Source organism: Streptomyces sp. NPDC046977, from assembly GCF_040644455.1.
In the GTDB taxonomy this organism is placed as follows: domain Bacteria; phylum Actinomycetota; class Actinomycetes; order Streptomycetales; family Streptomycetaceae; genus Actinacidiphila.
This window is the reverse complement of the sequence record NZ_JBEYWO010000023.1, coordinates 55564-111945: the sequence shown is the minus strand read 5'-3', so window position 1 is coordinate 111945 and position 56382 is coordinate 55564. Positions and strand designations below refer to the sequence as shown.

Annotated in this window: 53 protein-coding genes and 2 pseudogenes (2 of these 55 cut by a window edge); 29 read left to right on the top strand and 26 right to left on the bottom strand. The window is 72.8% G+C overall.

Translation table 11 applies throughout. The annotated features are described in order from the left end of the window. The 9 genes from ABZ883_RS29920 to ABZ883_RS29880 all read left to right on the top strand — a co-directional run. A protein-coding gene (locus ABZ883_RS29920; protein ID WP_360911529.1) for a magnesium and cobalt transport protein CorA crosses the window boundary here: on the top strand, positions 1-610 show its 3' portion. 485 nt of this gene lie to the left of the window's left edge; 610 of the gene's 1095 nt are visible here — the last part of the coding sequence; its start codon lies off the left edge, out of view; the stop codon is at positions 608-610. A 74-nt stretch (positions 611-684) separates the two neighbouring features. Next, entirely contained in the window at positions 685-915 is a 231-nt protein-coding gene (locus ABZ883_RS29915) for a hypothetical protein (protein ID WP_360911527.1), read from the top strand. A 227-nt stretch (positions 916-1142) separates the two neighbouring features. Then, a complete protein-coding gene (locus ABZ883_RS29910) occupies positions 1143-2315 on the top strand; it encodes an FAD-dependent oxidoreductase (protein WP_360911525.1) in 1173 nt (390 codons plus the stop codon). Then, the gene (locus ABZ883_RS29905) at positions 2312-2605 is read left to right on the top strand and encodes a (2Fe-2S)-binding protein (protein WP_360911523.1); all 294 of its coding nucleotides are present in this window, start codon (positions 2312-2314) and stop codon (positions 2603-2605) included. The genes ABZ883_RS29910 and ABZ883_RS29905 overlap by 4 nt, the downstream gene beginning before the upstream one ends. Next, on the top strand, positions 2602-3984 hold the full coding sequence (locus tag ABZ883_RS29900) for an NAD(P)/FAD-dependent oxidoreductase (protein ID WP_360911521.1): 1383 nt from the start codon (positions 2602-2604) through the stop codon (positions 3982-3984). Before ABZ883_RS29905 ends, ABZ883_RS29900 begins: the two co-directional genes overlap by 4 nt. Beyond that, complete coding sequence (locus ABZ883_RS29895) at positions 3971-4867, top strand: dihydrodipicolinate synthase family protein (RefSeq protein WP_360911519.1); 897 nt, start codon at positions 3971-3973, stop codon at positions 4865-4867. Before ABZ883_RS29900 ends, ABZ883_RS29895 begins: the two co-directional genes overlap by 14 nt. Before the next feature lie 14 nt (positions 4868-4881). Then, on the top strand, positions 4882-5883 hold the full coding sequence (locus ABZ883_RS29890; protein ID WP_360911517.1) for a proline racemase family protein: 1002 nt from the start codon (positions 4882-4884) through the stop codon (positions 5881-5883). A 60-nt stretch (positions 5884-5943) separates the two neighbouring features. Beyond that, on the top strand, positions 5944-6612 hold the full coding sequence (locus ABZ883_RS29885) for a GntR family transcriptional regulator (protein WP_360911515.1): 669 nt from the start codon (positions 5944-5946) through the stop codon (positions 6610-6612). A gap of 109 nt (positions 6613-6721) precedes the next feature. Beyond that, positions 6722-7390 (top strand): (2Fe-2S)-binding protein, encoded by a 669-nt coding sequence (locus tag ABZ883_RS29880; RefSeq protein ID WP_360911514.1) that lies wholly within the window; start codon positions 6722-6724, stop codon positions 7388-7390. Between the two features lie 186 nt (positions 7391-7576). Here the strand turns inward: ABZ883_RS29880 and ABZ883_RS29875 are convergent, their stop codons facing one another. Further along, positions 7577-8971, bottom strand: coding sequence for an MFS transporter (locus tag ABZ883_RS29875; RefSeq protein ID WP_360911512.1), 1395 nt, complete (start codon positions 8969-8971; stop codon positions 7577-7579). A gap of 308 nt (positions 8972-9279) precedes the next feature. After that, positions 9280-10692: a type I glutamate--ammonia ligase gene (gene glnA / locus ABZ883_RS29870; RefSeq protein WP_360911510.1), complete on the bottom strand. Its 1413-nt coding sequence runs from the start codon at positions 10690-10692 to the stop codon at positions 9280-9282. 199 nt (positions 10693-10891) lie between these two features. Between glnA and ABZ883_RS29865 the strand changes: the two genes are divergently transcribed. Continuing rightward, a complete protein-coding gene (locus ABZ883_RS29865; RefSeq protein ID WP_360911508.1) occupies positions 10892-11359 on the top strand; it encodes an RDD family protein in 468 nt (155 codons plus the stop codon). Between the two features lie 95 nt (positions 11360-11454). Here the strand turns inward: ABZ883_RS29865 and ABZ883_RS29860 are convergent, their stop codons facing one another. The 4 genes from ABZ883_RS29860 to lipB all read right to left on the bottom strand — a co-directional run bounded on the left by ABZ883_RS29860 (position 11455) and on the right by lipB (position 14487). Beyond that, positions 11455-12135, bottom strand: coding sequence for a DUF4191 domain-containing protein (locus ABZ883_RS29860; RefSeq protein WP_360911506.1), 681 nt, complete (start codon positions 12133-12135; stop codon positions 11455-11457). Positions 12136-12215: 80 nt separating this feature from the next. Continuing rightward, positions 12216-12446 (bottom strand): hypothetical protein, encoded by a 231-nt coding sequence (locus ABZ883_RS29855; protein WP_360911622.1) that lies wholly within the window; start codon positions 12444-12446, stop codon positions 12216-12218. 227 nt (positions 12447-12673) lie between these two features. Then, positions 12674-13636, bottom strand: coding sequence for a lipoyl synthase (lipA, locus tag ABZ883_RS29850; protein WP_360911504.1), 963 nt, complete (start codon positions 13634-13636; stop codon positions 12674-12676). Positions 13637-13701: 65 nt separating this feature from the next. After that, the gene (gene lipB, locus ABZ883_RS29845; protein ID WP_360911502.1) at positions 13702-14487 is read right to left on the bottom strand and encodes a lipoyl(octanoyl) transferase LipB; all 786 of its coding nucleotides are present in this window, start codon (positions 14485-14487) and stop codon (positions 13702-13704) included. A 262-nt stretch (positions 14488-14749) separates the two neighbouring features. On the opposite strand from lipB, the gene ABZ883_RS29840 reads away from it, so the two are divergent. Beyond that, on the top strand, positions 14750-16216 hold the full coding sequence (locus tag ABZ883_RS29840; RefSeq protein ID WP_360911499.1) for a regulator: 1467 nt from the start codon (positions 14750-14752) through the stop codon (positions 16214-16216). Between the two features lie 51 nt (positions 16217-16267). Here ABZ883_RS29840 and ABZ883_RS29835 read toward each other — a convergent pair. The 3 genes and pseudogenes from ABZ883_RS29835 to ABZ883_RS29825 all read right to left on the bottom strand — a co-directional run. Further along, positions 16268-16396: pseudogene (locus tag ABZ883_RS29835) on the bottom strand (oxidoreductase); the annotation flags it as partial. Between the two features lie 88 nt (positions 16397-16484). Further along, entirely contained in the window at positions 16485-17771 is a 1287-nt protein-coding gene (locus ABZ883_RS29830; RefSeq protein WP_360911496.1) for an NAD(P)/FAD-dependent oxidoreductase, read from the bottom strand. Positions 17772-17881: 110 nt separating this feature from the next. After that, entirely contained in the window at positions 17882-18784 is a 903-nt protein-coding gene (locus tag ABZ883_RS29825) for a TIGR01777 family oxidoreductase (protein WP_360911494.1), read from the bottom strand. Positions 18785-18833: 49 nt separating this feature from the next. Here ABZ883_RS29825 and ABZ883_RS29820 point away from each other — a divergent pair, with 49 nt between their 5' ends. Continuing rightward, positions 18834-19319 (top strand): GNAT family N-acetyltransferase, encoded by a 486-nt coding sequence (locus tag ABZ883_RS29820; protein ID WP_360911492.1) that lies wholly within the window; start codon positions 18834-18836, stop codon positions 19317-19319. Between the two features lie 43 nt (positions 19320-19362). Here the strand turns inward: ABZ883_RS29820 and ABZ883_RS29815 are convergent, their stop codons facing one another. The 6 genes from ABZ883_RS29815 to ABZ883_RS29790 all read right to left on the bottom strand — a co-directional run bounded on the left by ABZ883_RS29815 (position 19363) and on the right by ABZ883_RS29790 (position 27479). Further along, entirely contained in the window at positions 19363-19878 is a 516-nt protein-coding gene (locus ABZ883_RS29815) for a DUF4240 domain-containing protein (RefSeq protein ID WP_360911491.1), read from the bottom strand. A 149-nt stretch (positions 19879-20027) separates the two neighbouring features. Further along, positions 20028-21149: a WYL domain-containing protein gene (locus ABZ883_RS29810; RefSeq protein ID WP_360911489.1), complete on the bottom strand. Its 1122-nt coding sequence runs from the start codon at positions 21147-21149 to the stop codon at positions 20028-20030. A 328-nt stretch (positions 21150-21477) separates the two neighbouring features. Then, positions 21478-23223 carry a 2-oxoglutarate dehydrogenase, E2 component, dihydrolipoamide succinyltransferase gene (gene sucB / locus ABZ883_RS29805; RefSeq protein ID WP_360911487.1) on the bottom strand — a complete coding sequence of 582 codons (1746 nt, stop codon included), beginning with the start codon at positions 23221-23223 and terminating at the stop codon, positions 21478-21480. 51 nt (positions 23224-23274) lie between these two features. Further along, positions 23275-24663, bottom strand: a complete 1389-nt coding sequence (lpdA, locus tag ABZ883_RS29800) for a dihydrolipoyl dehydrogenase (protein ID WP_360911484.1) — start codon at positions 24661-24663, stop codon at positions 23275-23277. Between the two features lie 341 nt (positions 24664-25004). Next, positions 25005-26519, bottom strand: coding sequence for a leucyl aminopeptidase (locus tag ABZ883_RS29795; RefSeq protein ID WP_360911483.1), 1515 nt, complete (start codon positions 26517-26519; stop codon positions 25005-25007). A 153-nt stretch (positions 26520-26672) separates the two neighbouring features. Further along, entirely contained in the window at positions 26673-27479 is an 807-nt protein-coding gene (locus tag ABZ883_RS29790; RefSeq protein ID WP_360911481.1) for an adenosylcobinamide-GDP ribazoletransferase, read from the bottom strand. Between the two features lie 68 nt (positions 27480-27547). Between ABZ883_RS29790 and ABZ883_RS29785 the strand changes: the two genes are divergently transcribed. Continuing rightward, positions 27548-28285, top strand: a complete 738-nt coding sequence (locus ABZ883_RS29785; protein ID WP_360911479.1) for a hypothetical protein — start codon at positions 27548-27550, stop codon at positions 28283-28285. A 1045-nt stretch (positions 28286-29330) separates the two neighbouring features. On the opposite strand, the gene cobT is transcribed toward ABZ883_RS29785, so the two are convergent. Further along, positions 29331-30374, bottom strand: a complete 1044-nt coding sequence (gene cobT / locus ABZ883_RS29780; RefSeq protein WP_360911477.1) for a nicotinate-nucleotide--dimethylbenzimidazole phosphoribosyltransferase — start codon at positions 30372-30374, stop codon at positions 29331-29333. Positions 30375-30414: 40 nt separating this feature from the next. Further along, the gene (locus ABZ883_RS29775) at positions 30415-31626 is read right to left on the bottom strand and encodes a bifunctional adenosylcobinamide kinase/adenosylcobinamide-phosphate guanylyltransferase (RefSeq protein WP_360911475.1); all 1212 of its coding nucleotides are present in this window, start codon (positions 31624-31626) and stop codon (positions 30415-30417) included. Positions 31627-31695: 69 nt separating this feature from the next. On the opposite strand from ABZ883_RS29775, the gene ABZ883_RS29770 reads away from it, so the two are divergent. After that, entirely contained in the window at positions 31696-31902 is a 207-nt protein-coding gene (locus ABZ883_RS29770) for a hypothetical protein (RefSeq protein WP_360911473.1), read from the top strand. Between the two features lie 90 nt (positions 31903-31992). Here the strand turns inward: ABZ883_RS29770 and ABZ883_RS29765 are convergent, their stop codons facing one another. The 3 genes from ABZ883_RS29765 to ABZ883_RS29755 form a co-directional block, all read right to left on the bottom strand. Then, positions 31993-33015: a trypsin-like peptidase domain-containing protein gene (locus ABZ883_RS29765; protein ID WP_360911620.1), complete on the bottom strand. Its 1023-nt coding sequence runs from the start codon at positions 33013-33015 to the stop codon at positions 31993-31995. 118 nt (positions 33016-33133) lie between these two features. Next, complete coding sequence (locus ABZ883_RS29760) at positions 33134-33883, bottom strand: methyltransferase domain-containing protein (protein WP_360911618.1); 750 nt, start codon at positions 33881-33883, stop codon at positions 33134-33136. Between the two features lie 47 nt (positions 33884-33930). Further along, positions 33931-34524: a DUF3043 domain-containing protein gene (locus tag ABZ883_RS29755; RefSeq protein ID WP_360911471.1), complete on the bottom strand. Its 594-nt coding sequence runs from the start codon at positions 34522-34524 to the stop codon at positions 33931-33933. A 196-nt stretch (positions 34525-34720) separates the two neighbouring features. Between ABZ883_RS29755 and ABZ883_RS29750 the strand changes: the two genes are divergently transcribed. The 6 genes and pseudogenes from ABZ883_RS29750 (at position 34721) to ABZ883_RS29725 (ending at position 41428) form a co-directional block, all read left to right on the top strand. Beyond that, a complete protein-coding gene (locus ABZ883_RS29750) occupies positions 34721-35518 on the top strand; it encodes a PspA/IM30 family protein (protein WP_360911469.1) in 798 nt (265 codons plus the stop codon). Between the two features lie 44 nt (positions 35519-35562). Next, complete coding sequence (locus ABZ883_RS29745; RefSeq protein ID WP_360911467.1) at positions 35563-35841, top strand: hypothetical protein; 279 nt, start codon at positions 35563-35565, stop codon at positions 35839-35841. Positions 35842-35978: 137 nt separating this feature from the next. Beyond that, on the top strand, positions 35979-37175 hold the full coding sequence (locus tag ABZ883_RS29740) for a histidine kinase (protein ID WP_360911616.1): 1197 nt from the start codon (positions 35979-35981) through the stop codon (positions 37173-37175). A gap of 32 nt (positions 37176-37207) precedes the next feature. Further along, positions 37208-37873 carry a response regulator transcription factor gene (locus ABZ883_RS29735; protein ID WP_360911465.1) on the top strand — a complete coding sequence of 222 codons (666 nt, stop codon included), beginning with the start codon at positions 37208-37210 and terminating at the stop codon, positions 37871-37873. Between the two features lie 12 nt (positions 37874-37885). After that, positions 37886-38190: pseudogene (locus ABZ883_RS29730) on the top strand (hypothetical protein); the annotation flags it as partial. A gap of 94 nt (positions 38191-38284) precedes the next feature. Continuing rightward, positions 38285-41428: an efflux RND transporter permease subunit gene (locus ABZ883_RS29725; protein WP_360911463.1), complete on the top strand. Its 3144-nt coding sequence runs from the start codon at positions 38285-38287 to the stop codon at positions 41426-41428. Positions 41429-41509: 81 nt separating this feature from the next. On the opposite strand, the gene ABZ883_RS29720 is transcribed toward ABZ883_RS29725, so the two are convergent. Further along, positions 41510-42394 (bottom strand): GNAT family N-acetyltransferase, encoded by an 885-nt coding sequence (locus ABZ883_RS29720; protein WP_360911461.1) that lies wholly within the window; start codon positions 42392-42394, stop codon positions 41510-41512. 16 nt (positions 42395-42410) lie between these two features. Further along, positions 42411-43598, bottom strand: a complete 1188-nt coding sequence (gene nadA / locus ABZ883_RS29715) for a quinolinate synthase NadA (RefSeq protein WP_360911459.1) — start codon at positions 43596-43598, stop codon at positions 42411-42413. Positions 43599-43839: 241 nt separating this feature from the next. Here nadA and ABZ883_RS29710 point away from each other — a divergent pair, with 241 nt between their 5' ends. Continuing rightward, the gene (locus ABZ883_RS29710; RefSeq protein WP_360911457.1) at positions 43840-44193 is read left to right on the top strand and encodes an iron-sulfur cluster assembly accessory protein; all 354 of its coding nucleotides are present in this window, start codon (positions 43840-43842) and stop codon (positions 44191-44193) included. Between the two features lie 78 nt (positions 44194-44271). Here the strand turns inward: ABZ883_RS29710 and ABZ883_RS29705 are convergent, their stop codons facing one another. Then, positions 44272-45672 (bottom strand): hypothetical protein, encoded by a 1401-nt coding sequence (locus ABZ883_RS29705; RefSeq protein WP_360911455.1) that lies wholly within the window; start codon positions 45670-45672, stop codon positions 44272-44274. 131 nt (positions 45673-45803) lie between these two features. Beyond that, positions 45804-46007, bottom strand: coding sequence for a hypothetical protein (locus ABZ883_RS29700; RefSeq protein ID WP_360911453.1), 204 nt, complete (start codon positions 46005-46007; stop codon positions 45804-45806). A 136-nt stretch (positions 46008-46143) separates the two neighbouring features. On the opposite strand from ABZ883_RS29700, the gene ABZ883_RS29695 reads away from it, so the two are divergent. Continuing rightward, on the top strand, positions 46144-47118 hold the full coding sequence (locus ABZ883_RS29695; protein WP_360911451.1) for a carbohydrate kinase family protein: 975 nt from the start codon (positions 46144-46146) through the stop codon (positions 47116-47118). Between the two features lie 68 nt (positions 47119-47186). Here ABZ883_RS29695 and ABZ883_RS29690 read toward each other — a convergent pair whose 3' ends face one another. Next, on the bottom strand, positions 47187-48566 hold the full coding sequence (locus tag ABZ883_RS29690) for an aminotransferase class V-fold PLP-dependent enzyme (protein WP_360911449.1): 1380 nt from the start codon (positions 48564-48566) through the stop codon (positions 47187-47189). Positions 48567-48834: 268 nt separating this feature from the next. Here ABZ883_RS29690 and coxB point away from each other — a divergent pair, with 268 nt between their 5' ends. The 4 genes from coxB to ABZ883_RS29670 all read left to right on the top strand — a co-directional run bounded on the left by coxB (position 48835) and on the right by ABZ883_RS29670 (position 53319). Beyond that, positions 48835-49800, top strand: a complete 966-nt coding sequence (coxB, locus tag ABZ883_RS29685) for a cytochrome c oxidase subunit II (RefSeq protein WP_360911447.1) — start codon at positions 48835-48837, stop codon at positions 49798-49800. Then, on the top strand, positions 49797-51542 hold the full coding sequence (ctaD, locus tag ABZ883_RS29680; protein WP_360911445.1) for a cytochrome c oxidase subunit I: 1746 nt from the start codon (positions 49797-49799) through the stop codon (positions 51540-51542). The genes coxB and ctaD overlap by 4 nt, the downstream gene beginning before the upstream one ends. After that, entirely contained in the window at positions 51539-51937 is a 399-nt protein-coding gene (locus tag ABZ883_RS29675) for a cytochrome c oxidase subunit 4 (protein ID WP_360911443.1), read from the top strand. The genes ctaD and ABZ883_RS29675 overlap by 4 nt, the downstream gene beginning before the upstream one ends. 119 nt (positions 51938-52056) lie before the next feature. Next, a complete protein-coding gene (locus tag ABZ883_RS29670) occupies positions 52057-53319 on the top strand; it encodes an Ig-like domain-containing protein (protein ID WP_360911441.1) in 1263 nt (420 codons plus the stop codon). A gap of 12 nt (positions 53320-53331) precedes the next feature. On the opposite strand, the gene ABZ883_RS29665 is transcribed toward ABZ883_RS29670, so the two are convergent. Continuing rightward, entirely contained in the window at positions 53332-53733 is a 402-nt protein-coding gene (locus tag ABZ883_RS29665) for a hypothetical protein (RefSeq protein ID WP_360911440.1), read from the bottom strand. A 169-nt stretch (positions 53734-53902) separates the two neighbouring features. Between ABZ883_RS29665 and ABZ883_RS29660 the strand changes: the two genes are divergently transcribed. From ABZ883_RS29660 to ABZ883_RS29650, 3 genes are all read left to right on the top strand, one after another. Further along, positions 53903-54523, top strand: a complete 621-nt coding sequence (locus ABZ883_RS29660) for a heme-copper oxidase subunit III (RefSeq protein WP_360911438.1) — start codon at positions 53903-53905, stop codon at positions 54521-54523. 81 nt (positions 54524-54604) lie between these two features. Beyond that, complete coding sequence (locus tag ABZ883_RS29655; protein ID WP_360911436.1) at positions 54605-55414, top strand: cytochrome c; 810 nt, start codon at positions 54605-54607, stop codon at positions 55412-55414. 8 nt (positions 55415-55422) lie between these two features. Next, positions 55423-56382, top strand: partial view of a Rieske 2Fe-2S domain-containing protein gene (locus tag ABZ883_RS29650; RefSeq protein WP_360911434.1) — the 5' portion only. It continues 81 nt past the right edge of the window; 960 of the gene's 1041 nt are visible here — the first part of the coding sequence; it begins with the start codon at positions 55423-55425; its stop codon lies beyond the right edge, outside the window.

The window sequence follows — 56382 nt, the reverse complement described above, 5'->3', positions numbered from 1 at the left end:
CCGCGAGGGGCTGGAGACCGTCCCCGACCAGCTCGCCAAGGGACCGGCCGCGGTCCTGCACGCCATCACCGACCATGTCGTCGACCAGTACCTCGCCGTCACCGCCGCCGTGCAGCGCGACATCGACGACGTGGAGGCCGATGTCTTCGCCGACTCCCGCGGCCGGGGCACCGACGCCGGGCGGATCTACCAGCTCAAGCGCGAACTGCTGGAGCTCAAGCGGGCGGTGGCGCCGCTCGGCCGGCCCCTGCAGTCCCTGTCGCAGGACCAGCTGCCCGGCATCGACACCGATCTGCGTGCCTACTTCCGCGACGCCGCCGACCACCTCGCGCGCGCCACCGAGCAGGTCACCGCCTTCGACGAACTGCTCAACTCGATCCTCCAGGCCAACATCGCGCAGGTGACGATGGCTCAGAACGAGGACATGCGCAAGATCAGCGCCTGGGTCGCCATCCTCGCCGTGCCCACCATGATCTGCGGGCTGTACGGCATGAACTTCGAGCACATGCCGGAACTGCGCTGGACCTACGGCTATCCGCTCGCCATCGGGGTCATGGCCGTCGCCTGCTTCGTCATCCACCGCGGGTTCCGGCGCAACGGCTGGCTTTGACATCCTCCCCGCCCTGAGGGGCGGGGATTTCTGGCTCACGTGGGCCGGGGACCTGCGGTCCACGGATCCGGCCCATGAACCCGTTCCTCCCCGGCCTGAAGGCCAGGGCCTCCCGGGAGCGCGAACCGCAGGGGGCCGGGCGCACACCGGTCGGCACGTTCACCGGTCCCGCGGTGAGGACAGGCGACGGTACGGCGTCGGCCCGGTCCGTGTGCCGGGCACCGGGGACCCCGGCCGCGGGCGTGGAGCGGCGGCTCGCGTCCGGCGGCGCGGCCGCCTTCGCCACCCGGAAGTCCCCCGGGTGAGGAGGAGTTGCGCGGCGCGGCCTCGAGATCCTCGGCCGCTGCGACAGCCGAGTGTCCGCCGCGGCCCGCGCCTGGGCGCCGGGCGCTGTCCCCAGCGGTCGGGCTCTCCCGCCGCTGCGTCGGGGTCGGGCCCGCCGAAAGGGCCGGCCGAAAGGGCTGGGAGAAGGGCTGGGAGAAGGGCTGTCGTGAGGCTGTTCGCGCGACGTGCTGTGTGACATATTACTGACGTGAGCAGGCCGACGAACTGCGATGTCGTGGTGGTCGGCGCCGGAATGGTGGGCGCGGCATGCGCCTACTACGCCGCCTCGGCGGGGCTCCGCACGGTCCTGGTGGACCGCGGACCCGTGGCAGGCGGCACCACCGGGGCCGGCGAGGGCAATCTGCTGGTCTCCGACAAGGAGCCGGGTCCGGAGCTGCGGCTCGCCCTGCTGTCCGCGCGGTTGTGGCGCGAACTGGCCGGGGTCCCCGGACTCGGCCGGGCCGTGGAGTACGAGCCCAAGGGCGGGCTGGTGGTCGCCGCCGACGAGGCGGGTGTGCGTGCGCTCGGCGCGTTCGCCGCTACCCAGCGGCAGGCCGGCGTGGACGCCGTGCCCGTCGCCGCAGACGCCCTGCGCGACCTCGAACCGCACCTCGCGCCCGGCCTCGCGGGCGGTGTCCACTACCCGCAGGACGCCCAGGTGCAGCCCGCGCTCGCCGCCGCCCACCTCGTCCGCGCCGCACGCGACATGGGCGCGGAACTGCGCACCGGGTCCGCCGTCACGGCGCTGCTGCGCGCCGCGGACGGCTCGGTGCGCGGCGTGCGCGCCGGGGCGGCGGAGATCCACGCCCCCGCCGTGGTCAACGCCGCGGGCACCTGGGGCGGCGAGATCGCCGCCCTCGCCGGAGTGCGGCTGCCAGTACTCCCGCGGCGCGGCTTCATCCTCGTCACCGAGCCGCTGCCGCCCGGCACCGTCCGCCACAAGGTCTACGCGGCCGACTACGTCGCCGACGTCGCCAGCGACTCGGCCGCCCTCCAGACCTCCGCGGTCGTGGAGTCCACCGCCGCGGGGCCCGTCCTCATCGGCGCCAGCCGCGAACGCGTCGGCTTCGACCGCACGCTCTCCCTCCCCGCCCTGCGCCGGCTGGCCGCCCAGGCGGTCGCGCTCTTCCCGCGGCTCGCCGAGGTCACCGCGATCCGCGCGTACGCCGGATTCCGCCCGTATCTGCCGGACCACCTGCCCGCGATCGGCCCCGACCCGCGCGTCCCCGGACTCCACCACGCCTGCGGCCACGAGGGGGCCGGCATCGGACTCGCCCCCGCCACCGGCCACTTGATCGCCCAGGCGTTGACCGGGACGCCGCCCGAGCTCGACCTCACGCCCTTCCGCCCCGAGCGCTTCGACGCGATGGAGACCCCGTGACCCGCCGCACGCCGCTCCGCCTCGCCCGCGCCGCACCCGGGCCCGCCTTCACGGTCACCCTCGACGGGCGCGAGATCCCGGTCCTGCCGGGTCGTACGGTCGCTGCCGCGTTGTGGTCGGCCGGTGTCGTCTCCTGGCGTACGACGCGGACGGGCGGCGAGCCGCGTGGGGTCTTCTGCGGGATCGGTGTGTGTTTCGACTGCCTGGTCACGGTCAACGGGCGCCCGGGGCAACGGGCCTGTGTGGTCGAGGCGCGTCCCGGCGACGTCATCGAGACGGGGGAGTCATGAGTGCGCACCTCGTGGTCGTGGGCGCCGGGCCCGCCGGGGTCGCGGCCGCGGTGGCGGCGGCCGACGGAGGTCTGCGGGTCACGCTCGTGGACGCCGCGTCCGAGGCGGGCGGCCAGTACTACCGGCAGCCGGCCGCGGGGCTCGGCGCCCGCCGGCCGCAGGCCCTGCACCACGCCTGGCGCACCTGGCGCCGGCTGCGCGACCGGCTCGCGGCGCACATCGCGGCGGAGCGCGTCCGTCACCTGACGAATCATCAGGTCTGGCTGCTGGAGCCCGGCTTCACCGTGCACACCCTGGAGTCGGGGGCGCTGCGGGCGGACGGGGTCGTCGTCGCCACCGGCGGGTACGAGAAGGTGCTGCCCTTCCCCGGGTGGACCCTGCCCGGGGTCGTCACCGCGGGCGGCGCCCAGGCGATGCTGAAGGGCGGGCTGGTCCTGCCGGGCCGCACCGTCGTCGTCGCCGGGACCGGGCCGCTCCTGCTGCCCGTCGCCGCCGGCCTGGCCGCGGCCGGTGTGCGCGTCGCCGCCCTCGCCGAGGCGGCCGACCCGCTCGCCCTGCTGCGCCGCCCCGGCTCCGTGCCGCCCGGCAAGCTCGCCGAGGGTGCCGGGTACGCCGCCCGGCTCGCCCGCCACGGGGTCCGCCCGCTGCGCCGGCACACCGTCGTCGCCGCCCATGGCACGACCCGCGTCGAGGCGGTCACCCTCGCCGGGCCCGGCGGCGCCCGGCGTACGGTGCCCTGCGACACCCTCGCCGTCAGCCACGGCATGCTGCCGCACACCGACCTCGCCGACGTCCCGCACACCGACAGCGAGCAGCGCGCCCCCGCACCGGGCCTGTGGGCCGCGGGCGAGGCCACCGGCATCGGCGGCGCCGCGCTCGCCCTGGCCGAGGGCGAGATCGCCGGCCGCTCCGCCGCCGCCCGCCTGCGCGGCACCGCGCCCGACCCCGCCGGCTGGGCCCGCGCCGCCCGCGCCCGCGACCGGCTGCGCCGCTTCGCCGAGGCCCTCGACACCGTCTACCGGGTGCCCGACGACTGGGCCGGCACCGTCGTCACGGACGAGACCCTCGTCTGCCGCTGCGAGGAGGTGCCCGCCGGCGCCGTGCGCACCGCCGTGCGCGACCTCGGCGCCGGGGACCTGCGGACGGTCAAACTGCTGACCCGCGCGGGCATGGGCCACTGCCAGGGACGCGTCTGCGGGCCCGCCGTCGCCGCGGTCGCCGGCTGCCCCTTCACCCCGCCGGCCCGGCCCTTCGCCCGCCCCGTACCGCTCGGCCTGCTCGCCGGCGGCACACCGCCCCCGCAGGGGGCCGGCCACGACCACAGCGCGACCGCACCAGAGGAAGCCGGACGAGAGGGGACGCAGGATGGACCGGAATGAAGGACGGCCGTGGCGGGGGGTGCTCGTCGCGACCGCGTTGCCGCTGCGGGCGTCGGACCTCGCGGTGGACTACGACGCCTACGCCGAGCACTGCCGGTGGCTCGTCGCCGGCGGCTGCGACGGGGTGGTGCCCAACGGCTCGCTCGGCGAGTACCAGGTGCTCACCCCCGCCGAGCGGGCCAGGGTCGTGGAGACCGCGGTCGCGGCGGTCGGCGGGGACCGGGTCATGCCCGGGGTGGCCGCGTACGGGTCCGGTGAGGCGCGCCGGTGGGCCGAGCAGGCCGCGGACGCCGGGTGCGCGTCCGTGATGCTGCTGCCGCCCAACGCGTACCGGGCGGACGAGCGGTCGGTGCGCGCCCACTACGCGGAGGTCGCCAAGGCGGGCCTGCCCGTGGTGGCGTACAACAACCCGCACGACACGAAGGTCGACCTGACACCGCCGCTGCTGGCCGCGCTGCACGCCGAGGGGCACATCCGGGCCGTGAAGGAGTTCAGCGGCGACGTGCGCCGGGCGTACGAGATCGCCGAACTCGCCCCGGAACTCGACCTGCTGGTCGGCGCCGACGACGTACTCCTCGAACTGGCCGCCGCCGGCGCCAAGGGCTGGGTCGCCGGCTTCCCCAACGCGCTCCCGCAGGTCACCACCGCGCTGTACCGCGCGGCGGTCGCGGGCGACCCGGCGGCGCAGCCGCTGTACCGGGCGCTGCACCCCCTGCTGCGCTGGGACTCGCGGACGGAGTTCGTGCAGGCGGTGAAGGTGTCGATGGACGCCGCGGGCCGGTACGGCGGCCCCTGCCGCGCGCCGCGCCAACCGCTGCTGCCGGAGCAGGAGAAGGCCGTCCGGGCCGCGACCGAGCAGGCCCTCGCGGCCGGCGCGAACTGAGCGGGGGGCCCACGATGCGCAGCTCCCTGGTCCTGCACGCGGTCGACTCCCACACCGAGGGCATGCCCACCCGCGTCGTCACCGGCGGCATCGGCACCGTCCCCGGCGCCACGATGAACGAACGCCGGCTGTACTTCCGCGACCACCTCGACCACATCCGCCATCTGCTGATGGACGAACCGCGCGGCCACGCCGCCATGAGCGGTGCGGTCCTCCAGCCGCCCACCCGCCCGGACGCCGACTGGGGCGTCATCTACGTCGAGGTCTCCGGCTACCTGCCGATGTGCGGCCACGGCACGATCGGCGTGGCCACCGTCCTCGTCGAGACGGGCATGGTCGCGGTGACCGAGCCGGTCACCACGATCCGCCTGGACACCCCGGCCGGCCTCGTCGTCGCCGAGGTCGCCGTCAGCGGCGGCGCGGCCACCGCCGTGACCCTGCGCAACGTCCCCTCGTTCGCCGTCGCGCTGGACCGCAAGGCCACCCTCGCCGACGGCCGCACGGTGACGTACGACCTCGCCTACGGCGGCAACTTCTACGCGATCCTGCCGCTCGAGGCCTTCGGCCTGCCCTTCGACCGGGCCCGCAAGGACGACATCCTCGCCGCTGGACTGGCCCTGATGGACGCCATCGAGGCCGAGGACCCGCCCGTCCACCCCGAGGACCCCACCATCCGCGGCTGCAAGCACGTCCAGCTGCTCGCCCCCGGCTCCGACGCGGTCCGCTCCCGGCACGCGATGGCCATCCACCCCGGCTGGTTCGACCGCTCCCCGTGCGGCACGGGTACCAGCGCGCGCATGGCGCAGCTGCACGCCCGCGGCGAACTGCCGCTGCACGAGGACTTCGTGAACGAGTCCTTCATCGGCACGCACTTCACCGGCCGGCTGACCGGCACCACCGAGGTGGGCGGCCGACCCGCCGTTCTGCCCTCGATCACCGGACGCGCCTGGATCACCGGCACCGCCCAGTACCTGCTGGACCCGGACGACCCCTTCCCGGCCGGATTCGTCCTGTAGCGGCCCCGCCCCGATACTGGTCGCCGACCCCATGCCCGGACGCCGAGGAGGACCGGCCCGATGACCGCTCACGACGGGCCCGCCCTGCCCTCCCTCGGCGGGCAGCGGCCCAGTTACCGCGAGCGCGTCGCGGACGCCCTGCGCGCCGCGCTCGTGGCGGGCGAGCTGCGCCCGGGCGAGGTGCACTCCGCGCCCGCCCTGGCGGGCCGCTTCGGGGTCTCGGCCACCCCGGTGCGCGAGGCGCTGCTCGACCTGGTGAAGGAAGGCCTGGTGGACCCGGTGCCCAACAAGGGCTTCCGGGTCACCGAGGTCTCCGAGCGGCAGCTCGACGAGTACACGCACATCCGCGCCCTCATCGAGATCCCCACCGTCACCGGTCTGGCCGCCGGTGCCGACCCCGCCGCGCTGGAGGAGCTGCGCCCGGCCGCCGAGGCCATCGTCGCCGCCGCGGCGACCGGTGACCTCATCGGCTACGTCGAGGCCGACCGGCGCTTCCACCTCGGCCTGCTCGCGCTGGCCGGCAACGCGCACCTGGTCGAGGTCGTCGGCGACCTGCGCAAGCGCTCCCGCCTGTACGGGCTGACCGCGCTGGCCGAACGCGGTCTGCTGACGGCCTCGGCCGAGGAGCACCTGGAACTGCTCGACGCCCTGCTCGCCCGCGACGAGGAGGCGGTGCGGGCGGTGATGACGCGTCACCTCGGGCACGTCAGGGGCCTGTGGGCGCGCTGATACGGTGGCCGGATCCCGAACCCCCGTGGGTTGGAGCGTGACACGCATGACCCTGCTCGTCGCACCGGCCGCCGCGCGCGCCGCCGGTGACCGGTAGGGCGGGCGCGTCGTGGGGCCCTTCTTCACCTTGCGCACCGAGCCCGGGGAGCCGCGCGCCGAGGGCTTCGTGCCGCTGGCGGAGGTGTACGAAGGTCCCGCGCGGGAGGCGCTGACCGGGCGGGTCGCCGAGGTCGGCCGCCGGCTCGGCACGGACGAACGGCGCGTCGCGGCCTCGCTGGCCCACCAGGGTCTCGCCGCCCGCCTGTGGTCGGTAGCGCTCGGCCCGGCGGTGCTGACCGGGCAGCTGCCCGACCCGGCCGGTCTGTGGTGGCATCCGGAGCGGGCCGTGCCGGACGAGCTGTGGCTGCCGTCCGCGGGGGAGCGGCTGCCGGTCGACCGGCTCGGCGAGGCCGTCCTGCACGGGCACCTCGTACCGCTGACCGAGGCCGTTTGCGCGGTCTCCGGGGTCTCCGCCGGGCTGCTGTGGGGCAACGCGGCCTCGGCGCTGGCCGGGACGCTGCGGGTGCTGCACACCTGGTGCCTGGGCGAGGGCGGGCGGCCGGAGGCGGCGCGCCGGGCGGCCGCCTTGGCGGCGGCACTGCTGGCCGACCCCTTGCTGCGGGACGCCGGAACCCTCGACCTCGCCGGACCCGCCGCTCCCGCGTACACGCGCCGCAGCTGCTGCCTGTACTACCGGGTGCCCGGCGGCGGCCTGTGCGGCGACTGCGCACTGCGCTGAGGACGGGCCGGCCGGTCCGGCGGGTGCCGGACGGAAAGACGATCATCCCGCGGGAAGGACGCACCTGGGACCGCAGGTGCGCTCGCCCCGAAGGCTGACGGGCCGGCCGCGTCCTCGCCCTCCATGCTGATGCCCCTATGTAGTTGTTGCAAGTGCTGTGCAACAAGCCTCGTCCGGACCCGGCCGTCAGGGAGGGGTGACGCGCGGGGCCAGCGTCGCGGACTCCGCGCCCGACAGCTCGTCCAGCGAGCGCCCGCGCGTCTCGATGCGGAAGGCCCACGTCACGAGGAGGCCCAGCGCGCTGGTCGCGGCCACGCCGTACAGCAGTGCGCTGGTCCCGACGGCGTTCAGCAGCACCGGGAAGAGGAAGGTGCCCAGCGCCGCGCCGAGCTTGCCGCAGCCCGCCGCGAAGCCGTGGCCCGCCGCCCGTACGTCGGAGGGGAAGACCTCGGCGGGCAGGGTGAACGTCGTGGCGTTCGGTCCCAGGTTCATGAAGGTGTTGAACAGCGCGAAGCCCACGAACACCAGCGGCAGGTGCGCGTCGCCCCCGCCGGGCAGCTGCTCGGCCACCGCCAGCATGCACAGCGCCACGGTCATCATGGCGAAGCCCGCGAGCTGCAGCGGCACCCGGCCGACCCGTTCCACCAGGACGATCGCCAGCACAAAGCCGATCACCAGGAAGACGTCCAGAAGCGCCGTGCCCTCGGTCGAGGCGATGTCGTCCGAGATGAACGTCGCGTTCGCCCCTCCGAGCGCCAGCCCGGCCAGCAGGGTCGGGGTGAAGATCCCCACCCCGTATGTCGCGATGTCCATGAGGAACCACGGCACCGCCGTGAAGACCGTGCGCCGCCTCAACCGCCGTGAGAACAACTGCGGTTGCAGGAAGGCCTTCAACCCCTCCGGCGGCGCCTCGCCGCGCTCCCGGTCCGCCTCCGTCACATGGCAGTCCCGCCCGGTCATCCTCCGCGTGATCGCGCAGGCCTCCGCCTCCCGCCCGTTCTGCGCCAGCCAGCGCGGGCTCTCCGGCACGTTCCGCCGCAACCAGATGATCACCAGCGCCGGCACCACCCCGAAGCCCAGCATCAGCCGCCACGACCCGGTCTCCGGCGCCGCCAGCAGGATCACCACACCGGCCGCGGCCCCCAGCACGATCCCCGCCGCCTGGAGGCTGAACGCGCTCACCAGCCACCGCCCGCGGTTGCGCGCGGGAAGGATCTCGGCCACGTAGCTCGCCGCGATCGGGTAGTCCAGCCCCACCGCGACGCCCAGCAGCAGCCGGAAGACGATCAGCGACCAGATGTCCCACGCGCAGGCGCACGCCACCGAGAACACCACGAACAGCCACAGGTCGACCTTGAAGATCCGGCTCCGCCCGATCCGGTCGCCCAGCGGTCCCAGCGCCGCCGCCCCGAAGACCGCCCCCACGATCGCCGCCGACGACAGCAGCCCGCGCTCGGCCGCGCTCCCCCCGAAGTCCTTGGCGATCAGCGGATTGGCCACCCCGATGATGAAGAAGTCGAACCCGTCCAGCAGGATCCCCAGCCCCGCCAGCAACCAGAACCTCATGTGCAGCCGCGACATGGGCGCACTGTCCAGTGCCGCACCGAGCGGCCGCGACGTGCGGGGAGAGCTGTTGGTCACCACACGAACGGAGTCAAGGTCACCCGCTCCGGCCGATCAACGTGCCACGCCCGACGGCCCCCAATGGTCACCGGCAGCCACCCGGCCGGTGGAGTCGACCGGCGTCGCCGGGCTGGGGGGAGAACTCGGGCCCGAGGGAGAGGACTTGCCCGGACGCACGAGGGCCGCCGCCCGCTCCTCCGCATGCGGGAGGACACGGGCGACGGCCCCGGAATGCCTGGGAACACGCGCCGGTGAGGCGCGGCCTGTCACACGTCGAAGTAGAGCTCGAACTCGTGCGGGTGCGGCCGCAGCGCGATCGGCGCGATCTCGTTGACCCGCTTGTAGTCGATCCACGTCTCGATCAGGTCCGGGGTGAAGACCCCGCCCTGGAGGAGGAACTCGTGGTCGGACTCGAGGGACTCCAGGACCGCCGACAGCGAGGTCGGGACCTGCGGGACGCCCGCGTGCTCCTCGGGGGCGAGCTCGTAGAGGTCCTTGTCGACGGGCTCGGCCGGCTCGATCTTGTTCTTGATGCCGTCCAGGCCCGCGAGCAGCAGCGCGGAGAAGGCCAGGTACGGGTTGCCGGAGGAGTCCGGGGCGCGGAACTCGATGCGCTTGGCCTTCGGGTTCGCACCCGTGATCGGGATGCGGATGGCCGCGGAGCGGTTGCGCTGCGAGTAGACCAGGTTGACCGGGGCCTCGAAGCCGGGGACCAGGCGGTGGTAGGAGTTCACCGTGGGGTTGGTGAACGCCAGCAGCGCCGGGGCGTGCCGCAGGATGCCGCCGATGTAGTAGCGGGCGGTGTCCGACAGGCCCGCGTAGCCCTGCTCGTCGTAGAAGAGCGGGGCGCCGTTGGTCCACAGCGACTGGTGGACGTGCATGCCGGAGCCGTTGTCGCCGAAGATCGGCTTGGGCATGAAGGTCGCGGTCTTGCCGGCCCGCCAGGCGACGTTCTTCACGATGTACTTGAAGAGCATCAGGTCGTCGGCCGCGGCGAGCAGCGTGTTGAACTTGTAGTTGATCTCGGCCTGGCCGGCGGTGCCCACCTCGTGGTGCTGGCGCTCGACCTGGAGGCCGGACTTCATCAGCTCCAGGGTGATCTCGGCGCGCAGGTCGGCGAAGTGGTCGACCGGCGGGACCGGGAAGTAGCCGCCCTTGTACTTGACCTTGTAGCCGCGGTTGTCCTGCTCCGCACCGCTGTTCCAGGCACCGGCCTCGGAGTCGATGTGGTAGAAGGACTGGTTCGCGCTGGTCTCGAAGCGCGCGCTGTCGAAGACGTAGAACTCGGCCTCGGGGCCGAAGTACGCGGTGTCGGCGATACCGGAGGAGGCGAGGTAGGCCTCGGCCTTCTTCGCCACGTTCCGCGGGTCACGGCTGTACTGCTCGCCGGTGATCGGGTCGTGGATGAAGAAGTTGACGTTGAGCGTGGAGTCCTTGCGGAACGGGTCCAGCTTGGCCGTGGACAGGTCCGGCACCAGCGCCATGTCGGACTCGTGGATGGCCTGGAAGCCGCGGATCGAGGAGCCGTCGAACATCAGCTGCTCGTCCGGGTCGAAGGACTCGACCGGGACGGTGAAGTGCTGCATCACACCGGGCAGGTCGCAGAACCGGACGTCCACGAACTTGACGTCGTTGTCCGAGATGAACTTCTTCACCTCGTCGGCGTTTTGGAACGACATCCAACTCCTCCTTGGCCCGGCCCGGGAGGCCGGATTGCAGCTCATGGGTGCGACCAGTGCGGTGGCGCACGTTGGAGGTGACGATAGGGACCGGGCATTTCCCCGTCGTGACCCATTTGTTTCTTGCAGGTTAACCGAGCGGCCGGGTAGGCGACGGGTCGGACGCGGGGGGCCCGGGACGGGCGCGTACCGTGGAGCCGTGGACAACAGGGATGTCATCGGATCGTGGATCGAGGGCCCGAAGGCGGCCGCCGAGCGGATGGGCGTGGACTTCGGCTACCGCGGCAAGCGCCTCGGCCTGCCGGAGGAGGGCCCCGGCTCGATCGCCCCGGTCGGGCGGCGGATCGCGGCGCTCTTCATCGACTGGGGCCTGTGCGCGCTGATCGCATACGGCCTGATCGCGCACCGTGACGCGGCCGCGGCCAATCCGTGGACCACGGTCGTCTTCGGCGTCATGAGCGTGCTGCTGCTGGGCACCGTCGGCACCACCCCGGGCAAGCGCCTGCTGGGGCTGCGCGTGATCCGGGAGGACGGCGCCCGGCTCGGCCCCGGCGCGGCGGTGCTGCGCACCTTCCTCCTCCTGCTGGTGGTCCCTGCGGTGGTCTGGGACCGCGACACCCGCGGCATGCACGACCGGGCGGTGAAGGCGGTCCAGGTCCGGATGTGACCTGCCACCACACGAGAACGGGCCGTGCCCCGGACGATCTCCATCGTCCGGGGCACGGCCCGTTCGCTTTCGTTCCTCGGGCGGTCGCCCGGGCCTCAGCGGCCCTTCGGCATCCGCATGCCCTTGGGCATCGGGCCCTTCGGGACCGGCATGTTGCTCATGAGGTCGCCGAGCGCCCGCAGGCGGTCGTTCACCTCGGTGACCTTGGGGCCCGGCAGCACGCGCGGCAGCTTCAGCAGCGTCGCGCGGATCTTCTTCAGGGAGACCTCGCCCTCGCCGGTGCCGACGATGATGTCGGTCACCGGCACGTCGTAGACCACCCGCGACATCTTCTTCTTCTCGGCGGCCAGCAGGCTCTTCACCCGGTTCGGGTTGCCCTCGCCCACCAGGACGATGCCGGCCTTGCCGACCGCGCGGTGCACGACGTCCTGGTTGCGGTTCATCGCCACCGCGGGCGTCACCGACCAGCCCCGGCCGACGTTGTCCAGTACGGCCGCCGCGGCGCCGGGCTGTCCCTCCAGCTGGCCGAAGGCCGCCCGCTCGGCACGCCGCCCGAAGACGACCGCCATCGCGAGGAGGGCCAGGAGCAAGCCCAGGATGCCCGCGTAGATGGGGTGACCGATCGCGAAGCCGATGGCGAGGATGACACCGAAGGTGACGACTCCCACAGCCGCGAGGACGAGCCCGACCTTGGAGTCGACCCGCCTGGTCATCTTGTAGGTCTGGGCGATCTGCTTGAGGCGCCCAGGGTTGTTCTCGGATGTTTCCCTCGCCATGCCGCACAGGATACGTGTCCCGTGCCGTGCGGGCCCCACCGGAGGGGTGGGAAACCCACCGGGCGGCGGCCGGGAAGGGGCTAGAAGGTGTCCTGCCGGCCCGTACGCGCGGAGACCAAGGCGTCCATGACGTGCTGGGCCTCGCGGCGGTCCCGGGCGCGCTTGCGGTCCTCGAGCACGGCCGTCCAGGCGTTGCGGCGCGCGGTCGCCTCGGCGCCGCGGAACAGGAAGGACTCCACGGCGCGCAGCGCGCCCGCGGCGGCGCCGGGGATGGTGCTCTGGCGATGGAGCTGTGCGGCCTCGGCCTGCATGGTGGTGTCCCCCTCAGGACGGCTCAAACGCATCTGGTTGTTCCGCTTATCCAGAGTCACCACATTGTGTTACCAGCCCGTGACTGGCCGGTCAAACCGTCGTGAAACCCGGGCGGTCCCTTTGCGTCGGCCTGCTGCGTCCGCTGCACGTCAGAGACACGAAAGGGGCCCGAGTGGGGCCCCTGACGTGACGAACCGCACGTTCGCCGGACGAGTGCGGTGGGTGATCAGACCGCCTCGGCGGCCACCGCTCCGCGCCGCTCCATCGCCTGCTGGAACAGGCGTCCCGCCCGGTACGAGGACCGCACCAGGGGGCCGGACATGACACCGGCGAAGCCGATCTCCTCGGCCTCCTCCTTGAGCTCCACGAACTCCTGCGGCTTGACCCAGCGCTCGACCGGGTGGTGACGCAGGCTCGGCCGCAGGTACTGCGTGATGGTGATCAGCTCGCAGCCCGCGTCGTGCAGGTCCTGGAGGGCCTGGCTGATCTCCGCGCGCTCCTCGCCCATGCCGAGGATCAGATTGGACTTGGTCACCAGACCGGCCTCGCGGGCCTTGGTGATGACTTCGAGGGAGCGCTCGTAACGGAAGCCGGGGCGGATGCGCTTGAAGATCCGCGGGACCGTCTCGACGTTGTGCGCGAGCACCTCGGGGCGGGCGCCGAAGACCTCGGCGAGCTGCGCGGGGTCCGCGTTGAAGTCCGGGATGAGCAGCTCGACCTTGGTGCGGCCGGCCGCGCGGGCGCCGGTCATCTCGTGGATCTGGCGCACCGTCTCGGCGTACAGCCAGGCTCCGCCGTCCTCCAGGTCGTCGCGGGCGACGCCGGTGATCGTGGCGTAGTTCAGGTCCATCGTGACGACGGACTCGCCCACCCGGCGCGGCTCGTCGCGGTCGAGTGCCTGCGGCTTGCCGGTGTCGATCTGGCAGAAGTCGCAGCGCCGCGTGCACTGGTCGCCGCCGATGAGGAAGGTGGCCTCGCGGTCCTCCCAGCACTCGAAGATGTTGGGGCAGCCGGCCTCCTGGCACACCGTGTGCAGGCCCTCGCGCTTCACCAGGCCGTGCAGCTCGGTGTACTCGGGGCCCATCTTCGCCCGGGTCTTGATCCACTCGGGCTTGCGCTCAATGGGGGTCTGGCTGTTGCGGACCTCCAGACGCAGCATCTTGCGGCCTTCAGGTGCCACAGCTGACACGGTCGACTCCCTCTCGCGACTTCATTTCCTCGGTGAACATCAGCCTACGCCCGTGGATTCCCACCTCAGACCGCGCGCGGCAGCGGCTCTGCCGACTCCAGTACGGCCCGCAGATGCTTCTCCACGACCGGCAGGGCGTCCGTGACGCTGATCTCCCGCCCCAGCTCGTTGCTGAGCGAGGCCACGCCCGCGTCCCGGATGCCGCACGGCACGATCCGGTCGAACCAGGTGTTGTCCGGGTTGCAGTTGAGCGCGAAGCCGTGCATGGTGACGCCCTTGGCGACCCGGATGCCGATCGCGCCCAGCTTGCGGTCCTCGCGGCGCTGGCCGGCGTTGGAGGGTGCGTACTCGGGGCCGGACAGCCGCGGGTCGAACTCGTCGTCGTGCAGGCGGGGGTCGAAGTCCAGGGTCAGCCCGGGGATCACCGCGGGGCGGTCCTCGATCGGGTCGCCGAGCACCCAGACCCCGCTGCGGCCCTCCACGCGGGTGGTCTCCAGGCCGAACTCGGCGCACGCGTTGATCAGCGCCTCCTCCAGCCGGCGCACATGGGCGACGACGTCGACCGGGCGCGGCAGCTTCAGGATCGGGTAGCCGACGAGCTGGCCGGGGCCGTGCCAGGTGATCTTGCCGCCGCGGTCCACGTCGATGACCGGCGTGCCGTCCAGCGGGCGCTCGCTGTCCTCGGTGCGGCGGCCCGCGGTGTACACCGGCGGGTGCTCCAGCAGCAGACAGGTGTCGGGGACCTCGTCCGCGAAACGCGCGGCGTGCACCCGGCGCTGCTCCTGCCATGCCTCCTGATACTCCACGGCGTGCTCGCCGAAGCCCAGATGGACGAAGTGCAGCTCACTCACGGCCGCTCCCTTGTGATCGCCTGCTGCGACGCCCGTTTCGTCGACACCGGGCGCCCTGGCAACTGTACGTCCGTCGCGCTCCCGCCTTGCAGCGGGCTGCGAATAGCACCCGAAACGGGCGGAAGGATCGATTCCGGGGTTATGCGGGGGAAGGTTCACCCGTTACAGCGAATGCGAGGCTCTGGTAGTGAGCGTCTCGGCACAGAACGTTACATTCGCGCCGTTCTGCAGATAGCCCGGAAGGCAGGGGACCGCACCACTGATGTCCGACCGTTCCTCGCAGCGCCCCCCCAACCGCCAACTCGCGGCCCTCATCGCCGAAGCCGGCTTCTCCAACGCGGGACTCGCCCGCCGCGTGGATCAGCTCGGCATCGAGCACGGGCTCGACCTGCGGTACGACAAGACCTCCGTCACCCGCTGGCTGCGCGGCCAGCAACCGCGCGGCACCACCCCCGCGCTCATCGCCGAGGTCTTCACCCGGCGGCTCGGGCGGCGGCTGTCCGCCCACGACCTCGGCCTCGACGCCGTGGCCCCGGTCTACGCGGGACTGGAGTTCGCCGCCTCCCCCGAGGAGGCCGTGGAGATCGTGTCCGGGCTGTGGCGCAAGGACACCGGCAGCCAGGCCGACCTGCGCAAGATCGCCTTCACCCCGGCCGGCCTGGTCGTCCCCAGCCGCGACTGGCTCATCGGGCGCGCCGACGACCGCGTCGGGCGCAGCGCCGACCCGGGCCCCGCGGCCGGCGGCGTGCCCCGGCTGCCCGCCCAGCGCACCCGCGGCGACGCGGCACCCCAGGTGCCGGGAGGCCCGGGCGGGAACCGGGTCACCATGGGCGACCTCGCCGCGCTGCGCTCCGTCGGCGAGCTCTTCCGCTCCCTGGACAACGCCTTCGGCGGCGGCCACGCCCGCCAGGCCCTCGTGCGCTACCTGGAGCACGAGGCAGAACCGATGCTGCGCGGCAGCTACGGCGAGACCATGGGCCGCCGGCTGTTCGCCGCCGTCGCCGACCTGACCCGGCTCGCCGGCTGGACCTCGTACGACATCGGCGCCCACGGGCTCGCCCAGCGGTACTTCGTGCAGTCGCTGCGGCTCGCCCAGGCGGCCGGCGACCGGGTCTACGGCGGCTACGTGCTGGTCACCATGAGCCGCCAGGCGGTCTACCTCGGGCACGGCCGCGAGGCCGTCCAGCTCGCCCGGGTCGCCCAGCAGGGAGTGGGCAGCGCGGCCCCGCCCGTCGTCCAGGCGCTGCTGCACGCGGCCGAGGCCCGCGGGCACGGCCTGCTCGGCGAGGTCCGGGCATGCACCGCGGCGCTCGTGCGCGCCGAACGCGCCCTGGAGGCCGCCCGCGCCGGGGACGACGTCCCGTCCTGGGCCCGCTTCTTCGACGAGGCGCAGCTCGCCGACGAGTTCGGCCACTGCCACCGCGACCTCCAGCAGTACCGCGCCGCCTCCCAGCACGCGGAACGCTCCCTGCAACTGCGGCCCGCCGCCTACGCCCGCAGCCGGCTGTTCTGCCGCACCGTGCTCGCCACCGCCCGCCTCGGGCTCGGCGAGGTCGACGCGGCCTGCGCGCTGGGCGCCGAGGCCATGCAGGCCGCCGTCGAGATGCGCTCGGTGCGCGCGCTGGAGTACGTGCGGGACTTCGGCCGCCGCCTCGACGCGCACCGCGACGCGTCCTCGGTGCGGGCCTTCCACGACCGGGCGGCGGCCCTCGGGGTGCTGGTGGGGTGAGGCGTGCCGGCCGGCCCCGGGGCATTGCTCCCCGGGGCCGGTCGGACGGGCTCAGGCGGCCAGGGGCTCGGTGCGGGACCCGGGGTGCAGGCCCACGTCGCGCAGCAGCCGCTGTGCCGCGCGGCGGCCGGACAGCATGGCGCCCTGCACCGTGCTGGTGTCCCGGTGGTCGCCGCAGACGGATCGGGCCGCGGCCCTCGGGGTGCTGGTGGGGTGAGGCGTGCCGGCCGGCCCTGGGGCATTGCTCCCCGGGGCGGGCCGGACGGGCTCAGGCGGCCAGGGGCTCGGTGCGGGACCCGGGGTGCAGGCCCACGTCGCGCAGCAGCCGCTGTGCCGCGCGGCGGCCGGACAGCATGGCGCCCTGCACCGTGCTGGTGTCCCGGTGGTCGCCGCAGACGTACAGCCCCTGGAGTATGCGCACCGGGCGGCGCAGATCGTGCGGTGCGGGCATGGCGGGCACGGCCTCCGGGTCGTGGTGGACGGCCAGCAGCCGCCAGCCCGCGGTGGAGGTGCCGTAGAGCTCGGCGAGGTGGGCGCGCACCGCGTCGTCGTCCGGGTCGGGGACGGCCGCGGCACCGAGCAGCACCGAGGTCACCAGCGTCCGGCCGGCCGGCGCGCGGGACGGGTCGACCAGGCTCGCCGGGAGCGAGTGCGACACCGGCCCGCGCCGGTCCGCGTCCAGGACGAGCGCGGCCTCCCGCAACGGCGCGGTGGGGGCCGCGTGGTGGACCACGGTGACGGCGTGGAAGTCCGGCACGCGCAGCCCCGGCAGCAGCTCGGCCGCCGCGCGGGCCCCGGTGGCCACCACCACGGCCCGGCACGGCAGTTCCTCCTTCTCCTCGGTCAGCACCGCGTTGGTGGAGGCCGCCACCGCGCGGGTGCCCAGCCGCAGTGAACCCTCCGGCAGCGCGCCCGCGAGCTGCCGCGGCAGGGCCTCGGCACCGCCCGCGGGCAGGCAGGTGCGGCCCAGGGCGAAGGCCCGCAGCACCAGGTCGGCGCAGCGGCTGGACGTTGTCAGCCAGGGGTCGCACAGCAGCGCGGAGAGCAGCGGCCGCAGGTACCCCTCGACCGCGCGGGGGGCGAACCCGCGCGAGGCGAGCGCTTCGGCGGCCGTCGTCTCGGGCCGCTCCAGGAGGCGTTCGACCGGGGTGTCGGCCAGACGGTGCAGGGCCGCCCGCAGCCGGGCCTTGTCCAGCGGCGATCCCAGCGGGGCGCGGGCCGCCGCCAGTGCCCCGCGCGGGTCGCCGACGCGGTAGCCGCGGCCCGCGGCCCGCACCAGGACGGCGGGGGAGAACGGCCGCAGCTGGAGGTCGTCCAGACCCGGCGTGCGGAGCAGCTCCGGGTAGGAGGTGTTGAGCAGTTGCGGGCCCCGGTCCAGCAGGAAGCCGTCCACCTCGTCGGTGGCCATGCGCCCACCGGCCCGGTCGGCGGCCTCCAGGACGGTCACGCGGAGCCCTGCGCTGATCAGATGATGCGCTGCCGACAGACCGGCCACGCCGGCCCCGATCACGCATACGTCCGTTGAAGAACCGGTAGAGCGTGCTGTTGAGAGCACGTTGCCCCTCCCCGAGGTCGGCACGTTTCCCCGCTCGCGTCAGCTGGCGCTGGAAGCGTCATGCCCAGAACTTCCCCAACTGATGCCGCCCGAGGGCCGCCTGGTGGCATTCAGTGCCTCTCGTCGGCCAGTGCCGCGCGGATCGCCTCCTCGATGCCGGGGTGCGCGAAGACGAACCCGGTGTCGAGCAGCACGCGCGGCACGGCCCGCGTACTGCCGAGGATCTCGGTGGAGAACTCCCCGACGACGGTGCGCAGGACGGCCGCGGGGACCGGGAACAGCGCGGGCCGGCGCAGCACCCGGGCCATGGCGGCGGTCACCTCGGCGTTGGTCTGCGGCTCGGGCACGCACATGTTGACCGGCCCGGCGACCGTGTCGTGGTCGATCATGTGGCGCAGTGCCGCGACCTGGTCGCGCAGCGAGATGAAGCTCCAGTACTGCCGCCCGCTGCCCAGCCGTCCGCCCACTCCCGCCTTGAACAGCGGGAACAGCCGCCCCCACGCGCCGCCCCGGCCCGAGACGACCAGGCCCGTGCGGGCGAACGCCGTCCGGATGCCCGCGTCCCGCGCCGGGGCCGCGGCGGCCTCCCAGTCGCGGCACACGCCGGGCAGGAAACCGTCCCCGTAGGGGGCGCTCTCGTCGACCCTGCGGTCGCCGGTGTCCCCGTACGCGGTGATCCCGGACCCGCTGACCAGGACGCGCGGCGGCGCGGACAGCGCGGCGAGCGCTCCGGCGAGCGTCGCGGTGCCGCGCACCCGGCTGTCGTGGACGGTCCGCTTGTACGCCGGGGTCCAGCGATGGTCGCCCACCCCCGCCCCCGCGAGGTTGACCACGGCCTCGACGCCCTCCAGGGCCGCGCTGTCGATCCCGCCGCCCTCGGGGTCCCAGCGCGCCTCGTCCGCCGCGGAGGGCGGGCGCCTGACGAGGCGTACGACCTCGTGGCCGTCGGCGAGCAGGGAGCGGACGAGGGCGGAGCCGATGAGCCCGGACGAGCCGGTGATGGCGATGCGCATGAGGACATGGTCGCGTGCCGGCACGCCCCGTTGTGGCAGGGTGACGCTCATGTCCGGGATACGTGTGCGCGCCGCCCTGCTCTCCGACGACCCCGTCCTCGCCCGGCTGGACCGCGCCACGTGGTCCACACTGCACGCGGTGACGCCCCCGCCGCACGAGCACGGGGACTTCTTCGACGGGCGCTCCGGCCCGGACGCGTACCTGGTCGCCGAGGTGGACGGGCGGACGGCCGGATACATCCGGTTCGTGCCGCCGACGCCGCTGGTCTCCAACGGCCATGTACGGCAGATCCAGGGCTTGGCGGTCGACACCTGGGCCCGCGGCCGCGGCGTCGGGCTCGAACTCGTCATGGCGGCGCTGGAGGCCGCCCGCGGGCAGGGCGCGCGGCGCATGACGCTGCGCGTACTGGGCCACAACACTCCGGCGCGGCGGCTGTACGAGGCGGCCGGCTTCGCGGTCGAGGGCGTCCTGCCCGGGGAGTTCCTGCTGGACGGTGCCTACGTGGACGACGTGTGCATGGGGCGGGCGCTGTGACGGCCGGCCCGGCCGCCGTCGCGACCGGTGCCGCGCGGGAGGCTCAGCCGAAGCGCTCCCACAGCCGCGGGAAGCGCTGCGCCACCGCGTCCGCGTTCTCGAAGTCGACGTAGACGCCCTCCGGCTCGGCCGGCTGCGGCGACAGGTCCAGATCCGGCAGCCGCACCCCGGTCAGCTGCTCGTACGCCTCGTCGGCCGCGTACCCCAGGTCCTCGGCGTCGCCGTCCACCTCGGGGTCGAAGTCCGGGGCCAGCTCCGCCAGCGCGTCCGGGTCGTGCACCGCGCCCTCGAAGACATGCCGGCCCTGCCCGATCAGCCAGCACCGGAAGAAGTCGAACGCGTCGTCACCGGCCCCGCCCAGCATGAGATCCGCGGCGCCCCACACGTCCCACCGGTACGCCCGGTTGAAACGGCTCTCGAAGTGCCGCGCGAAATCGACGACGGACTCCGGGTCGAGCTGCGTCAGCCGCTCCACCAGCAGATCGGCGTGCTCCTCCGGGTCCCCGCCGGCCGCCGTCCGGGTACTGTCGACGATCTCCCAGAACTCCGTCTCGTCCATCACCGCTCCAGCATCCTGTCTGGGGCCTGCCCCCGCACGCGGAGAGACGCGGATGCGCCCGTGTCGTGACGTTACTCGCCCCGCGCGGGGGCCTGTGCACGCGGGTGTTGACGCCGCCGCCGGGACGGGAGTTGACGGGGCGGCGGGGGTCAGCCGGCGTAGGCCGCCGCCATCGCGCGGGCGGCCTCGGCGAAGCGGGCGCGCAGCGGGGCGGGGGAGAGGAGCTCGGCGCCGGGGCCGAGGGCGAGGAGCTGGTGGTAGGCGACGTCGAGGGACTCCACGGCCAGGGTGACGGTGACGCGGCCGTCGGCGCCGGGCGGCGCGGCGGCGGCCAGGGCGTCGCGGGCTGCGGCCGCGTCGGCGACGTACGGCAGGTGCCGGGCGCCGTCCGGGGTGAGCCGCAGCACGACCTCGGCACGCAGCACGGAGCGGGCGAACGCGGCCGCCCGCGCCTCCCAGAACGCGGGCAGGTCGAACGCCGGGTCCCTGACGAACCGTTCGGGCAGGACGTCGACGGCGCTGAACCGGTCCACCCGGTACACCCGTACCGCCCCCTCGGCCGACGTGGCCTTCTCGGGCCCCTCGGCCTTCTCGGTCCACTCGGCCGCTTCAGGGTGCGCGGCTGCCTCGGCTCCCTCGGTCCGATCGGCTGTCTTGGCCTTGTCGGCTCCCTCGGTCTGCGCAGCCTCCGCGGCCCCCCGCGCCCCGTTCGCCCGCGCGACCGTGTACCAGACGCCGGCCTTCAGCACGAGCGCGTACGGTTCCAGCTCCCGTGCCACCTCCGTGTCCGCGCGCCGGTACCGTGCCCGCAGCCGGCGGTCGCCCCACACCGCCTCCGCGAGAGCGGGCAGCAGCGGTGGCGTGGCCGGTTCCTGCCACCACCCGGGCGCGTCCAGGTGGAAGCGCTGCGCGGCGGTCCGGGGGGCGTCCCGCAGTTCGGGCAGCAGCGCGGCCGACACCTTCAGCCGCGCCGCCGATCCCGCGTCGTGCAGCCCCATCGCCTCCAGCGCGGCGGGCACCCCGGACAGGAACAGCGCCTCCGCCTCGGCGCGGCCGAGCCCCGTGAGCCGGGTCCGGTAGCCGTCCAGCAGCCGGTAGCCGCCGGCGCGCCCGCGCTCCGCGTACACCGGGACGCCCGCCTCCGACAGGGCCAGCACGTCCCGGCCGACCGTCCGCTCGGAGACTTCCAGGGCCCCGGCGAGTTCGGCCGACGTCATCGAGCCGTGGGACTGCAGGAGGAGGACGAGGTGGATCAGCCGGGCCGCGCGCATGCCGTCGAGGCTAGGCCCTCGGTCCGACACCGCGGCGGGGCCGGCCCGGGACGTCCGGGCCGGCCCCCGGGGGCCCGCTGCGCGCGCCTCGGCGCGGGGGGAAGGTCGACGCAGCGCGCGACCCGCAAGGGCGCGGAGGCCACTGAGGGGGGCGGTTGCCTCCCCGCCCTTGCCGGCGGTGCATGGTGGCCATGCCCCCTCCTGTACGGACGCCGCGCCCCAACCACTCACCGCGGCGCGGGATTTCCCCGGGAAACGGCCGAGGCCCCAGCCTGGGAAGGGGCTGGGGCCTCGGCCGTCGTGCGGTCCCGCGACGACGTGCGGTCGGTCAGAGACCGAGGTCGCCCTCGAACTCGCCGGCCTCCAGGCGGGCCTTGACGTCGTTCAGGTAGCGGGCGGCGTCCGCGCCGTCGACCAGCTGGTGGTCGTACGACAGGGTCAGGTACGCCACGTCGCGGATCGCGATCGTCTCACCCAGGTCCGGGTGGTTGATCACGATCGGGCGGCGCACGGTGGCGCCGATGCCCAGCTCGGCGACCTGCGGGAAGTTCACGATGATCGTGTCGAACAGCGCACCGCGCGAACCGGTGTTGCTGATCGTGAACGTGCCGCCGGACAGGTCGTCCGGGCTGATCTTCTTGTTGCGGACCTTGCCGGCCAGCTCGGCGGTCTTCTTGGCGATGCCGGCCAGGCTCAGGTCGCCGGCGCCCTTGATGACCGGGACCATCAGGCCCTGCTCCGAGTCCACCGCGATGCCCACGTTCTCGACGTCGTGGTAGGTGACGGTGCCGTCCTCGTTGATCTTGGCGTTGATGACCGGGTGGGCCTTCAGCGCCTCGGCGGCGGCCTTGACGAAGAACGGCATCGGCGAGAGCTTGACGCCCTCGCGGGCCAGGAAGGACTCCTTGGCCCGGGCCCGCAGCTTCATGATCTTGGTGACGTCCACCTCGACCACGGTCGACAGCTGCGCCTGGCTGTGCAGGGCCTTCATCATGTTCTCGGCGATGACCTTGCGGATGCGGGTCATCTTGACGGTCTGCCCGCGCAGCGCGGCAGCGGCGGCCGGCACCGTGACACCCGCGGACGGGGCGGGCGCGGTCGGCGCGGCGGCGGCGGCCTTGGCGGCCTCCGCGGCGGCCAGGACGTCCTGCTTGCGGATCCGGCCACCGACGCCGGTGCCCTTGAGCGAGGCCAGGTCCACGCCGTTCTCGGCCGCGAGCTTGCGGACCAGCGGGGTCACGTACGCGCCCTCGTCGGTCGGCGCGGTGGCCGAGGGGGCGGCGGCCGGAGCCGGAGCCTGCGGGGCGACCGGGGCGGGAGCCGGGGCGGGAGCCGGAGCCACCGGGGCCGGGGCGGCCACAGGGGCGGGCGCCGGAGCCGGAGCGGCCACGGGAGCCGGGGCCGGGGCGGGAGCCGGAGCGGCGGGAGCGGCGGCCGGGGCCACGGCACCGGCCGCACCGATGACGGCGAGCTTGGCGCCGACCTCGGCGGTCTCGTCCTCGCCGACCAGGATCTCCAGCAGGGTGCCGGCGGCGGGCGACGGGATCTCGGTGTCGACCTTGTCGGTGGAGACCTCGAGCAGCGGCTCGTCGGCCTCGACGGTCTCGCCGACCGACTTCAGCCAGCGGGTGACGGTGCCCTCGGTCACCGACTCGCCCAGCGCCGGCAGGAGCACCGGGGTGCCCTGGGCGGCACCGGCCGGGGCCGGAGCGGGAGCGGCGGCCGGGGCAGCGGCGACGGGCGCCGGAGCCGGAGCCGGGGCCTCCTGCACCGGAGCCGGCGCGGGGGCGGGCTGCGCGGCGGCGGCCGGGGCGGGGGCGGCAGCGGGGGCGCCCGTGCCGTCGTCGATGACGGCCAGCTCGGCGCCGACCTCCACCGTCTCGTCCTCGGCCACCTTGATGGACGAGAGGATGCCCGAGGCGGGCGCCGGGATCTCGGTGTCGACCTTGTCGGTCGACACCTCGAGCAGCGGCTCGTCGGCCTCGACGCGCTCACCCTCGGCCTTGAGCCAGCGGGTGACGGTGCCCTCGGACACGCTCTCGCCGAGCGCCGGCAGGGTTACGGAAACCGCCATGGTTTCGGTTGCTCCTAACGATCTGTGCGGATTGGTCTGCGTGTCCGTGGATCAGTCGTGCGCGTGCAGCGGCTTGCCGGCCAGCGCCAGGTGGGCCTCGCCGAGCGCCTCGTTCTGCGTCGGGTGGGCGTGGATGAGCTGGGCGACCTCGGCGGGCAGGGCCTCCCAGTTGTAGACCAGCTGGGCCTCGCCGACCTGCTCGCCCATACGGTCGCCGACCATGTGGACGCCGACCACGGCGCCGTCGCGGACCTGGACGAGCTTGATCTCGCCGGCCGTCTTGAGGATCTTGCTCTTGCCGTTGCCGGCCAGGCTGTACTTCAGGGTGACGACCTTGTCGGCGCCGTACAGCTCCTTGGCCTTGGCCTCGGAGATGCCCACGGAGGCGACCTCCGGGTGGCAGTACGTGACGCGCGGCACGCCGTCGTAGTCGATCGGCACGGTCTTCAGACCGGCCAGCCGCTCCGCGACGAGGATGCCCTCGGCGAAGCCGACGTGGGCGAGCTGGAGGGTCGGGACCAGGTCGCCGACCGCGGAGATGGTGGGCACGTTCGTGCGCATGTACTCGTCGACGAGGACGTAGCCGCGGTCCATGGCGACCCCGGCCTCCTCGTAGCCCAGGCCCTGCGACACCGGGCCGCGGCCGACGGCGACGAGCAGCAGCTCGGCCTCGAACTCCTTGCCGTCGGCGAGGGTGACCTTGACGCCGTCGGCGGTGTACTCGGCCTTGGAGAAGAAGGTGCCGAGGTTGAACTTGATGCCGCGCTTGCGGAAGGCGCGCTCCAGCAGCTTGGAGCTGTTCTCGTCCTCGACCGGCACGAGGTGGGGCAGGCCCTCGACGATCGTGACGTCGACACCGAAGGACTTCCACGCGGACGCGAACTCGACGCCGATGACGCCGCCGCCGAGCACGATGGCGGACTTCGGGATCCGGTCCAGGACCAGCGCGTGGTCGGACGAGATGATCCGGTTGCCGTCGATGGCCAGGCCCGGCAGCGACTTCGGCACGGAACCGGTCGCCAGGAGCACGTGGCGGCCGGTGTAGCGCTGGCCGTTGACGTCCACCGTGGTCGGGGAGGACAGCCGGCCCTCGCCGGTCACGTAGGTGACCTTGCGGGAGGCCACCAGGCCCTGCAGACCCTTGTACAGGCCCGCGATCACGTCGTCCTTGTACTTGTGGACCCCGGCGATGTCGATGCCCTCGAGGGTGGCCTTGACACCGAACTGCTCGGCCTCGCGGGCCTGGTCCGCGATCTCACCGGCGTGCAGCAGAGCCTTCGTGGGGATGCAGCCGCGGTGCAGGCAGGTGCCGCCGAGCTTGTCCTTCTCGATCAGGGCGACGTCCAGACCGAGCTGCGCCGCGCGCAGCGCTGCGGCGTAGCCGCCGCTACCGCCACCGAGGATCACTAGGTCGAAAACGGTGCTGGCGTCGTTCGCCACGTCACGTCCTCCATGCATGGATACGCCGGAGCCGGTCCGTCATGACCGGGCGGCGGCTTTTGTTCGGCCGCTTCTGTTAAACGGGGCCCTGTCGTGCCGAGACAACATCTTCGCACTTGTTCGGGGCGGACGAGGCACCGGGCCGGGGTGTGAGACGTACGGAACGTCCCTGGCCACGACTACTCACCGGTATCCCGTGCGAAATACGGCAGCACTTGGTCCCTTTGCTCGCTCTTGGCGAACGCGTACGGCCCCGGATGCCATACCCGGGGCCGTACGGAATGTGCCGAGGCTTACACCTCGGCCTGCGCAGTCGGCTGCGACCGGCCGCGACGGGACGGTTACTGGAAGAGCTCGCCCTCGGCGGCCTTCTCGGCCAGCCGCACCAGGGTGCGCACGGCGGAGCCGGTACCACCCTTGGGGGTGTAGCCGAACGGGCCGGACTCGTTGAAGGCCGGGCCCGCGATGTCCACGTGGGCCCAGGTGATGCCCTCGCCGACGAACTCCTTCAGGAACAGGCCGGCCGCCAGGCCGCCGCCCATCCGCTCGCCCATGTTCGCGATGTCGGCGGTGGCGGAGTCCATCGCCTTGCGCAGGTCGGCCGGGAGCGGCATCGGCCAGGACTGCTCGCCGACCTCGCCCGCCGTCTCGTGCACCGCGGTGCGGAAGTCGTCGTCGTTGGACATGACACCGAAGATGCGGGTGCCCAGCGCCAGCACCATGGCGCCGGTCAGGGTCGCCACGTCGATGATCGCGTCCGGGGTCTCCTCCGAGGCGCGGGTGATCGCGTCGGCCATGACCAGGCGGCCCTCGGCGTCGGTGTTGAGCACCTCGACGGTCTTGCCGCTGTACATCCGCAGCACGTCGCCCGGGCGGGCGGCGGCGCCGGACGGCATGTTCTCGGCGAGCGCGAGCCAGCCGGTGACGGTGACGGGCAGGCCCAGGCGCGCGGCGGCGACCACGGTGGAGAACACGGCGGCGGCACCGCTCATGTCGCACTTCATGGTCTCGTTGTGACCGGCCGGCTTCAGGGAGATGCCGCCCGAGTCGTAGGTGATGCCCTTGCCGACCAGCGCGAGGTGCTTCGCGTCACGGCCCTTGCCGCCATTGTGGACGATCTTCACCAGGCGCGGCGGGTTCGCCGAGCCCTGGCCGACGCCCATGATGCCGCCGTAGCCGCCCTTGACGAGCGCCTTCTCGTCCAGCACCTCGACCTTGAGGCCGTACTCCTTGGCGGCCTCCTGCACGAAGGCGGCGAAGGCCTTGGGGGTCAGGTCGTTCGGCGGCATGTTGATCAGGTCGCGCGAGCGGTTGACCTCCTCCGCGACGACCGTGGCACGCTCGGCGGCCGCCTTGTAGGCCTTGTCGCGCGGCTTGGCACCGACCAGCGCGACCTCGGTCAGCGGCGCCTTGCCGTTGCCCGCCTGGTACGCGGTGTACGCGTACGCACCCAGCAGCGCGCCCTCGGCGACCGCCTGGGCGGCCGCCGCGTCCTCCACCGGCAGCGCGAGGGCGGCCTTCTTGGAGCCGGCCAGGGTGCGGGCGGCGACACCGGCCGCCTTGCGCAGCACCTCGGTGTCGAAGCCGGCACCGTCCGCGGGGGCCTCGCCGAGGCCGACCGCCAGCACGACCGGGGCCTTCAGGCCGGCCGGGGCGGGGAGCTTGGTCACCTCACCCTCAGCGCCCGAGGCGCCCAGCGTCTCGAGCGTCGCGGCGAGCCTGCCGTCGAAGGCCTGGTCGACCGCCTCCGCGCCGGGGGCGACCTCGGGGCCCTTCGTCCCCTTGGTCACGCCGACGACGACGGCGTCCGCGCGCAGCGCCGCGGCGGAGGAGGTGCTGAGAGTCAGTGCAGTCACGGTGATGAAGATCCTGTTCCTTCGAAGGCCCGAACTTCTTGGCACCGGGCAACGCCCGGCGGCGCGGGGCTGGGGGTGCAGGACCGACCTTACGCTCACTCCTGACACTTCCGCCCACGGCGTGCGCCCCCGGGCCGAAGGCGCGGGTTTTCCCTACCCGGTGGCCCCGCCCGCGGCCAGCACGACGAGGGCCGCGGTGCCCGCCGTCTCGCACAACGCGCCGAAGACGTCGCCCGTGACACCGCCCAGCCGCGCCCGGCAGCGCCGCAGCAGCAACTCCCCCGCGCCCAGGGCGATCAGGGCCGCGGCGGCGAACTGCGCCGCGGCGTACGGGCCGAACGGCAGCCCCGCAGCGGCGCAGAGCACCACCACCGCGGCGGCCACCCCCCACGCCGCCCGCGCCGGGACCGCCCCCGCCACCGCCGCGCCCAGTCCCTCCGGCCGGGCCGCGGGCACGCCGTCCCGGCAGGCGAGCGTCATGGCGGTGCGGGCCGCCACCGATGCCACCGCGAAGCCGGCCGCCCCGCGGGTCCACGACGTCCCGTACGCCCCTGCCACGGCGGCGACTTGGCCGATCAGGACCAGCACCAGGGTGAGCACGCCGAACGGTCCGATGTCCGACTGCCGCATGATGCGCAGCGCGTCCTCGGCGGGCCGGCCGCTGCCCAGGCCGTCGGCGGTGTCGGCGAGTCCGTCCAGATGCAGTCCCCGGGTGAGCGCGGCGGGCACCGCGACCGTGCCCGCGGCGGCGAGCAGCGGTCCGCAGCCGAGCAGCAGCAGCGCCCCGCCGGCGGCCGCCCCGCACAGCCCGACGACCAGGCCCGCCAGGGGCGCCCACACCATCCCCGCCCGCGCCGCCGGGCGGTCCCAGCGGGTGACCCGCACGGGCAGCACGGTCAAGGTGCCGAAGGCGAACCGCAGTCCGTCGGCGGGGGTCGCGGCGGCGCGGCTGGCGGTCATGGCGTGCAGGGTAACGGCCGCCCCCCGACCGTATAGTGCGCATACCAGGCCGAACGGGAGCAATCGGTATGAGCGACTGGTGGTACCGCAACATCATCGAGCCGGGAAAGCTGCCACTGCTCCTCGCCCTCTTCGCCTTCGTCGCGACCTTCGTGATCACGCGGACCATCACCCGCCTGATCCGCGCGGGCAAGGGCCCGTTCCGGAACATCTCCTCGGGCGGGACGCACATCCACCACGTGGTGCCCGGCATCATCCTCATGACGATCGGCGGCTTCGGGGCCGTCGCCGCCTCGGCGCAGGGGTTCGGGGCGGGGCTGGCGGCGGTGGTCTTCGGCATCGGGGCGGGGCTCGTACTGGACGAGTTCGCGCTCGTGCTCTACCTGGACGACGTGTACTGGAGCGAACGCGGCCGCAAGAGCGTCGAGGCCGTCGTGATCACCTTCTCGCTGGTGCTCATGCTGCTCGGCGGGCTCGCCCCCTTCGCGGTCGACTCGCTCTCCGCCGACCAGCAGCAGAACCGCCTCGCGGCGATCGCCACCATCGTCGTCAACTTCCTCTTCGTCCTGGCCGCCCTGGTGAAGGGCAAGTTCCGCACCGCCGTCGTCGGCGTGTTCGTACCCTTCGTCGCCCTCGTCGGCGCGCTCCGGCTGGCCCGTCCCGACTCCCTGTGGGCGGAGCGCCTGTACGGACGCCGCCCGAAAGCCGCACGCCGCGCCGAACTGCGCGCCGCCAAGCACGCCGCCCGCTGGCGCGCCCCCACCCGCCGCCTCCAGGACTGGCTCGGCGGCTTCACCGAACGCTGACGTGTGCTCCGCCCGGGCCTTCCCGCCCCACAGGCCGGTCCCTTGCGCCTGCCGCAGGCGCCGGCGGCCATGCCCAGGCCCCGTCGTCCCCCCGCTCGCGGCGGAGCGTGGCCGCCCGACGCGCGGGTGCCTTGCGCCCGGCCGGTACGGCGACTTGCACCGCCCCCGGCGCGCGGCAGGGTGCGGGCCGCTGTGCCACGGCCCGGTGTCCGGCCCGCGGCATACGCGGCTACCCGACCGGCTGGTTCCGTGCGCCTGGCGGGTACGGCGCTGTGAACGGTTCCCGGGGCGCGGCTCCCGGTGTGGCCGCGTACGGCAGTTGCGGGCCGCGGGTGCCATGGGCGTCGCGGTCGCGCGTGTGCCCCGGAGGTCCCGGCGGGCTCGTCCCTTCCGCCCGGCCGGTACCGCGAGAGGAACGGCCACCGGCCTGCTCGGCTTCCGGTCGCAGTGCGTGCGGGCCGGCGTGCCCCAGGCCGCGCGCGTGCCCTGGTCTTTCCGGCGCGCAGGAGCGTGTCCGGCCGACGGGGTACCGGCGTGCTCGGCTCCCGGCCGCAGTGCGTACGCGATGGTTTGTCCCGGTCTTTCCGGCTCGCTGCTGAACACGACTGTCCGACCGGGTCGTTCCTTGCGTCTGCCGCAGGCCCCGTCGTTCCCCGCACGCGGCGGAGCGTGGCTGCCCGACGCACGAACTGTCCCGCCGCGCGGCAGGGTACGGCCGCCGTGCCGCGGCAGTGCGTCCAGGCCTGCGGCGTACGCGGCCGCCCGACGGGCTGGTTCCGTGCGCCTGCCCAGTACGGCTCGAACTGCCACCCGCGCCCGCTCCCGGCCATGCCACGCGGGCCGCCGGGGTCAGAGGGTCTCGGACAAGGCCGTGCGGAGTGTCGCGGCGCCCCCCCGTGTACCGGTCTTTGCGGCCCGCAGTGGGAGGAGGCTGCCCGACGGGGCTGCCCCATCGCCCCGGCCGGTACGGCGGGACGACCCGCCGCCCGGCGCGCGCGGCAGGCCGCAGACAGCCTGTCCCGGGTAGGCGGCGGGACGCCGGGCGTCAGGGGCGTTCGGGGAGTTCCGCGGAGAGTGCGGCGGCAGCCTTCAGCAGGGGGAGCACCAGCAGTGCGCCCGTGCCCTCGCCGGCGGTCACCTTCAGGTCCAGCTGCGGTTCGATGGACAGCCGGTCCAGCGCCTTGGCCTGCCCCGGCTCCCCGCTGGTCTGGCCGGCCAGCCACCAGTCCGGCGCCCGGAAGGCGATGCGCTGGGCGACGAGCGCGCACGCCGCCGACACCACGCCGTCCAGGACCACGGGCAGCTTGCGCACCGCCGCCTGGAGCAGGAAGCCGGTGATCGCGGCCATGTCGGCGCCGCCCACCGCGGCCAGGAGCTCCAACTGGTCGCCCAGGACCGGCCGCGCCCGGCGCAGCGCGTCGCGGATCGCCGCGCACTTGCGCATCCAGGCCACGTCGTCGATGCCGGAGCCCCGGCCCGTCACCACGGAGGCGTCCGTGCCGCAGAGGGCGGCGATCAGCACGCCGGCGACCGTGGTGCCGCCGACGCTCAGATCGCCGAGCAGGACCAGGTCGGTGCCGGAGTCCGCCTCCTCGTCGGCGACGGCCATGCCGGCGCGGAACGCGGCCTCGGCCTCCTCGGCCGTCAGCGCGTCCTCGACGTCGATCCGGCCCGAGCCGCGCCGCACGCGGTGCGCCGTGACGTCGGCGGGCAGGTCCTCGGCCGGGGCGTCGACGCCGACGTCCACCACCCGGACCGCCGCGCCGTACTGACGCGCCAGCACGTTCACCGGTGACGCACCGTCGAGGACGGCGCGGACCAGGTCCACCGCCGTGCCCTCGGGGCGCGCCGACACCTTGAGTGCCGCCACGCCGTGGTCCGCGGCGAACAGCACGGCCTTGGGGTGTTCGATCGGCCGCACGGTGGCCGCGCTCTGCGCCGCGGAGAGCCACTCCGCGAGCTCGGCCAGATTGCCCAGCGCCCCTGCCGGGCGCACCAGGCGCTGCCAGCGGTCGTGCGCGTCACGGCGTACGCCGGCGTCCGGGCGCTCCACGAGGGAGGCGAAGTCATCGAGATTCAGGCCGCTCACGGGATCGAACACTACCGTTACGGCGGGCCCCGCGCCGAGGTCAGCCCCGCAGCGTCAGCGCCTGTCCGGCCACGACCAGCAGCACGTGCTCCGACTCGGCGGCCACCATCGCGTTCAGGCGGCCCAGTTCGTCACGGAAACGGCGGCCGCTCGCGGTGGCCGGGACCACGCCGGAGCCCACCTCGTTGCTGACGGCGACCACGGTGCGCCGGGTGGCGCGCCAGGCCGCGGTCAACTCCTCGACCCGCTCGCGCAGTTCGCGTTCGCCGCCGGCCGCCCAGTGTGCGTCGTCCCAGGCCCCGGCCTCGTCCATGGCGTGGGTCAGCCACAGCGACAGGCAGTCGACCAGCAGCGCCGGACCGCTGTCCCGGGCGAGCAGCGGCACGAGGTCGCAGGTCTCCCGCGTCCGCCAGGTGCCCGGCCGGCGTTCACGGTGCAGCGCGACGCGCCGCGCCCACTCCGGGTCCTCGTCCCGCGTACCGCCGGTGGCCACGTACAGCACGTCGGGGAAGGCCGACAGCCGCCGCTCGGCCTCCGCCGACTTGCCCGAACGGGCGCCGCCCAGCACAAGGGTGCGGCGCGGGAGGTCCGGCACCTCGTGGAAGTCGCCGACGGTCAGCGTCGTCCCGTCCGGCACCGTGCGGGCACCCAGTGCCGCCAGCCGGCGGCGCGTCTCCGGGCCGGGGGGCACCGCGTGGTCCAGGTGCACGGCGACCACGTCCGTGGTGCCGGTGACCGCCCCCGCGGCGCGCAGCCGGGCCAGCGCGTCGGGCCGCGCCACGACGTCCAGCAGCACGGTCCCGTACGGCCGTTCGGTCTTCGCCGGTTCCGCGAGTCCCGCGGGGCCGCACTCCGGCGGCAGGTACAGCAGCCGTTCGCCCCCCGGCGCCGTCACCTCGTACCCGGCACCGGGCGCGTCCACCGGCACCGACCGCACCCTGTGCCCGGCCGGCAGTGTCAGCTCCTGCCCGGCGGGCAGCCGCGCCGGTGCGGGCAGTCCCGGCGGGATCTCCACCGCGGGCCCGTCGTGCGGATGCGACAGCAGCACCTGGCGCACCGCGGTCAGCGAGTGCCCCGAACGGGCGGCGGCCAGCGCCACGCCGGGCGTCAGATCGAGCAGCAGCACCCCGTCCACGAGAACGGAGGTCGCCGCCCGCGCCCGCTCGCCCACGGCCACCGCGCACGCCGCGCACGGGCAGCCGGGCAGCGGCAGGCCGTCGGGGCCCCCGGTACCGAGAAGTGTCAGTTCCACGTCCCGATTCTTTCGCGTCCGCGCACGCTACGCTGCCGGGCAGGCACCCCCTGGGACGAGGAGACGGACATGGCGTGGACCTGGCGTTTCGAGAAGACCGACGGCACGGAGGTCGCACCTGCCGTCGAGCCCGAGGAGTTCACCACACAGGGCGACGCCGAGTCCTGGATCGGCGAGGTCTGGAAGGACCTGCTCCAGGGCGGCGCCGACCAGGTCGTCCTCTTCGAGGACGCCACCAAGATCTACGGCCCCATGAGCCTGCACGGCGACGAGTAGCCCGCGACGGCGACGACCGCGGCGTGGAGGGCGCGCCATCGCGCCCTCCACGCCGCGGTCTGCAGGGTTGAGCCGGGTCCGCCGGCTCCGTCAGAGCTCGCCCAGCGTCACCTCGACCGTCTTCTCGTTGCCGTCGCGCACGAAGGTGACGTCCACCTTCTTGCCCGGAGCGGACGGTGCCAGGGCCTCGGACAGCGCCTGGGAGGTCTGGATCTGGGTGTTGCCGACGCCGATGATGATGTCGCCGGGCTGGATGCCCGCCTTGTCGGCCGGGCCGCCCTTGACGACGGAGATGACGGCGACGCCGGCCGGGCTGAAGTCCGGCCCGAGCACGGTGCGGCCGGTGACGCCCAGGGCGGCGCGCCCGGACGAGGTCACCTTGCCGTTCTTGATGATCTGGTCGGCGATGCGGGTGATCGTCGACGCGGGGATGGCGAAGCCGATGCCCGGCGCCGAGTTGTTCCCGCTGCCCGAACTCGGGTTGACCGCGCCGAGCGTGGGGATGCCGATGATCTCGCCGGACAGGTTGACCAGCGCCCCGCCGCTGTTGCCCGGGTTGATGGGCGCGGAGGTCTGCACGAGGTTGGCGATGGTGGCCCCGGGCGCGCCGCCGGACGCGGTCTCGGTGACGGTCCGGCCCAGCGCGGAGACGATTCCCTGGGTCACGCTGCCGCTGAGCCCCAGCGGGCTGCCCATGGCGAGCGCGATCTGCCCCACCTCGACCTTGGAGGAGTCCGCGAAGCGGACCGCGCGCAGGTCGGACGGCGGCTTGTCGAGGGCGATCACCGCGAGGTCCTGCTCGGGGTAGCTGGCGACCAGCGTGGCCTTCTGCGGCTCGTTGCCGTTGGCCAGGGTCACCTGGAAGGTGGTGTTCTTCCCGACGACATGGGCGTTGGTGACGATGTGGCCCTTGGTGTCGTAGACGATGCCGGAGCCGAGCTCCTCCGAGGTCGTGATCTGCACGACCGAGGGCAGCACGTTCTTGACGACGTCCTGGTAGTTGTCCTGGAGGTCGCGGGCGCCGGACGCCTCCGAGACCTCCGGTGCCGCCGAGGTCTTCGCCGCGGGGGACTGGGGGGAGGAGGGCGAGCCGGAGGTGCATCCGGCGAGCATCGCAAGTGTCGCGGTCGCCGCGCACAGGGCCCCGAGCGTGCGCCGGGAGGCAGGCAGGGAAACGGTCATGCCGGAAGTGTCGCTTTTGGCGCACTCCGTGGCGTGTAGCCCGCCCCGGTCAGTCCCGTACGCCGCACAGATGCAGCAGTGCCGCCACCGATCGGTACGGATCGGTGCGCCCGGCGAGCTCCTCGGCCGCGAGCAGTTCCTCCGGCACCTCGGCGGGCGTGTCGCCGTCGGCGTCCGGAGCGGTGTCGGTGAAGACCCGTACCCCGTACCAGGCGTGCAGCGGCGCCCCGATGCCGCTGAGGGTGGCGGTGAGGGCCGCGCGCCGGTCGGCGCGGGCGGTGACCCCCAGCCGGTTGGTGTACGTGGCGGGGCCGCCCGAGAGCGCCGCCAGCGCGGTCGGCCAGTCGCCCTGCAGCCCGGGGCGCATCGCCAGTGCGTCGGCGTTCCGCACCAGCAGGGAGAGCAGCCCGCCCGGGGCCAGGACGCGGGCCAGCCCGGCGAGCATCGGGTCGGGCTCGGGCACGTACATGAGCACCCCGTGGCAGAGCACCACGTCGAAGGTGCCGGGCCCGAAGTGCCGACCGGTCTCCCGGCCGTCGCCCTCGATCAGCGTGACGCGCTCGCGTATGCCCTCGGGTTCGACGGCCAGCGCCCCGCGCAGCGCGCCCGCCATCGCGGGATCGGCCTCCAGCCCGGTGACGAGGTGGCCGGCGCGGGCCAGCCGCAGGGCCTGGGTGCCCTGGCCGGGGCCGACGTCGAGGACGCGCAGCCGCCGCCCGACGGGGAAGCGGGCCGTGATCTGCTCGTCGAGCTGACGGGCCACCAGCTCCTGACGCACGGTGTTCCGGAGCCCGCCCAGGCCGTCCAGCCAGCGGCCGGCGACGGAGGCGAACCCGCCGTCCGCGCTCAGAACTGCTTGGTGCCGCGCTTGACCTGCGGCTTGGGCAGGCGCAGGCGGCGCATCTGGAGGGACCGCATCAGCGCGTAGGCGACGGCACCCCGGGTGTTCTGGCCCGGGAAGCGCTGGGCCAGCCGGCGGCGCAGCAGGAGCCCGCTGACGGTCGAGTCGACGACGATCATCACGATCACCACGAGCCACAGCAGCAGCGAGAGGTTCTTCAGCGCCTCGTTCTGCACGACGCTCAGCACCAGGATGACCACGGCCAGCGGCAGGAAGAACTCGGCGGCGCGGAAGCGGGAGTCCACGTAGTCGCGGGCGTACTTGCGCACCGGGCCCTTGTCGCGCACGGGCAGGTAGCGCTCGTCGCCGTTCATCAGCGCCTCGCGCTGCTTGTTCATGTCGGCGCGCCGGGCGTCGCGTGCCTGCCGGGCCGCCGCCTTGCGGTCGCCGGGAGCGGTCACGACCTTGCGCCGCTGCGACTGCGCCTCGCTGCGCTTCGGGGTCGGCCGGCCCTTGGGGGCCTGGGGGTCACGGGTCTGCTGGTCCTCGACCACCGTGGTGGCTGAGGCCTGCTCATCTTGGGAACGACGTCGGAACACAACACCAAGGTTACGTGGTCCCCGGCCGGACCCCCAGCCCCCCACCTACTCCCTGGGCCTGAGGTCACCGAACCGTGATCGTTCTCAAGGATGAGCGCATCCGCAACAGAACAGTGGGGTAATGGAACCACGCCCCGTACTGTGGGGTCTGTAGATGGTGTGCCGGCCAGCCGACTGAAGGGGGCGCGCGAGGCCCATGAGCGGTGTCATGAAGCGGATGGGGATGATCTTCCGCGCGAAGGCCAACAAGGCCCTTGACCGGGCCGAGGATCCGCGCGAGACCCTCGACTACTCGTACCAGAAGCAGCTGGAGCTGCTGCAGAAGGTGCGCCGGGGGGTGGCGGACGTCGCGACGTCCCGCAAGCGTCTGGAGCTGCAGCTGAACCAGCTGCAGCAGCAGTCCGCGAAGTACGAGGACCAGGGCCGCAAGGCGCTCGCCCTGGGCCGTGAGGACCTGGCCCGCGAGGCGCTGTCGCGCCGGGCCGCGCTGCAGCAGCAGGTCACCGACCTGGAGACGCAGCACCAGACCCTGCAGGGCGAGGAGGAGAAGCTCACCCTCGCCGCCCAGCGGCTGCAGGCCAAGGTGGACGCCTTCCGTACCAAGAAGGAGACCATCAAGGCCACCTACAGCGCCGCCAAGGCCCAGACCCAGATCGGCGAGGCCTTCTCCGGCATCTCCGAGGAGATGGGCGACGTCGGCCTGGCGATCCAGCGGGCCGAGGACAAGACCGAGCAGCTGCGCGCCCGCGCGGGTGCCCTGGACGAGCTGCTGGCGTCCGGCGCCCTGGACGATCCGACCGGCATCGCCAAGGACGACATCCAGGCGGAGCTGGACCGGCTGTCCGGCGGCAGCGACGTCGAGCTGGAACTGCAGCGCATGAAGGCCGAGCTCGCCGGGGGTTCCCCGCAGCAGGCCATCGAGAGCGGGCAGCCCGGCCAGCCGGGGCGGCAGCAGGCGCAGCCCCAGGACCAGCCGCGTTTCGACAAGCAGTGACCACCGGTGGGACGAAGCGTTGAGGCACCCCTGAGGAGGGCGTCGTGATCGTGAGGATCATGGGGGAGGGCCAGGTGACGGTGGACGAGAGCCACCTCGCCGAACTCGACAAGCTCGACGACGAGCTCCTGGCCGAGATGGAGAACGGCGACGAGACCGCGTTCCGGCGCACGCTGACCGCGCTCCTCGACGCGGTCCGCGGGCTCGGCACACCGCTTCCCGACGACTCCCTGGAGCCGTCCGAACTGATCCTGCCGGGCCCGGACGCCACCTTGGAGGAGGTCCGGGCGATGCTGTCCGACGGGGGCCTCATCCCCGGCTGACTCCGGCCGCCCGGTCCATCGGGCGGTCTCCCGCAGATCGGCGCACCCGGCCCGTGCCCCGGCCCCGGTTCCGTACCGGACCGGGGCACGGCCGTACCGCCGGGCCCGTACCGTTGGTGAGCGTGCAGCATCGTTCCATGCGGGACCGGGCCCGCCTGTGGCCGACGGCCCACCCCGTCGCCCTCGACGCCGGACTGGCGGCCGCGGTACTGGCGATCATCCTCGGCAACATGTTCGTCGGACCGCACGCGGAGCGGTACAACGCCTCCGTCACCGACATCGTGCTCAGCGTCGTCGCCTGCGCCGCGCTGCTGCTGCGCCGCCGCAGCCCGCTGGGCGTGCTGGTGTTCACCGGCGCCGTCACCGTGGTCTACCTGCTCACCGCGAGCGGCGACAGCCGGGGCCCGGTGGCGGGTGCCGTCATCGTCGCGCTGTACTCCGCCTCCGCCCGCACCGACCGCGCCACCACGTTCCGCATCGGGCTCGCGTCGTGCCTGGTGCTGACCGCGGTCGCCATGCTCTTCGGGGCCAGGCCCTGGTACTCCGCCGAGAACTTCGCCCTGTTCGCCTGGTCGGGCATGGCCGCGGCGGCCGGGGAGGCCACCCGCAGCCGGCGCGCCTACATCCTCGCCGTCGAGGAGCGGGCCGAACGCGCGGAACGGACTCGCGAGGAGGAGGCCAAGCGGCGCGTGGCGGAGGAGCGCATGCGCATCGCCCGCGAACTGCACGACGTGGTCGCCCACCACATCGCCCTGGTCAACGTCCAGGCGGGCGTCGCCGCACACGTCATGGACACCCGGCCCGACCAGGCCAAGCAGGCACTCGCCCACGTCCGGGAGGCCAGCCGCTCCGCCCTGGACGAACTGCGCGCCACCGTCGGACTGCTCCGCCAGTCCGGCGATCCCGCGGCGCCCATGGAACCCGCGCCGGGGCTCGGCGTCCTGGACCAGCTCGTGGACGGCTTCCGCCGCGCCGGCCTGCCGGTCGACGTGGCCGAGGACGGTGCCGGGCCGCTGCCGGCGACCGTCGACCTGACCGCCTACCGGTTGATCCAGGAATCGCTGACCAACGTCCACAAACACGCCGGCCGGGGCGCGCGCGCCGAGGTGCGGATCGCCCGCGCCGCGGGCGCCCTGGAGGTCACCGTCGTCGACCGGGGCGGCCGTCCCCCCGCGGTCCCCGCCCCCGCCGGCCCCGGCGGCGGACACGGCCTCATCGGCATGCGCGAGCGCGCCGCTGCGCTCGGCGGCACCTGCGAGGCCGGTCCCTGCCCGGACGGCGGGTTCCGCGTGCACGCCCGGCTGCCGCTGGCCGTGACCGCCGCGGGAGCGTGAGGGCGGCCGGCGGGCAGTGGGAGGATGCCCCCATGATCAGGGTGCTGCTCGCGGACGACCAGGCGCTGCTGCGGGGCGCGTTCCGCGTCCTCGTGGAGTCCGAGCCGGACATGGAGGTCGTCGGGGAGGCCTCCGACGGCGCGGAGGCGATCGCGATGGCCCGCAGCACGCGGGCCGACGTCGTCCTCATGGACATCCGGATGCCCGGGACGGACGGCCTGGCCGCGACCCGGGCGATCACCGGCGAGGAGGACCTGGTGGGGGTGGCGGTGCTGGTGCTGACCACCTTCGAGGCCGACGAGTACGTGGCCCAGGCACTGCGGGCCGGGGCCGCCGGCTTCCTCGGCAAGGGCGCCGAGCCCGACGAGTTGCTGGGCGCGATCCGTACCGTCGCGGCCGGGGACGCGCTGCTGTCGCCGTCCGCGACGAAGAGTCTGATCGCCCAGTTCCTGGCCCAGGCCGGTACGCCCGCCCGCCCCGCGCCCGAGCTGGACGCGCTCACCGCCCGCGAGCGCGAGGTGCTGATCGAGGTCGCGATGGGCCTGCCGAACGACGAGATCGCCGAACGCCTCGGCGTGAGCCCGCTCACCGTCAAGACCCATGTGAACCGCACCATGGCCAAGCTGGGCGCCCGCGACCGTGCGCAGCTGGTCGTCGCGGCGTACGAGTCCGGCCTGGTCCGCCCGGCCGGGCGCTGATCGCCGGGCGTGATCCGTACCGTCGCCGCCGGGGACGCGCTGTCGTCGCCGTCCGCGACGAAGAGTCTGATCGCCCAGTTCCTGGCCCGGGCCGGCCTGTCCGCCCCGCGCCCGAGCCGGACGCGCTCGCACTCGCCGAACGCCTCGGCGTGAGCCCGCTCACCCGCACCGTGGCCGAGCCGGGCGCCCGCGACCGCGCGCAGCTGGTCGTCGCGGCCTACGAGTCCGGCCCGGTGCGCCCGGCCGGGCGCCGACTACGCCCGGCGCCGTACCGCAGCCGCAGTACGCCGCAGCCGCACACCACGACCTCGGGCTGAGGAAACCCCCCTTCCGGACAGGAGAGGGTGGGGTGGTCTGATGACAAAGTCCTTGAATCCGCATCCTCTGACCCAGAGAAGAGACCGCACCACGATGTCCTGGCTGTCCAGAATCAGCCTCGCCCAGCGCGCCCTGATCGCGCTCATGGCCGTGGTCGCCGTCGTATTCGGCGCGATCGCGATACCTTCGCTCAAGCAGCAGCTGCTGCCCTCCATCGACCTGCCCATCGTCTCGGTGATCACGACCTTCCAGGGTGCCTCGCCCGACGTCGTCGAGAAGCAGGTCGTCGAGCCGATCGAGGACGGCATCAAGGGTGTCGACGGGATCACCGGCATCACCTCGACGGCCGGCGAGGGCTCGGCCGTGATCATGGCCCAGTTCGACTACGGCAACGACAGCGACAAGCTGGTGGCCAACGTCCAGCAGGCCGTGAACCGGGTCTCCTCGCGTCTGCCGGAGGCCGCGGACCCGCAGGTCATCGCAGGTTCCACGGACGACATCCCGACCGTGGTGCTCGCCGCCACCTCCACCGGCCTGGACCAGCAGGCGCTGGCCGACGGCCTGGACCGCTCCGTGGTCCCGGTCCTCCAGGACATCGACGGTGTCGGCCAGGTCACGGTCACCGGCGTCCAGGACCGGATCGTCACGGTCACGCCGGACGACGCGAAGCTCGCCAGGTCCAAGATCGGCTCCCTCGCCGTGATGCAGGCGCTCCAGGCCGGCGGCCACCCGGTGCCCGCGGGCTCCTTCGACGAGAACGGCAAGAGCCGCACCGTCCAGGTCGGCGGCGAGTACGCCTCGCTGGACGAGATCAAGGACCTGCGCGTCCCGACGACGGACGGCAAGCCCGTGCGCCTCGGTGACGTCGCCACCGTCGTCGAGAAGCCGGACGTCACGGACTCCATCACGCGGACCGACGGCAAGCCGAGCCTCGGCATCGCCGTCACGATGACCCAGGACGGCAGCGCCGTCGCGGTCTCCTCGGCGGTCAAGGACAAGCTGGCGGACATGGAGCGGGACCTCGGCAAGGGCGCGAAGCTCACCGTCGTCAGCGACCAGGGTCCGGCGGTCTCCAAGTCGATCCACGGCCTGACCACCGAGGGCCTGCTCGGCCTGCTCTTCGCGGTCCTCGTCATTCTGGTCTTCCTGGCGTCGCTGCGCTCGACGCTGGTGACCGCGCTCTCCATCCCGCTGTCGGTCGTGCTGACGCTGATCGTGCTGTGGACCCGCGACCTGTCCCTCAACGTGCTCACGCTGGGCGCGCTGACGATCGCCATCGGCCGGGTCGTCGACGACTCCATCGTGGTGCTGGAGAACATCAAGCGGCACCTCGCCTACGGCGAGGAGAAGCACGCGGCGATCATCACCGCCGTGCGCGAGGTCTCCGGCGCGGTCACCGCCTCCACGCTCACCACGGTCGCCGTCTTCCTGCCGATCGGCCTGGTCGGCGGCCTGGTCGGGGCGCTGTTCGGCTCCTTCTCGCTGACCGTGGCGGCGGCGCTGCTCTCCTCGCTGCTGGTGTCGCTGACGGTCGTGCCGGTGTTCTCGTACTGGTTCCTCAAGCCCCCGGCCGACGCCGGCACGGTGGACCCGGACGAGCTCCGCCGTGCGGCCGAGGCGAAGGAGGCCGGCAGCCTCCTGCAGCGGCTGTACGTCCCGGTGCTGCGCTTCGCCACCCGTCGCCGCATCACCAGCATCGTGATCGCGGTCGCGGTGCTGTTCTGCACCCTCGGCCTGGTCCCGTTGCTGAAGACCAACTTCTTCGACCAGGGCGACCAGGACACCCTGACGGTCAAGCAGCAGCTCGCGCCGGGCACCAGTCTGACGACCTCCGACGCCGCGGCCGGCAAGATCGAGAAGATGCTCGGCAGCATCGACGAGATCAAGGACTACCAGGTCACCGTCGGTTCCTCCGGCTTCCTCGCGGCCTTCGGCGGCGGCACCGGCGCCAACCAGGCCAGCTTCCAGGTCCGTCTGAAGGACGCCGGTGACACCACCGCCGCCCTGGACAAGATCCGCTCCGGCCTGAAGGCGCTCGACGGTGTCGGCACGACCTCGGTCTCCGCGGGCGGCGGCTTCGGCAGCCAGAACCTGTCGGTCGTGGTGAAGGCCGCCGACGGCGACACCCTCGCCAAGGCCGCCGAGCAGGTCCGCGCCGCGGTGGCCGGACTGGACGACGTCACCGACGTCAGCAGCGACCTCGCGCAGTCCGTGCCCCGGATCGAGGTCCACGCCAAGCAGGCGGAGGCGGCGAAGTACGGCCTCAACGACACCACGATCGGTGCCGCCGTCACCCAGGCCGTGAAGGGCACGACCGTCGGCAAGGCGGTCCTGGACGACACCGAGCGCGATGTGCGGGTCACGTCCGAGCAGGACACCACGACGCTGGCCGGCCTCAAGGCCCTCGTCATCCCCACCCCCGCGGGCCCGGTGAAGCTGGACAAGGTCGCCGACGTCGTGGAGGCCCCCGGGCCGGTGCAGAAGACCCGGATCGACGGCGCGCGGGCGGCGACGATCACGGCGACGCCGACGGCCGACAACACCGGCGCCGTCAACACCGCCCTGCAGGCGAAGATCAAGGCGCTCGACCTCCCCAAGGGCGCGACCGCCGCGATCGGCGGCGTCTCCTCGGACCAGGGCGACGCGTTCTCGGGGCTGGCGCTGGCGATGCTCGCCGCCGTCGCCATCGTCTTCATGCTGCTGGTCGGCACCTTCCGCAGCCTGATCCAGCCGCTGGTGCTGCTGGTGTCCATCCCGTTCGCCTCGACCGGCGCGATCGGCCTGCTGCTCGTCACCGGCACCCCGCTGGGTGTGCCGTCGCTGATCGGCATGCTGATGCTCATCGGCATCGTGGTGACGAACGCGATCGTGCTGATGGACCTCATCAACCAGTACCGGGCGCAGGGCTACGGCGTGGTGGAGGCGGTCATCGAGGGCGGCCGGCACCGTCTGCGGCCGATCCTGATGACCGCGCTCGCGACCATCTTCGCGCTGCTGCCGATGGCCCTCGGGGTCACCGGTGAGGGCGGTTTCATCGCCCAGCCGCTCGCCGTGGTCGTCATCGGCGGTCTGCTGTCGTCGACGCTGCTCACGCTGCTGCTCGTGCCGACCCTCTACACGATGGTCGAGCTCCGCAAGGAGCGGCGGGCCAAGCGCAAGGCGCTCAAGCGGGCCGCGAAGTCCGACGGTCCCGGCGCGGGCGAGGCCGAGCCGACGCCCGAGCTGACCAAGGTCTGAGACCTGTGAGCAGGGCCTGACGACGGAGGGGCCAGGGGCGAACGCTCCTGGCCCCTCCGTCCGTTGGGGCCCGTACGGCTCTCAGAGGAAGAAGCCCGAGGGGATGTACGGCTGCGGCGGCCGCATCCCGCGCAGGCAGACCCAGCCGGACGTGGTGAGGTCCAGACCCGCCGTCAGGCCGACGTCCACCGCCCACTGCTGCTCGGCCGTCAGATGCGCGACCTTCGCCGGGGTGCCCTCGGGCAGGGACAGCAGCGCGGCCGTGAGCAGCCGGGTCGCCAGGCGGCGCGACGTGGCGGCCAGCAGCCGCACATGCCCGTCCGAGTCGACGTAGCAGTAGCCGCTGCCCGCGAAGTCGTCGACGACCAGCAGCCCGCACTCGGTGAGCAGGTGGTCGTGGTCGGGGCCGTGCGCGCCGCCGCGGGTACGCCGGTCGACGGAGTCCATCATGTCCCGGTGCTTGACCGAGCCCTCGTGCACCGCCCCGTCCGGCGCGGGCAGGTCGCCCTTGCGGACGGTCCCCTTCAGGCGCATCGCCGGATGCAGCTCGAAGCCCGCCCGGCGGTAGGTCGCCGCCGCCCGCGGGTCGGCGGAGCTGCAGATGATGCCGCGCAGGCAGCCGCGGCCGTAACTCAGGGCGGCGGCGAGCAGTTCGCGCCCGACTCCCTGGTGCTGCGCGGACGGCAGCACGGCGAACAGCGACAGTCCCCATGTCCCCTCGCGGCGGGTCGACATGGAGACGCCCAGCGGCATGCCGGAGGCCTCGTCCACGGCCAGCCAGCAGCCACCGGGGTCGGTACGCGCGACGTACCGGTTGCGCCGTCGCAGCAGAGCGGCCCGCTCGGGAGGTATCTCCTCGGGCGGGCCGCCGCCGGGCAAGGCGTCGGAGGCGCCGAAGGCGGCGGCCGCCACCACCGCCACCGCATCGGCGTCCTCGTCGGAGTCACGGAGGGGGCGCAGGATCATGCGCCCATCCTGCCCCCTACGGCAGGGCGAGCATCCGCTCCAGGGCGAGCTTCGCGAAGTGCTCGGTCTCCTTGTCGACTTGGATGCGGTTGACGACCTTGCCGTCGGCGAGCGACTCCAGGGTCCACACCAGGTGCGGCAGGTCGATCCGGTTCATCGTCGAGCAGAAGCAGACGGTCTTGTCGAGGAAGACGATCTGCTTGTCCGGGTGCGCCTTGGCCAGCCGGCGCACGAGGTTGAGCTCGGTGCCGATCGCCCAGGACGAGCCGGCCGGGGCCGCCTCCAAGGCCTTGATGATGTACTCGGTCGAGCCGACCTGGTCGGCCGCGGCGACGACCTCGTGCTTGCACTCGGGGTGCACCAGCACATTGACGCCGGGGATGCGGGCGCGGACGTCCTCGACCGACTCCAGTGAGAAGCGGCCGTGCACCGAGCAGTGGCCGCGCCACAGGATCATCCGGGCGTCGCGCAACTGCTCCGCGGTGAGGCCGCCGTTCGGCTTGTGCGGGTTGTAGACGACGCAGTCGTCCAGGGAGAAGCCCATGTCGCGGACGGCGGTGTTGCGGCCGAGGTGCTGGTCGGGGAGGAAGAGCACCTTGTTCTCCCGGCCCTCGCCCTGCTCGAAGGCCCACTCCAGGGCGCGCTTGGCGTTGCTGGAGGTGCAGATCGTGCCGCCGTGCCGGCCGGTGAACGCCTTGATGTCCGCGGAGGAGTTCATGTAGGAGACGGGCACGGTGACATCGGCGACGCCGGCCTCGGTGAGCACGTCCCAGCACTCGGCGACCTGCTCGGCGGTGGCCATGTCGGCCATCGAGCAGCCGGCGGCCAGGTCGGGGAGGATCACCTGCTGGGCGTCGGAGGTCAGGATGTCCGCGGACTCCGCCATGAAGTGCACACCGCAGAAGACGATGTACTCGGCCTCGGGCCGGGCGGCGGCGTCGCGCGCCAGCTTGAAGGAGTCGCCGGTGACGTCGGCGAACTGGATGACCTCGTCACGCTGGTAGTGGTGGCCCAGGACGAAGACCTTGTCGCCGAGCTTCTCCTTGGCGGCCCGGGCCCGTTCCACCAGGTCGGGGTCGGAGGCGGCAGGCAGGTCGCCGGGACAGTCCACACCGCGCTCGCTGCGGGGGTCGGACTCGCGGCCCAGGAGAAGCAGCGCGAGCGGGGTCGGCTGGACGTCCAGCGGTTCGGTGGTGGTGGTCACGGGCCCGGAGCCCTTTCTCTGCGGAACTGCGGCTCAACCTTTTCGTCTATTTGACGCTATCTATCATAACCCGTTCGCGTCAGGATGACGATGGGCATCGCGTCACTGTGACGCATTACCCGGAGCGGCCCCGGTGTGCGAGCATGGATGACGCGAAAGACGGTCGGACCCGGAGGAATGAATCCGGGAAGCCACCGGTTGACCGTCGTGGCAGCAGTCCGTACAACCCGGGAGTGATCAGATGACGGTTCAGGACGAGACCAGCCAGAGCGAGGGCATCCTGCTGTCCGACGCGGCGGCCTCCAAGGTCAAGAGCCTGCTCGAGCAGGAGGGCCGCGAAGACCTCGCACTGCGTGTCGCCGTCCAGCCCGGCGGCTGCTCCGGTCTTCGCTACCAGCTCTTCTTCGACGAGCGTTCGCTCGACGGCGACGTCGTGAAGGACTTCGGCGGCGTCAAGGTCGTCACCGACCGCATGAGCGCCCCGTACCTCGGCGGCGCCTCGATCGATTTTGTCGACACCATCGAGAAGCAGGGCTTCACGATCGACAACCCGAACGCGACCGGCTCCTGCGCCTGCGGCGACTCCTTCCACTGAGTCCCGGCGCGTACGCGCCCCGCATGAAGGCGGCGGACACCCACGGTGTCCGCCGCCTTCCGCGTTCCCCCGGCCGCCCTACGCCCGCGGCACGGTGCTGCCGTCGGAGAGGTCCACGACCTTCCGGTCGCCCAGCGGCGCGTCGAGCGGGACCGTGCGGGTGAACTTCTTGGCGATCATGATGCAGGCCCCGCCGGGGTTCGTCTCCACCGAGGTGACGCGCACCTTCACCGCCCGGCCCGAGCCGTCGGCGCTCGCCGCGTAGCTGCTGCAGACGCCGCCCCAGAAGCGCAGGGTCAGCTTCGAGCCCTCCACGGTGTACGACTCCACCTTCGTCGTCCCCACCCGCGGCGCGGTGCCGGGGCCGGGGCCGCCCGGTGAACCGGGGAACGTCTCCGAGGGGGAGGGGACCCGGCTGCGCGGGCCGCCGCGCACGAACCGCGGGTCCACGGCGGGCTGCGCCACCACCGGGGTGCCCCGCACGCCCGGCTGCGTCAGCGTGAAGAGCCACGACGGGACCAGCGCCGGCCGCCCGGACACGAACTGCGCCGACAGCCCGAACTCGGCCTTGCGCACCTCCTGGCCCCGGGGGCCGTACGGCAGGCACGGCAGCTTCCTCGGCAGTCCGGGGTCCTCGCCCGGCGCGCGCGACTCCTTGGGGACCACCGTCGGGCAGTCGCGGAGCCCGTGGTCGCCGCCGGTGCCGGGGTGGCGCAGAAGCTCCAGCGCCTTCGCGGCCGGCACCACGGGATAGGTGGCGCCCGGGGTGAGCGGCGCCATCCTCCCGAACGCGGTGACGATCCCTTCGTGGCCCACGGTCAGCGACGTGCGCCAGCCGAGCGTCGGCAGGCCCGCGACCCGCGGGTCCGCGGTGACCTTGCGCAGGGCCCCGGCGGACTCGCCCGCGTCGGTGCGGGCGTCCTTCAGTCCCAGAGCCGCGAGCACCGGGGCGGCCGCGCGCAGCGCCCGTTCCCCGGTCACGGCGTGGTCCTCCGGCGCCGGTGCGCGCTTCTGCCGCGGCGCGGTGGTGTAGAGGGAGTACGCCCAGTCGCCGGGCGCCTGCCGGTTCACCCGCAGCGCGGGCCCCGCGCCGTCCGGGGTGCCGCCGGCCTTCCACATGCCGTGGTCGGCGACGACCGTCCCGGGCACGCCGAGGGCGCGTGCCAGCCTCTCCACGGCGGCGCGGGAGACGGTGCCGGGGCGCTGGACGGCCGCGGAGGACGGGCCGGCCGGCAGCTTCGCCTTGAGCACCGGGTCGCCGACGACATCGCGGGTGGGCCCGTCGAGTTCCAGCGGGGGCGGGGGCTCGCCGCCTTCACCGGGGCCGCCGCCACCGGGGGTGCGGGGGGTGCCGCTCTGCGCACTGGACGTCGCCCAGTAGGCGCCGCCGCCCCCGGCGGCCAGGACGGCCGCGGCGACCGCGACGACGGCCCAGGGCGACCTCCGCCGGCGCTGCGGCGGCGTGTTCTCGCTCTCCACGACGGCTCCTTCGGCTCCGTGCCGATCCGTACCGACCCGTAACGGTGCGTACCGGGCAGGTACAGCATGACGCCCCTGTGGCTCAGGAGCGGGACGTCACTTGGACGGAGCGGGGCGCGTCGCGGTTCCGGTCAGGCCCCGTACTCGGCCATGCCCTCGACGACGTGCGCGGACGCCTCGGGCACGGTGATGCCGTGCAGTCGGGAGGGGGCGACCCGTGGGGCCTCCGGCGTGGCGGGGGTCTCCCAGTGCTGGGCCATCTTGCGGCAGTCGCCGAGCAGCTCGGCGAGCGTCTCAGGTTCGCCGAGCTGAGCGGCGGGCAGGGAAGGGGTCATAAGCCGACCCTAGGCATCCTGAATCACATGAGAAAGACCTACTATCGGGTAGTTTCTCCGTGTCACGTCCGCCGGGCCAGCCGGTAACGTGGACAGGTCCGTCCCCCCGTCCGCCCGTCGCAGGAGCAGCCCAGCCGTGCGTATCGCAGTCACCGGCTCCATCGCCACCGACCATCTGATGACCTTCCCCGGCCGATTCGCCGACCAGCTGGTCGCCGATCAGCTGCACACGGTCTCCCTCTCCTTCCTGGTCGACACCCTCGACGTGCGCCGCGGAGGCGTCGGCGCGAACATCTGCTTCGGAATGGGCCAACTGGGTGTACGGCCCGTCCTCGTCGGCGCCGCCGGCTCCGACTTCGACGACTACCGGGCGTGGCTGGACCGGCACGGAGTGGACACCGCGTCCGTGCGGATCTCCGAGGTCCTGCACACCGCGCGCTTCGTCTGCACCACCGACGCCGACCACAACCAGATCGGCTCCTTCTACACCGGCGCCATGAGCGAGGCCCGCCTCATCGAGCTGCACGCGGTCGCCGCCCGCGTCGGCGGTCTCGACCTGGTCCTCATCGGCGCCGACGACCCCGAGGCGATGCTCCGCCACACCGAGGAGTGCCGTTCCCGGGGCATCCCGTGGGCCGCGGACTTCTCGCAGCAGATCGCCCGCATGAACGGCGACGAGATCCGGATACTGCTGGACGGCGCGGCCTACCTCTTCTCCAACGAGTACGAGAAGGGCCTCATCGAGTCCAAGACCGGCTGGACCGAGGAGGAGATCCTCGGCCGGGTCGGCACCCGGGTCACCACCCTGGGGTCCCGCGGCGTGCGCATCGAGCGGTCCGGCGAGGAGCCGGTCGTCGTCGGCTGCGCCGAGGAGGAGGCCAAGGTCGACCCGACGGGCGTGGGCGACGCCTTCCGGGCCGGCTTCCTGTCGGGCCTGGCCTGGGGCGTCGGGCACGAGCGCGCCGCGCAGGTGGGCTGCATGCTCGCCACCCTGGTCATCGAGACCCTCGGCACCCAGGAGTACCAGCTGCGCCGGGCGCACTTCATGGACCGCTTCACCAAGGCCTACGGCGACGAGGCCGCCGACGAGGTCCGCACGCACCTGCGCTGACCGCCGGCACGTCCGCCGCGCCCCGCCGTCCCCTTCCGGGCGGCGGGGCGCGCTGCGTGGCGGCCGGTTCAGGACAGCCGGCGCACCCAGTGGGCGACGCCCTGCGGCGCCTCGTGCGCACCGGCGTACTCCTGGCCGCGCATCTCGCACCACGCGGGGATGTCGAGCCGGGCGGCCTCGTCGTCGGACAGGACGGAGACGATCCCGCCGACCGGTACGTCCTCGATGACCTTCGCCAGCTCGATGACCGGGATGGGGCACCGCTTGCCGAGGGAGTCCACCACCAGGTCCGGCAGGCCCTCGCCCGTCGTCCCGGCCGGCCGCGCCGCCGGCTCGGGAGCACCGAGGCGTTCGCGGACGGTGCGGACCACGCCGGGCAGCGCCTCCAGGAAGCCCTCGATGTCGCCGGCGACCGCGCCGCGCGGGAGCGAGACGCGGACGTTCCCCTCCGACAGCACCCCCATGGCCTTGAGGACATGGCTGGGCGTCAGGGTGCTCGACGTGCACGACGACCCGGAGGAGACGGACCAGCCCGCGCGGTCGAGCTCGTGCAACAGGGCCTCACCGTCGACGTAAAGGCAGGAGAACGTCACGATGTTGGGCAGCCGCAGCGACGGGTGCCCGACGACCTCGACGTCCGGGACCAGCTCCGGCACCCGGGTGCGGATCCGGTCGACCAGCGCCGACAGACGTGCCGCCTCCGCGACCGCCTCCGCGCGCACCGCCCGCAGCGAGGCGGCCGCCGCGACGATCGCCGGAAGGTTCTCGAAGCCGGGGGCGCGGCCGGACTCCCGTTCGTCCGCGGGTCCCTGGGGCGCGAAGCGGGTGCCCTTGCGCACCGCGAGCAGCCCGACCCCGGACGGTCCGCCCCACTTGTGGGCGCTCGCCGCCAGCAGCGACCAGGGCCCCTCGACCGGCCCCCAGCCCAGCGACTGGGCGGCGTCGACCAGCAGCGGCACCCCGGCCGCCCGGCACCGTTCGGCCGCCTCCGCCACCGGCTGCACGGTGCCCACCTCGTGGTTGGCCGACTGCAGGCACGCCAGCGCGGTGTCCGCCCGCAGCGCGTCGCCGAAGGCGGCGGCGTCGGCCAGGCCCGTGCGGTCCACCGCCACCTCGGTCACCGTGCCGCCCTCCACCGCGTGCAGCACGGAGGAGTGCTCGACCGCGGAGACGACCACGTGCTGACCCACCCGCCGCCGCCCGGCCAACGTCCCGGAGACCCCCGCGTGGACCGCGCGTGTCCCCGAAGGAGTGAAAACGAGTTCGTCCGGCCGGCATCCCACGGCCTCCGCCGCGGCCTCGCGCGCCGCGTCGAGCAGCAGCCGGGCCCGCCTCCCCTCGCGGTAGAGCCGGGCGGGGTCGGCCCAGCCCTCGTCGAGGGCGGCGAGCAGGGCCTGTCGGGCCACGGGATGCAACGGAGCGGCGGATGCGGCATCGAAATAGGGCACGTCGGGCACGGTACGCCCCGCCGGTCCCGACGGCGTCTGGGCCTGCGTCAGAACTCCCCGGAACGGGGCGTTCCGCGGGTCCGGGAGGGCACCCGACACCCCTTCGGGGGCCGCCCCGGCGCGTTGGCACCCCTCCCCGCGCGGCCCAAAAACGAGTCCAGTAGGGTTTGGTCCGCATAAACATCCACACCACTGCCCGCGCCAGGGCGACCGACCAGCACAGGCCGGGAATCCGGACGCGCGGGCGAGACTCTCGGGAAGGCGCTACGTGAGTCCCTACGGCTCCGACCGCTCGTCGCGGCGCCCGATGCGGCGGATTCTGCCGCAGGCGCTGGCCGCGGGCCTGGTCCTTGCGACCGCCACCGGTTGCACATACGAGGACTTCCCCCGCCTCGGCATGCCCAGCCCCGCAACAGCCGAGGCACCGCGGATCCTCTCGCTCTGGCAGGGTTCCTGGGCCGCCGCGTTCGCGGTCGGTGTGCTCGTCTGGGGACTGATCCTCTGGAGCATCATCTTCCACCGGCGCAGCCGCACCAAGGTGGAGGTGCCGCCCCAGATCCGGTACAACATGCCGATCGAGGCGCTCTTCACCACGGTCCCGCTGGTCATCATCTCGGTGCTCTTCTACTTCACCGCCCGGGACGAGTCCAAGCTCCTGGAGACCTCCAAGCGGCCCGACCACGTCATCAACGTGGTCGGCTTCCAGTGGAGCTGGGCGTTCAACTACGTCGAGGACGTGGACGGCAACCCGTCGACGCCCCCGGCGGGCAAGGTCCCCGCGGAGCTCTCCTCGATCTCGGCCAAGAAGCTGGACGCGCCCGCCGGCGCGGACGGCGTCTACGACTTCGGCTCCGCCGCCACCCGGGACCCGGAGACCCACAACCCGGGTCCGACCCTGTGGCTGCCGAAGGGCGAGACGGTTCGCTTTGTCCTGACCTCGCGTGACGTCATCCACGACTTCTGGGTGGTCCCCTTCCTGATGAAGATGGACGTCATCCCCGGCCACACCAACGTCTTCCAGGTGACTCCCAACAAGGAGGGCACCTTCATGGGCAAGTGCGCCGAGCTGTGCGGCGTGGACCACTCCCGGATGCTCTTCAACGTCAAGGTCGTTTCTCCGGAGCTGTACCAGAAGCACCTGAAGGACCTGGCGAAGATGGGCCAGACCGGTTACGTCCCGGCAGGCATTGCCACCACCGGCAACGCCAAGAACGCGGAGACCAAGACCCAGTGAGCATTCTCAACGAACCCCACGGCGCGGCCGCGGCGCAAGAAGACACGTACGAGGACGAGCTGCCGCTGCGCACCAGGCAGCCGGGCGCGGCGGTCGTGAAGTGGCTGACCACGACCGACCACAAGACGATCGGTTCGCTCTACCTGGCGACCTCGTTCTTCTTCTTCATCATCGGCGGCATCATGGCGCTCATCATGCGCGCCGAGCTTGCCCGCCCCGGCACCCAGGTGGTGTCGAACGAGCAGTTCAACCAGCTCTTCACGATGCACGGCACCGTGATGCTGCTGATGTTCGCGACGCCGCTGTTCGCCGGCTTCGCGAACTGGATCATGCCGCTCCAGATCGGCGCCCCCGACGTCGCCTTCCCGCGGCTGAACATGTTCGCCTACTGGCTCTACCTGTTCGGCTCGCTCATCGCGGTCGCCGGCTTCCTGACCCCGAACGGCGCAGCCGACTTCGGCTGGTTCGCCTACTCCCCGCTCACCGACGCGGTCCGCTCGCCGGGCATCGGCGGTGACCTGTGGATCATGGGTCTGGCCTTCTCCGGCTTCGGTACGATCCTCGGCTCGGTCAACTTCATCACCACGATCATCTGCATGCGCGCCCCCGGCATGACGATGTTCCGGATGCCGATCTTCGTCTGGAACGTGCTGCTCACCGGTGTGCTGGTGCTCTTCGCCTTCCCGGTGCTGGCTGCCGCGCTGCTCGCCCTGGAGGCGGACCGCAAGTTCGGTGCGCATGTCTTCGACGCCGCCAACGGCGGCGCCCTACTCTGGCAACACCTCTTCTGGTTCTTCGGGCACCCAGAGGTGTACATCATCGCGCTGCCGTTCTTCGGCATCATCAGTGAGGTCATTCCGGTCTTCTCCCGGAAACCGATGTTTGGTTATGTCAGCCTCATCGCGGCGACCATCTCCATCGCCGGCCTCTCGGCGACCGTGTGGGCCCACCACATGTACGTCACCGGCGGTGTGCTGCTGCCGTTCTTCTCCTTCATGACCTTCCTGATCGCTGTACCGACCGGTGTGAAGTTCTTCAACTGGATCGGCACGATGTGGAAGGGCTCACTGAGTTTCGAGACACCGATGCTCTGGGCCATCGGCTTCCTGATCACCTTCGCCTTCGGTGGTCTGACCGGTGTCATCCTGGCCTCGCCGCCGCTGGACTTCCATGTCTCCGACTCGTACTTCGTGGTGGCGCACTTCCACTACGTGGTCTTCGGAACCGTCGTCTTCGCGATGTTCTCCGGCTTCCACTTCTGGTGGCCGAAGTTCACCGGCAAGATGCTGGACGAGCGCCTCGGCAAGATCACCTTCTGGACGCTGTTCTTCGGCTTCCACGGCACGTTCCTCGTCCAGCACTGGCTGGGTGCCGAGGGCATGCCGCGCCGCTACGCGGACTACCTGGCCGCGGACGGCTTCACCACGCTGAACACCATCTCGACCATCAGCTCCTTCCTGCTGGGCCTGTCGATGCTGCCGTTCTTCTACAACGTGTGGAAGACCGCCAAGTACGGCAAGCCGGTCGAGGTCGACGACCCGTGGGGCTACGGCCGCTCCCTGGAGTGGGCGACCTCCTGCCCGCCGCCGCGGCACAACTTCCTCACGCTGCCGCGCATCCGGTCCGAATCCCCGGCGTTCGACCTCCACCACCCGGAGATCGCCGCTCAGGACCAGCTGGAGAACGTCGGCCCGGCCCCCAAGGCCGTCTCCGGCGGCGATGAGAAGGAGACGGGCAAGTGAAGTTCCAGGGCAGGCTGTTCCTGTGGCTCTCCTTCTTCTTCCTGGCCATGGCCGTCGTGTACGGCCTGTGGTCCAAGGAGCCGGTGGGCACCACGGCGCTCTTCCTCTCCTTCGGCCTGGCCGTGATGATCGGGTTCTACCTGGCCTTCACCGCCCGCCGGGCGGACACCGGGGCGCAGGACCGTGAGGACGCGGACGTCGCCGACGACGCCGGCGAACTCGGCTTCTTCAGCCCGCACAGCTGGCAGCCGCTGCTGCTCGCCTTCGGTGGTGCCACCGCCTTCCTCGGCATCATCTTCGGCTGGTGGCTGATCTACTTCGGCGCGCCCTTCATCCTCTTCGGACTGTGGGGCTGGGTCTTCGAGTACTACCGGGGCGAGAACCGCACCCAGTGATCCCTCGGTGATCCCTTAGCGCACACGGGCGAGGCCCGGACACCCGAAAGGGGTCCGGGCCTCGCCCGTTCGCACGCGCCCGACGCGCACAAATGGTCTCTTATGCATACCGTGTGATCATGGGTCTCTTTTCTCCCCGCCGAATGGCGATCGCACTCGTGACAGCGGTGGTGGCGGCTCCACTGGCCGCCTGTTCGGGTGACGGCGATCCGTTGGCCAAGGCTCCGTACGACGCCTCGGGCGACGTGGTGTGGGCCGCGGGCACGGGCACCAAGAAGGCCGACCCCGGTAAGCCGTTGGAAATCACCGTCAAGGGTGATGGCAAACGCATCACGGATGTGACGGCCACCGACGCCTCGGGCCGGTTCATCCGCGGGCGGCTCTCCGAGGACGGCAGGCACTGGCAGAGCACCTCCGCACTGGGGGCGGGGGCCCACTACACCGTCCGGGTGAGCACCGAGGACAAGGAAGGCCGCCAGGGCCGCAAGACGCTGGCGCTCGACACCCGCGCCCCCGACAAGCTGCTGCGGGTCACCTTCGGACCGGAGGCCGGCACCTACGGCGTCGGACAGCCCGTCACCGCCGAACTCAGCGCCCCGGTCAAGGACATCAACGCCCGCATCGCCGTCGAGCGCAGTCTGCACGTCGACTCCTCGCCCTCGGCCGGACAGGGCGCCTGGTACTGGGTGGACGACCGCACCCTGCACTACCGCCCGCGCGCCTACTGGCCCGCACACGCCCGGATCGAGGTGCGCAGCACCCTCGACGGCCTGCACATCAAGGGCGGCATGTACGGCGGCCCGGCCAAACCCCTGACGCTGCGCACCGGGGACCGCGTGGAGGCGCTCACGGACGCCTCGACGCACACCATGACCTTCAAGCGCAACGGCCGTGTCGTGCGCACCATCCCGGTCACCACCGGCAAGCCCGGCTTCTCCACCCGCAACGGCATCAAGGTCGTGCTGGGCCAGGAGGCCCACGTACGCATGCGCAGCGAGACCGTGGGCATCGCGTCGGGCAGTTCGGACGCCTACGACCTGCCCGTGGAGTGGGCCACCCGGGTGACCTGGAGCGGTGAATACGTGCACGCCGCGCCCTGGTCGGTGGGCTCGCAGGGCGTCGCCAACGTCAGCCACGGCTGCACCGGCATGAGCACGGAGAACGCCCACTGGTTCTTCGAGAACGTGCGGCGCGGGGACATCGTCGTGGTCACGCACAGCCTGGGGGAGGAGATGGCGCCGTTCGGAAACGGATTCGGCGACTGGAACCTCAGCTGGGCGGACTGGCGCAAGGGGAGCGCCGCCGGGGCGCGGGCCGGTTCCGACCCGGCCGCGGCGGACGACACGGACGACCCGCAGGCCCGCCTGCGGCCGGTCCTGTGACCTCTGCGGCGGCTACGCGCCGACGGACAGCCGCTGCCTGAGCAGCCCCGCCAGGGCGCCGCTCAGCTCGACCGGGTCGACGGGGTGGCTCACCGCCGCGTCGGCCCGGCTCCAGCTCGCCAGCCAGGCGTCCTGCGGGCGCCCGATGAGCACCAGCACGGGCGGGCAGCGGAAGATCTCGTCCTTGACCTGCCGGCACACGCCCATGCCGCCCGCCGGCACGGCCTCGCCGTCCAGCACGCACACGTCGACGCCGCCGTTCTCCAGGGCGCTCAGCACCGCGGGAAGGGTCGCGCACTCCAGGTACTCCACCGGCGGCACGTCCGCCGCGGGGCGGCGTCCGACGGCCAGACGGACCTGCTCCCGGGTGTTCCTGTCGTCGCTGTAGACCAGCACCGTCGCGGTCGTCTGCATCCGTGCCTCCTCGCCTTCGTGGAGTCGCCTGCCTGTGGCCGAACCTTACTCCTGAGCAGGGTCCTTCGAGGAGCGTTAGCTCCTTCGGGCGATCTCCACCGGTGTCCCAAGGGCCTTGACACACCGAATGGCACCCCCCGGAGTGAGCGCGAGATAAGGGACCGACATAATGTCGGTCGTGGCGACAGCAACAGCAGTAGAAACCGGGCACGCGCACCCGTCGGTCAACCGGCCGAACCTCACCAGCGTCGGAACCATCATCTGGCTGAGTTCCGAGCTGATGTTCTTCGCGGCCCTCTTCGCGATGTACTTCACCCTTCGCTCGGTCACGGGTGCCGAGTACTGGAAGGCTCACGCCGATCTCCTGAACGTTCCGTTCTCGGCGGCGAACACCACGATCCTCGTGCTCTCCTCCTTCACCTGCCAGATGGGTGTCTTCGCCGCCGAGCGCGGCGACGTGAAGAAGCTGCGCGCCTGGTTCATCGTGACCTTCATCATGGGCGCGATCTTCATCGGCGGTCAGATCTTCGAGTACACGAACCTGGTGAAGGAGGACGGCCTTTCGCTCTCCTCCGACCCGTACGGTTCGGTGTTCTACCTGACCACCGGCTTCCACGGTCTGCACGTGACGGGCGGTCTCATCGCCTTCCTGCTGGTCCTGGGACGGACCTACGCGGCCAGGCGGTTCACCCACGAACAGGCCACCGCCGCCATCGTCGTCTCCTACTACTGGCACTTCGTCGATGTCGTCTGGATCGGCCTCTTCGCCACGATCTACCTGATCAAGTAAGCGGACCGCCGCGGCGCGCCGCGGCCGTTGGTCCGTCTCCCAGACCCATCGACGCAAGAGATCCTGACACCGGGGTAATCCGTGAAAAAGCTCTCCGCACGACGGCGCCACCCGATGGCGGCGCTTGTCGTCCTACTTCTCGCGCTCACGGCCATCGGGGGGCTGTACGCGGCGCTCGCGCCCGCGCCCAAGGCGCAGGCCGACGACAGCTCCCAGTCCCTCGCCATCGAGGAGGGCAAGAAGCTGTACGCCGTCGGTTGCTCCAGCTGCCACGGTACGTCGGGCCAGGGAAGCAGTGACGGCCCCAGCCTGGTGGGCGTCGGCTCCGCGGCCGTGGACTTCCAGGTCGGCACCGGCCGCATGCCGGCCCAGCAGCCCGGCGCGCAGGTCCCGAGCAAGAAGGTCATCTACTCGCAGAAGCAGATCGACCAGCTCGGCGCCTACATCGCGTCGCTCGGCCCGGGCCCGTCCACGCCCACCAAGGAGCAGACCAACCCGAGCGGCGCGGACACCGCGCGAGGCGGGGAGCTGTTCCGCACCAACTGCGCGCAGTGCCACAACTACCAGGGCAAGGGTGGCGCCCTGACGAACGGCAAGTACGCCCCGTCGCTCTCGGGCGTGAGCAACAAGCACATGTACGAGGCCATGCTCACCGGCCCGCAGAACATGCCGTCGTTCCCCAACAGCACGATGCCCGAGCAGAACAAGCGCGACATCATCGCCTACCTGAACGCCGTCAACGGTGACGAGGCCCCGAGCCCCGGCGGTATGTCGCTGGGCAGCCTCGGCCCGGTCACCGAGGGCCTGTTCGGCTGGATCTTCGGTCTCGGCGCTCTCATCGTCTGTGCGTGCTGGATCGGCGCCCACACCACCAAGGCCAAGAAGTCATGAGTCAGGACATGTCAGAAGAGAACCTGCCTGAGCGTTCGGCTCACGGCGCCGGCGAGGTCGGCCGCGCGGATGAGCACCCGTTCGCTGACCCGGGCCTGCCCGCGCACCTTCCGCGCCGCCAGGACATCGACGAGAAGGCCGCCAAGTCCTCCGAGCGCACCGTCGCGCTGCTGTTCGCGGCCTCGATGATCGCCACGCTGGGCTTCATCGCGAGCTTCGTCGTCATCCCGATCGACAAGATCGTCTACGTCTGGCCGCTGGGCCACATCAGCGCGCTCAACTTCGCGCTGGGCATGACGCTGGGCGTCTCCCTCTTCGCCATCGGCGCCGGCGCCGTCCACTGGGCCCGCACCCTGATGGACGACACCGAGCGCCCGGCCGAGCGGCACCCGATCGAGGCCGACCCGGAGACCCGGGCGCAGGTGATGCAGGACTTCGGCGACGGCGCGCGGGAGAGCCAGCTCGGCCGCCGCAAGCTGATCCGCAACACGCTGTTCGGCGCGCTCACCCTGGTCCCGCTCTCCGGCGTCATGCTGCTGCGCGACCTCGGCCCGCTGCCGGAGGAGAAGCTCCGCCACACCCTGTGGGCCAAGGGCAAGCTGCTGGTGAACCAGAACACCAACCAGCCGCTGCGTCCCGAGGACGTCGCCGTCGGCTCCCTCACCTTCGCCGTGCCCGAGGGGCTGGAGGAGGACCAGGAGGACTTCCAGGAGCAGATCGCCAAGTCCGCGCTGATGATCGTCCGTATCGAGCCGCAGGACATCAAGGACAAGCAGGCGCGCGAGTGGGCGCACCAGGGCATCCTGGCCTACTCCAAGATCTGCACCCACGTCGGCTGCCCGATCAGCCTCTACGAGCAGCAGACGCACCACGTGCTCTGCCCCTGCCACCAGTCGACGTTCGACCTGTCCGACGGTGCCCGGGTGATCTTCGGTCCGGCGGGCCACGCCCTGCCGCAGCTGCGGATC

Bases quoted from the DNA above. Each gene is read 5' to 3' on its own strand.
- ABZ883_RS29915 (WP_360911527.1), top strand. From the start codon at position 685: ATGAACCCGTTCCTCCCCGGCCTGAAGGCCAGGGCCTCCCGGGAGCGC.
- ABZ883_RS29900 (WP_360911521.1), top strand. From the start codon at position 2,602: ATGAGTGCGCACCTCGTGGTCGTGGGCGCCGGGCCCGCCGGGGTCGCG.
- ABZ883_RS29895 (WP_360911519.1), top strand. From the start codon at position 3,971: ATGGACCGGAATGAAGGACGGCCGTGGCGGGGGGTGCTCGTCGCGACC.
- ABZ883_RS29890 (WP_360911517.1), top strand. From the start codon at position 4,882: ATGCGCAGCTCCCTGGTCCTGCACGCGGTCGACTCCCACACCGAGGGC.
- ABZ883_RS29885 (WP_360911515.1), top strand. From the start codon at position 5,944: ATGACCGCTCACGACGGGCCCGCCCTGCCCTCCCTCGGCGGGCAGCGG.
- ABZ883_RS29875 (WP_360911512.1), bottom strand. From the start codon at position 8,971: ATGTCGCGGCTGCACATGAGGTTCTGGTTGCTGGCGGGGCTGGGGATC.
- glnA (WP_360911510.1), bottom strand. From the start codon at position 10,692: ATGTCGTTCCAAAACGCCGACGAGGTGAAGAAGTTCATCTCGGACAAC.
- ABZ883_RS29860 (WP_360911506.1), bottom strand. From the start codon at position 12,135: ATGGCGAGGGAAACATCCGAGAACAACCCTGGGCGCCTCAAGCAGATC.
- ABZ883_RS29855 (WP_360911622.1), bottom strand. From the start codon at position 12,446: ATGCAGGCCGAGGCCGCACAGCTCCATCGCCAGAGCACCATCCCCGGC.
- ABZ883_RS29840 (WP_360911499.1), top strand. From the start codon at position 14,750: ATGTCCGACCGTTCCTCGCAGCGCCCCCCCAACCGCCAACTCGCGGCC.
- ABZ883_RS29825 (WP_360911494.1), bottom strand. From the start codon at position 18,784: ATGCGCATCGCCATCACCGGCTCGTCCGGGCTCATCGGCTCCGCCCTC.
- ABZ883_RS29820 (WP_360911492.1), top strand. From the start codon at position 18,834: ATGTCCGGGATACGTGTGCGCGCCGCCCTGCTCTCCGACGACCCCGTC.
- ABZ883_RS29815 (WP_360911491.1), bottom strand. From the start codon at position 19,878: ATGGACGAGACGGAGTTCTGGGAGATCGTCGACAGTACCCGGACGGCG.
- ABZ883_RS29810 (WP_360911489.1), bottom strand. From the start codon at position 21,149: ATGCGCGCGGCCCGGCTGATCCACCTCGTCCTCCTCCTGCAGTCCCAC.
- sucB (WP_360911487.1), bottom strand. From the start codon at position 23,223: ATGGCGGTTTCCGTAACCCTGCCGGCGCTCGGCGAGAGCGTGTCCGAG.
- ABZ883_RS29790 (WP_360911481.1), bottom strand. From the start codon at position 27,479: ATGACCGCCAGCCGCGCCGCCGCGACCCCCGCCGACGGACTGCGGTTC.
- ABZ883_RS29785 (WP_360911479.1), top strand. From the start codon at position 27,548: ATGAGCGACTGGTGGTACCGCAACATCATCGAGCCGGGAAAGCTGCCA.
- ABZ883_RS29770 (WP_360911473.1), top strand. From the start codon at position 31,696: ATGGCGTGGACCTGGCGTTTCGAGAAGACCGACGGCACGGAGGTCGCA.
- ABZ883_RS29765 (WP_360911620.1), bottom strand. From the start codon at position 33,015: ATGCTCGCCGGATGCACCTCCGGCTCGCCCTCCTCCCCCCAGTCCCCC.
- ABZ883_RS29750 (WP_360911469.1), top strand. From the start codon at position 34,721: ATGAGCGGTGTCATGAAGCGGATGGGGATGATCTTCCGCGCGAAGGCC.
- ABZ883_RS29740 (WP_360911616.1), top strand. From the start codon at position 35,979: ATGCGGGACCGGGCCCGCCTGTGGCCGACGGCCCACCCCGTCGCCCTC.
- ABZ883_RS29735 (WP_360911465.1), top strand. From the start codon at position 37,208: ATGATCAGGGTGCTGCTCGCGGACGACCAGGCGCTGCTGCGGGGCGCG.
- ABZ883_RS29725 (WP_360911463.1), top strand. From the start codon at position 38,285: ATGTCCTGGCTGTCCAGAATCAGCCTCGCCCAGCGCGCCCTGATCGCG.
- ABZ883_RS29720 (WP_360911461.1), bottom strand. From the start codon at position 42,394: ATGATCCTGCGCCCCCTCCGTGACTCCGACGAGGACGCCGATGCGGTG.
- ABZ883_RS29710 (WP_360911457.1), top strand. From the start codon at position 43,840: ATGACGGTTCAGGACGAGACCAGCCAGAGCGAGGGCATCCTGCTGTCC.
- ABZ883_RS29700 (WP_360911453.1), bottom strand. From the start codon at position 46,007: ATGACCCCTTCCCTGCCCGCCGCTCAGCTCGGCGAACCTGAGACGCTC.
- ABZ883_RS29670 (WP_360911441.1), top strand. From the start codon at position 52,057: ATGGGTCTCTTTTCTCCCCGCCGAATGGCGATCGCACTCGTGACAGCG.
- ABZ883_RS29665 (WP_360911440.1), bottom strand. From the start codon at position 53,733: ATGCAGACGACCGCGACGGTGCTGGTCTACAGCGACGACAGGAACACC.
- ABZ883_RS29660 (WP_360911438.1), top strand. From the start codon at position 53,903: ATGTCGGTCGTGGCGACAGCAACAGCAGTAGAAACCGGGCACGCGCAC.